The 48,298-nt window shown below is 50.0% G+C and carries 39 protein-coding genes; 23 read left to right on the forward strand and 16 right to left on the reverse strand.

Annotation, left to right across the window (positions count from 1 at the left end; all coding sequences use genetic code 11):
* Positions 1-60: 60 nt before the first annotated feature.
* Positions 61-570, reverse strand: coding sequence for an IS200/IS605 family accessory protein TnpB-related protein (locus AC0QH1_RS21250; RefSeq protein WP_324633320.1), 510 nt, complete (start codon positions 568-570; stop codon positions 61-63).
* Positions 571-928: 358 nt separating this feature from the next.
* Between AC0QH1_RS21250 and AC0QH1_RS21255 the strand changes: the two genes are divergently transcribed.
* A complete protein-coding gene (locus AC0QH1_RS21255; RefSeq protein WP_324633321.1) occupies positions 929-2,866 on the forward strand; it encodes a mechanosensitive ion channel family protein in 1,938 nt (645 codons plus the stop codon).
* Positions 2,867-3,063: 197 nt separating this feature from the next.
* On the opposite strand, the gene AC0QH1_RS21260 is transcribed toward AC0QH1_RS21255, so the two are convergent.
* Complete coding sequence (locus tag AC0QH1_RS21260; protein ID WP_324633322.1) at positions 3,064-3,804, reverse strand: glutathione peroxidase; 741 nt, start codon at positions 3,802-3,804, stop codon at positions 3,064-3,066.
* Between the two features lie 174 nt (positions 3,805-3,978).
* Complete coding sequence (locus tag AC0QH1_RS21265; protein WP_324633323.1) at positions 3,979-4,719, reverse strand: sulfite exporter TauE/SafE family protein; 741 nt, start codon at positions 4,717-4,719, stop codon at positions 3,979-3,981.
* Positions 4,720-4,828: 109 nt separating this feature from the next.
* Between AC0QH1_RS21265 and AC0QH1_RS21270 the strand changes: the two genes are divergently transcribed.
* Positions 4,829-5,905, forward strand: coding sequence for a DUF6282 family protein (locus AC0QH1_RS21270; protein WP_324633324.1), 1,077 nt, complete (start codon positions 4,829-4,831; stop codon positions 5,903-5,905).
* Between the two features lie 131 nt (positions 5,906-6,036).
* Here the strand turns inward: AC0QH1_RS21270 and AC0QH1_RS21275 are convergent, their stop codons facing one another.
* From AC0QH1_RS21275 to AC0QH1_RS21290, 4 genes are all read right to left on the reverse strand, one after another.
* Complete coding sequence (locus AC0QH1_RS21275) at positions 6,037-7,212, reverse strand: D-alanine--D-alanine ligase family protein (protein WP_324633325.1); 1,176 nt, start codon at positions 7,210-7,212, stop codon at positions 6,037-6,039.
* A 121-nt stretch (positions 7,213-7,333) separates the two neighbouring features.
* A complete protein-coding gene (locus tag AC0QH1_RS21280) occupies positions 7,334-8,287 on the reverse strand; it encodes a DMT family transporter (protein ID WP_324633326.1) in 954 nt (317 codons plus the stop codon).
* A 77-nt stretch (positions 8,288-8,364) separates the two neighbouring features.
* Positions 8,365-8,499 (reverse strand): hypothetical protein, encoded by a 135-nt coding sequence (locus AC0QH1_RS21285; protein WP_324633327.1) that lies wholly within the window; start codon positions 8,497-8,499, stop codon positions 8,365-8,367.
* A complete protein-coding gene (locus tag AC0QH1_RS21290) occupies positions 8,496-8,834 on the reverse strand; it encodes a hypothetical protein (protein ID WP_324633328.1) in 339 nt (112 codons plus the stop codon). The genes AC0QH1_RS21285 and AC0QH1_RS21290 overlap by 4 nt, the downstream gene beginning before the upstream one ends.
* Before the next feature lie 970 nt (positions 8,835-9,804).
* Between AC0QH1_RS21290 and AC0QH1_RS21295 the strand changes: the two genes are divergently transcribed.
* Both AC0QH1_RS21295 and AC0QH1_RS21300 read left to right on the forward strand, forming a co-directional pair.
* Positions 9,805-11,391: a GMC family oxidoreductase gene (locus AC0QH1_RS21295; protein WP_324633329.1), complete on the forward strand. Its 1,587-nt coding sequence runs from the start codon at positions 9,805-9,807 to the stop codon at positions 11,389-11,391.
* Positions 11,392-11,428: 37 nt separating this feature from the next.
* On the forward strand, positions 11,429-12,013 hold the full coding sequence (locus tag AC0QH1_RS21300; protein WP_324633330.1) for a PAP/fibrillin family protein: 585 nt from the start codon (positions 11,429-11,431) through the stop codon (positions 12,011-12,013).
* A 176-nt stretch (positions 12,014-12,189) separates the two neighbouring features.
* Here the strand turns inward: AC0QH1_RS21300 and AC0QH1_RS21305 are convergent, their stop codons facing one another.
* Both AC0QH1_RS21305 and AC0QH1_RS21310 read right to left on the reverse strand, forming a co-directional pair.
* Entirely contained in the window at positions 12,190-12,579 is a 390-nt protein-coding gene (locus tag AC0QH1_RS21305) for a hypothetical protein (RefSeq protein WP_324633331.1), read from the reverse strand.
* Positions 12,580-13,053: 474 nt separating this feature from the next.
* The gene (locus tag AC0QH1_RS21310) at positions 13,054-13,554 is read right to left on the reverse strand and encodes an orange carotenoid protein N-terminal domain-containing protein (protein WP_324633332.1); all 501 of its coding nucleotides are present in this window, start codon (positions 13,552-13,554) and stop codon (positions 13,054-13,056) included.
* A gap of 437 nt (positions 13,555-13,991) precedes the next feature.
* Between AC0QH1_RS21310 and AC0QH1_RS21315 the strand changes: the two genes are divergently transcribed.
* Complete coding sequence (locus AC0QH1_RS21315; protein ID WP_324633333.1) at positions 13,992-14,198, forward strand: hypothetical protein; 207 nt, start codon at positions 13,992-13,994, stop codon at positions 14,196-14,198.
* A 181-nt stretch (positions 14,199-14,379) separates the two neighbouring features.
* On the opposite strand, the gene crtH is transcribed toward AC0QH1_RS21315, so the two are convergent.
* Positions 14,380-15,906: a carotenoid isomerase gene (gene crtH / locus AC0QH1_RS21320; protein ID WP_324633334.1), complete on the reverse strand. Its 1,527-nt coding sequence runs from the start codon at positions 15,904-15,906 to the stop codon at positions 14,380-14,382.
* A 531-nt stretch (positions 15,907-16,437) separates the two neighbouring features.
* On the opposite strand from crtH, the gene upp reads away from it, so the two are divergent.
* The 3 genes from upp to AC0QH1_RS21335 all read left to right on the forward strand — a co-directional run bounded on the left by upp (position 16,438) and on the right by AC0QH1_RS21335 (position 17,969).
* Positions 16,438-17,088 carry a uracil phosphoribosyltransferase gene (upp, locus tag AC0QH1_RS21325; RefSeq protein ID WP_324633335.1) on the forward strand — a complete coding sequence of 217 codons (651 nt, stop codon included), beginning with the start codon at positions 16,438-16,440 and terminating at the stop codon, positions 17,086-17,088.
* Between the two features lie 118 nt (positions 17,089-17,206).
* Positions 17,207-17,536 carry a ssl2009 family thylakoid membrane protein gene (locus AC0QH1_RS21330; RefSeq protein ID WP_324633336.1) on the forward strand — a complete coding sequence of 110 codons (330 nt, stop codon included), beginning with the start codon at positions 17,207-17,209 and terminating at the stop codon, positions 17,534-17,536.
* A gap of 148 nt (positions 17,537-17,684) precedes the next feature.
* Positions 17,685-17,969 (forward strand): YggT family protein, encoded by a 285-nt coding sequence (locus AC0QH1_RS21335; protein WP_324633337.1) that lies wholly within the window; start codon positions 17,685-17,687, stop codon positions 17,967-17,969.
* 122 nt (positions 17,970-18,091) lie between these two features.
* Here AC0QH1_RS21335 and AC0QH1_RS21340 read toward each other — a convergent pair whose 3' ends face one another.
* On the reverse strand, positions 18,092-18,514 hold the full coding sequence (locus AC0QH1_RS21340; RefSeq protein ID WP_324633357.1) for a hypothetical protein: 423 nt from the start codon (positions 18,512-18,514) through the stop codon (positions 18,092-18,094).
* 90 nt (positions 18,515-18,604) lie between these two features.
* On the opposite strand from AC0QH1_RS21340, the gene AC0QH1_RS21345 reads away from it, so the two are divergent.
* Positions 18,605-18,754: a hypothetical protein gene (locus AC0QH1_RS21345; RefSeq protein WP_324633338.1), complete on the forward strand. Its 150-nt coding sequence runs from the start codon at positions 18,605-18,607 to the stop codon at positions 18,752-18,754.
* Here AC0QH1_RS21345 and AC0QH1_RS21350 read toward each other — a convergent pair.
* On the reverse strand, positions 18,749-19,615 hold the full coding sequence (locus AC0QH1_RS21350; protein WP_324633339.1) for a shikimate dehydrogenase: 867 nt from the start codon (positions 19,613-19,615) through the stop codon (positions 18,749-18,751). The genes AC0QH1_RS21345 and AC0QH1_RS21350 overlap by 6 nt on opposite strands.
* A 280-nt stretch (positions 19,616-19,895) precedes the next feature.
* Between AC0QH1_RS21350 and AC0QH1_RS21355 the strand changes: the two genes are divergently transcribed.
* The 8 genes from AC0QH1_RS21355 (at position 19,896) to AC0QH1_RS21390 (ending at position 34,818) form a co-directional block, all read left to right on the forward strand.
* Positions 19,896-20,972 carry a BLUF domain-containing protein gene (locus AC0QH1_RS21355; RefSeq protein ID WP_324633340.1) on the forward strand — a complete coding sequence of 359 codons (1,077 nt, stop codon included), beginning with the start codon at positions 19,896-19,898 and terminating at the stop codon, positions 20,970-20,972.
* A gap of 450 nt (positions 20,973-21,422) precedes the next feature.
* Positions 21,423-22,652: a hypothetical protein gene (locus AC0QH1_RS21360; RefSeq protein ID WP_324633341.1), complete on the forward strand. Its 1,230-nt coding sequence runs from the start codon at positions 21,423-21,425 to the stop codon at positions 22,650-22,652.
* A 1,694-nt stretch (positions 22,653-24,346) separates the two neighbouring features.
* Entirely contained in the window at positions 24,347-26,116 is a 1,770-nt protein-coding gene (gene mrdA, locus AC0QH1_RS21365) for a penicillin-binding protein 2 (RefSeq protein WP_324633342.1), read from the forward strand.
* Positions 26,117-26,323: 207 nt separating this feature from the next.
* Positions 26,324-26,572: a hypothetical protein gene (locus AC0QH1_RS21370; RefSeq protein ID WP_324633343.1), complete on the forward strand. Its 249-nt coding sequence runs from the start codon at positions 26,324-26,326 to the stop codon at positions 26,570-26,572.
* A gap of 171 nt (positions 26,573-26,743) precedes the next feature.
* Positions 26,744-32,476, forward strand: a complete 5,733-nt coding sequence (locus AC0QH1_RS21375) for an alpha-2-macroglobulin family protein (protein ID WP_324633344.1) — start codon at positions 26,744-26,746, stop codon at positions 32,474-32,476.
* A gap of 105 nt (positions 32,477-32,581) precedes the next feature.
* Positions 32,582-33,751: a DUF262 domain-containing protein gene (locus AC0QH1_RS21380; protein WP_324633345.1), complete on the forward strand. Its 1,170-nt coding sequence runs from the start codon at positions 32,582-32,584 to the stop codon at positions 33,749-33,751.
* Positions 33,752-33,756: 5 nt separating this feature from the next.
* Entirely contained in the window at positions 33,757-34,575 is an 819-nt protein-coding gene (locus AC0QH1_RS21385; protein WP_324633346.1) for an MAE_28990/MAE_18760 family HEPN-like nuclease, read from the forward strand.
* Between the two features lie 72 nt (positions 34,576-34,647).
* On the forward strand, positions 34,648-34,818 hold the full coding sequence (locus AC0QH1_RS21390) for a hypothetical protein (protein ID WP_324633347.1): 171 nt from the start codon (positions 34,648-34,650) through the stop codon (positions 34,816-34,818).
* Positions 34,819-34,989: 171 nt separating this feature from the next.
* Here the strand turns inward: AC0QH1_RS21390 and AC0QH1_RS21395 are convergent, their stop codons facing one another.
* Positions 34,990-35,889 carry an SGNH/GDSL hydrolase family protein gene (locus tag AC0QH1_RS21395; protein WP_324633348.1) on the reverse strand — a complete coding sequence of 300 codons (900 nt, stop codon included), beginning with the start codon at positions 35,887-35,889 and terminating at the stop codon, positions 34,990-34,992.
* Between the two features lie 878 nt (positions 35,890-36,767).
* Between AC0QH1_RS21395 and AC0QH1_RS21400 the strand changes: the two genes are divergently transcribed.
* Entirely contained in the window at positions 36,768-38,159 is a 1,392-nt protein-coding gene (locus AC0QH1_RS21400) for a glycoside hydrolase 100 family protein (RefSeq protein WP_324633349.1), read from the forward strand.
* 106 nt (positions 38,160-38,265) lie between these two features.
* On the opposite strand, the gene AC0QH1_RS21405 is transcribed toward AC0QH1_RS21400, so the two are convergent.
* Entirely contained in the window at positions 38,266-39,297 is a 1,032-nt protein-coding gene (locus AC0QH1_RS21405; protein ID WP_324633350.1) for a hypothetical protein, read from the reverse strand.
* Between the two features lie 368 nt (positions 39,298-39,665).
* Between AC0QH1_RS21405 and AC0QH1_RS21410 the strand changes: the two genes are divergently transcribed.
* Positions 39,666-40,229: a glycine-rich domain-containing protein gene (locus AC0QH1_RS21410; RefSeq protein WP_324633351.1), complete on the forward strand. Its 564-nt coding sequence runs from the start codon at positions 39,666-39,668 to the stop codon at positions 40,227-40,229.
* Positions 40,230-40,308: 79 nt separating this feature from the next.
* Here AC0QH1_RS21410 and AC0QH1_RS21415 read toward each other — a convergent pair whose 3' ends face one another.
* Both AC0QH1_RS21415 and AC0QH1_RS21420 read right to left on the reverse strand, forming a co-directional pair.
* Entirely contained in the window at positions 40,309-41,364 is a 1,056-nt protein-coding gene (locus AC0QH1_RS21415) for a tetratricopeptide repeat protein (RefSeq protein WP_324633352.1), read from the reverse strand.
* Entirely contained in the window at positions 41,279-42,688 is a 1,410-nt protein-coding gene (locus AC0QH1_RS21420; protein WP_324633353.1) for an NB-ARC domain-containing protein, read from the reverse strand. Before AC0QH1_RS21420 ends, AC0QH1_RS21415 begins: the two co-directional genes overlap by 86 nt.
* Positions 42,689-43,483: 795 nt before the next feature.
* Here AC0QH1_RS21420 and AC0QH1_RS21425 point away from each other — a divergent pair.
* The 4 genes from AC0QH1_RS21425 to AC0QH1_RS21440 all read left to right on the forward strand — a co-directional run bounded on the left by AC0QH1_RS21425 (position 43,484) and on the right by AC0QH1_RS21440 (position 47,779).
* Positions 43,484-44,005 (forward strand): COP23 domain-containing protein, encoded by a 522-nt coding sequence (locus AC0QH1_RS21425; protein ID WP_324633354.1) that lies wholly within the window; start codon positions 43,484-43,486, stop codon positions 44,003-44,005.
* Positions 44,006-44,122: 117 nt separating this feature from the next.
* Complete coding sequence (locus AC0QH1_RS21430; protein WP_324633358.1) at positions 44,123-45,046, forward strand: S1 family peptidase; 924 nt, start codon at positions 44,123-44,125, stop codon at positions 45,044-45,046.
* Between the two features lie 74 nt (positions 45,047-45,120).
* Complete coding sequence (locus AC0QH1_RS21435; protein ID WP_324633355.1) at positions 45,121-47,121, forward strand: S8 family peptidase; 2,001 nt, start codon at positions 45,121-45,123, stop codon at positions 47,119-47,121.
* Between the two features lie 160 nt (positions 47,122-47,281).
* Entirely contained in the window at positions 47,282-47,779 is a 498-nt protein-coding gene (locus tag AC0QH1_RS21440) for a tetratricopeptide repeat protein (RefSeq protein WP_324633356.1), read from the forward strand.
* The last annotated feature ends 519 nt before the right edge of the window (positions 47,780-48,298 follow it).

Here is a 48,298-nt window from a genome sequence, read left to right on the forward strand (position 1 = left end):
GGGGGAGAACTCCTCCCTACGCATAAATGACGAGGGTTTCCGTTCTCCCCCTTACCAACCCTAATTTCTGATGACTAACTTAATGCCAGCTAACTGACATTTATAGTCCAGCATCTCAATTAGCTTGCCGTCAAGTATTTGTACAAAATTCTGGTTATTGCGCTTCCCAATATTTACTTTCTGCTTCCATCCCTCGTTCTTTCCCACTACTAAAATATCGAGACCATTAGATTTGACATAATTGATTATGTCACTGTGGAACCGGTGAAAAATTATTTCTGCTAAAGGCTTTTTATAGATGGCTTTAGACCGTTTATAAAGAGCTAAAAAACTACCTTTAAGCTTGTCTTTGTACTTGGGTATTTTGGGGTTAGTTAAATATTTTTCTGGGTTAATCCTCAAATTATTATAGGCTTTAAAATAACCGCTCCAAGCCTGACATACCTGCCTAATTAAAGAGCAAGCTATCTTCGTCGATCGCATTTGCTGGTAGGCATCTGAATCGGCAACTAAGTGATACAGCTTGGTGTTAGAGCATACTTGACCCCTGTGGAAGAATCCTTGCCTCATGTAATAATTACAGAGGTGATAGAGGTTTTTGGCTTTAAAGCAGATAGCATCACACTGTCGCTAGTATTTATCAGTCTTCTTGATTAGATGCCTTTCCACTAACTGCATCTCGTTTTTTCCTCTGTGCTGAACGCCGTCCGTAGATTTTTGCTGAGAAGGAAGGCATTAGTGACTTTGACCACTTTATCAAGTTCCATTGTTTATTAATTAATCTCGGATTTTAGCATAACATCAAAGAGAATTGTCAAGTTTTGTCTAGGAGGGTGGATAATTTTGTTGAACTATTAAAAGCCCGCTAACATAATCAGTTGGAATCAGGATGAATTTTTTTCACGTCAAAGGGTACCGAGCGAATATCATGGACTGCAAAACAAGTCAACTATCGAAGGCCAGAAAAATCAGAAAAAAGCAGTGGGTCGGGGTGGCGATCGCCATTCGCGCCATTCGCGTCAGCGCGATTACCACCATTCACCTCCTGACGTTCGCTCCTCTCTCGATGTCTGCCCCTCTCGCCCAACTCCCACTCCCGCAAACCCAAACTCCTACAGAAGAATCCCCCGACACTTCAGACCCCAACGCCGAATCCGCGCCCGATTCACCGGAAGAGTCTCCCCCAACCTCCAACCCTTTGGATGGATTGTTGGACTTTGGTGCGAATCCCTCCACAATTCCCCAAACTCCGATTTACCTGGACGGACGCCAACTCTTTTCTGTGGCGCTCACGGAATCCTATCGAGATAACGCCATCGAAAATCAACTCAAAGAGCTGTTAAAAAAGGATTTGGATGCCGAACAACTGCAAGTGTTCCCCGCACTGCTCAATCGTTTACCAGTCATCTATGCGAAGTGGTCGCCCCAAGAAGACCCCATCAGTCTCTTGACGGTGACTACCTTAGATGCGGAACTCCAAGGTCTGCCTCCCGAAACCCTGGCACAACAGTGGTCAGAACAAATTCGGCAGGCGTTACTGCGCGCAGAACAAGAACGCCAACCCCAGTATCTCCTCGAACAGGCATTTTTGGGCGGGGCGATCGCCTGCGGTACCCTGGTGGCGAGTTTGGCTCTCCTGCTGGTGCAAAGACAGCTCGCTCGCAAACGCAATACCATCGCCTCGGAAACCTCCCCACCGGAAACCTTGCCTGATATTCAAGCGGTTCCGACTTCCAGTTCCCCGGAACCGAATCCCGTGGAGTCGGAATCCGCCATTGAGCGACAACAAACCGAATCCATCTCTGAGTTGCAACACAAAATGTCTCTGCGCCAGCAACTCAACCTCAACGATCTCGGTCGTCGGGTGGTTCAATTCACTCAAGTTGTGGTGTGGGGCGGTGGATTCTATCTGATTGTGGGCCTGTTTCCCTATACCCGCTGGATCCAGCCCGTGATGCTCTCTGTGTTGCCCCTCCCTTTGAAGTTGCTCGTGGTTCTCTTCGGCACCTATGTGGGGGTGCGGGTGAGCGCGGTGTTAATCGATCGCTTCTTTTCTGCCCTGCAAGATGGCACCTTCCTGGATGCGGATGCCTCTCGCCGCGTTGCTTTGCGCTTTTCCACATTCTCTGCGGTATTCAAAAGTCTCAGCGCTGCTACTTTAATCGGTATCGGCATCCTCATGGCAATGGGGGCGATCGGCATCGACCTCGGCCCGATTCTCGCCGGTGCTGGAATCATTGGTTTGGGCATTTCTCTGGCGTCCCAAAGCTTAATCAAAGACACCATTAATGGCTTTCTAATCTTGTTTGAAGACCAATTCGCTGTGGGTGATGTGATCGTGGTCGGCGATGTGGGCGGCTTGGTGGAAAATATGAACCTCCGGATTACTCAACTTCGCAATGGAGAAGGTCGTCTGATTACGATTCCCAATGGGGCGATTGCGATCGTACAAAATCTCTCGAAAGAATGGGCGCGGGTAGACCTCACTATCGAGGTGTCTTATGACAGCAATGTGGATAAAGTCCTGGCGGTTCTGCAAGAATTGGCGGATGACATTTACAGCCAGCGTCAATGGCGCGAGAAAATTATCGATCGCCCGGAAGTATTGGGCATTGACGATATCGACCACGCCGGCATTTTAATCCGCATCTGGATTAAAACTAAACCCCTACAACACTGGAGTGTCGGACGCGAGTTCCGCCGTCGGATTAAAATCCTTTTGGATGACATGCAAATCGACATCGGCGTGCCGCAACAATCGGTGGTGTTCCAAAGTTCCCTGGAATTGCTCAACAATGGCCGCAATGGCAATGGCGATCGCCCACAACATCTCCTCTCAGAATCTTCCGAATCTGAAGTAAAATAACTTCCACGGTAACGCCGAGAGAACCTCCGGGCGGTGGGTTCCACTCTTGCCGGCGGTGGGCGTTGCCCACCCTACCGGTGCTACGGACTTGTTATTAAATTGACGGAACATATTGCGTTGCTTTCCCTGAAATGAGGGACTAGACTTTGCCTAATCCCCTTCTTTAAGTCGCGATCGCCAATTCAATGCCAAGCGGCTTAACTGCCCTGTTTTTGTAAATAGTCTTGCAGTGCTTCTGACCCGCCAATGTATTCTCCGTCGATAAACACTTGGGGGACGGTATTTGCCCCGCTCATCGCCCGCAAAGACCGATTGGATACATCTTTGTTCAACAGCAGTTCTTCAAATTCAATGTTGCGCTCTTTTAACGCTTGCTTCGCCCGGGCACAATACGGACATCCTTCTTTGGTGATAATCGACACGCATTTTGGCTCTTTTGCGTCGGGATTGATGTAGTTGAGCATCGTATCGGCATCGGAGACTTCATACGGATCTCCCTCAACTTCGGGTTCGATAAACATCTTTTCGATGACCCCATCTTTGACCAGCATCGAGTAGCGCCACGATCGCTGACCGAACCCTAAGTTTTCTTTGTCCACCAACATTCCCATTTTGTCGGTAAATTCCCCATTTCCATCGGGCACAAAGGTGATGTTTTTGGCATTTTGTTCTTTCTGCCATTCATTCATCACAAAGGTATCGTTGACGGAAATACAAATAATGTCGTCAACGCCATTTTCTTCAAAAACTTGCGCTAATTCGTTGTAGCGGGGCACGTGGGATGAAGAACAGGTGGGCGTAAATGCCCCGGGAAGGGCAAAGGCAACGACGGTTTTCCCCCCAAACAAATCCTGGGTTGTCACCTCGCGCCATTCTCCATCCTGACGGATTTTAAACGTTGCCTCGGGCACTTTTTGTCCTTCTCGATTTTGTACCACGATTGATTCTCCTGCGATCGACGTCAATTGTTCAAACTGTACTCACTGGGCGTTTTTTTCAAAACCCCTGCCACAAGCGTACCAGACTCAGAAAGAATTGTGGATCCTGTCCTCACCATCGCCACAATTCCCGCCTCGCCCACTTCTCGGGGATAACGAATAACGAACTGACAATTACTGCCATCCGATTAAACTTCTTTGCTCCCAGACCATCAACACGCCGGCGATCGCCATTGAGGCAAAGACGATTTGGCGAAAGGTGTTTTCGTTCATCTTCCTGAGAATGTATCGTCCGAGAAGGTTAGCCGGTAAGGCAGCTAGCCCGATCGCCAGTCCGTACAGGAGATACTGCGGCGTTAATGCACCAAAGGCGAAATATGTCAACATCTTGGCGACGTGAATCACCACCACATGGGAGGCTTTGGTGGCAATCATTTCTTCTTTAACCAAACCATATTTCAAATAAAGTGGATTCAACAGCGGACCGCTACTGCCGATCGCGCCGGAAATAAACGCATAGAAAAACCCTCCGGGCAAAAAATGCCAATCGCGCACCTGCAAGGCACTCTCTTTTTTCTTCAACCAAAAGCCGACAATGCTAATCACCAGAAAAACGCCAATTAGCAATTGCAGCCATTCGAGATCCAAATGGGTAAAGGTATAGGCCCCAAGTACCGCACCGGCGATCGCGCCAGGAAAATACCACCGATTCACCGTCCAATTAATATCCCCCCAAAATAAACCAATGCGCTGCGAGTTCCCCACTAACATCCCGGTGGTAATCACTGGCGCGACCGCTAGTGGCCCCAACATGAAATTTACCAGGGGAATCAGCACAATGGGACTCCCACCACCCGCTAAGGTACTGATAAACCACGCCACAAAACTCGTCAGGATGAGGGGCATCAAAAACATGAGTCAAATTGGAAAAAATTATTAAGCTTCTTTTTTTATTGTGACATCTTTGGTAGAGTTATAGATTAACGATTGACAAAACTCCTGGCTTCCGAGGCGCGAAACATCAGTGAAGGGAAAAGCAAAGCATCGGTACTTCAGCGCGATCGCCCTCGCGCTACTGTGTTTTTTACTCGCGATCGCCATTCCTTCACCGCCATTGGCCCTGGCGATCGCTCATTACCCCAGTGACGAAATCCCAGGCACTCAAAACGTGACTTTTCCGGCCCTCCCCAATCCGTCTTCCGCCGAAAACACTCAACCCTCTTCCCCTAACAATTCCAACCCCCTGTTTGGCGCAATTGACTTTCACGTTCATTCTGCACCAGATATCATCAACCGCAGCATCGATGATTTTGAATTGGCGCAGATGGCGGCAAATGCCGGGATGAAAGCGATCGTCTTGAAAAATCACGTCACCACCACCGCCGATCGCGCAGTTTTAGCCAGCAAAATCGTTCCCAACATCGAAATTTTTGGCGGAATCGTGTTAAATCAACCGGTGGGCGGCATCAACCCGGATGCGGTGGAAGCAATGACCAAACTCGGGGGCGATCGCGCCAAAATTGTTTGGTTGCCTACTACCGATGCCGACTATCATCTGAAAGTGTTTGACAAACCCGGCCCCGGCATCAAAATCGCCGAAAACGGCACCCTTTCTCCCCAAACCGAAGGGTTGCTCAAACTCATCGCCGAGAAACATTTAATCCTCGAAACCGGCCACATTTCCCCCACAGAAGTCATGCTCGTCATTGACAAAGCACGTCAACTGGGCATCGAAAATATTGTCGTCACTCATGCAATGGCTGATGTTCCGGGATTATCCCTCGACCAGATGCGTCACTGTGCGGAAATGGGCGCGATTTTAGAACTAGCATTCGTCAATGAATTGATGGGAGAAAATGCAGTGGCGGCGGGCCATGACAAATGGCATCGGGTTTCTGTGGCTGAAATGGCACAAGCCATTCGCGCGATCGGGGCGCAGCATTTTATCCTCAGCACCGATTTGGGTCGCCCCGGCGATCCCCTGCCGGCAGAAGGCTACAAACGCTTTCTAGAAAAGTTGCTCGCCGCCGGCATTTCTCCCCGGGAAATCCAGATAATGAAACGGGAAAATCCCGCCCGTTTATTGGGAATCAAAAGCTAATTTCAAATCGGGGAATAATTCAGAATAACGGTGCTTGACGCCCCGGATTTCATCGGGTAATTTTCCCCTTCCTTGGTTGCGGGGCGTCAAGCACCATACGGTAGGCTGATTTACTCCAAATTGGCGAAAAATTAATCGAGCAAAGCCACAATATGCGGAATAATGTGCAGATGATGAGTAAACAAATAATCCAAGCGATCGCCAATTAAACTCAGAATCAAATCCTCATAACTCATCTGGTACTCTCCCAACCCTTGCACCACCAAACTGGTAACATTTTCCGTGGGACGTTTCAAATCCGGCTTAGGATTAGCTTCCAAGACGTGCAGCACGCCATTTTCATCCGCGCGAATATCAATTCGCACCAAAGTATTCAAACTAAAATCCCAGTAAATTCGCCGCGCTAGCTCGATTAATTCTTGCTTCAATTCTCCGTCATCATTTCCCACCAATCGCATTCGATTCACGGTAATTGCCTTTTTATCCATTGAGGTAAAAATGCGTTCGTCTTTTTCCAAAACGCGCTCAATGGTCGAGAAAGCAAAGGGTTGAGGATTTTTGTGAAATTCCCCCTTTTTGTGGGTGACATAACCACACACCGACACGCAAAACTCGCGCCCAGGGAGATAGGTTTCAATCAGGGCAGTATTGTGAGTCACGCGATGAACCTGTTGCACTGCAGGGGCGATCGCCTCCACAGTATCCACCACATGGATATTTAACGAAGCGCGACCAGAAATCGGTTTAACCAGAAAAGGACCGCGATAGTCACCGAAAGTCTGGGTCAAACGCTCTTGCAAGCGGCGATCGCCCAAGTCTTGGGACGGGTGCCAGGTCATAAATGGAGCGGTTTTAATTCCTAACGCTTGCAATTCCCGTTTGAAGGCATGTTTGTTATCCAGGGTAGAGCTATTAAGCGGGTTATGTCCCACATAAGGCACCCCCAGCATTTCCAATAAAGCCGGCGTGTGTGCCACGGGATTGTAGCCTTGCACTCCCCCGGTATTCAACCATGCCAAATGGATATTGTATTGCTTCAGTTTTGCCGGCAATGTCATATCATCCGCCATGACAAAAACATGCTGAAATCCGATCGCGCGCAGGGCATTGGCAATATCATGGGCCACTGCTTCATAGGTTTTCGTAGCTCGTGGATTGTGGGTTTTGTAAATAACTGCGCCTTCGCGGTTGGGATCGCCGCCATGAATCACGGCGATTCGCAAGCGCGAAAACAGTTTTTCCAGATAAGTTGGCAGTAACGTAATGTTGTAGTCGAAGTGGGTTTTCGGCAGGGTTTTTGCAGTCATTTGCAGTTTGATTGGCAATCCTAGATGGTGGATGGTTTTTTCGGAATGAATGGGCGAAAACTCTGGGGAAAATCCAGTTTTTCGCGCGGGAGTGAGAGGAGCGAAAACTTGTGGGGCGCGCTTATGCCTTCTGGGTCGATTGGCTGGATTTGGCGAGATAAATGCCCACTAACACCACGGCAAAAGCTAAGCCATTAGAAAATGTTAATTGTTCGGCAAAGAAAATCCAAGCTAAAATGGTCGTCAGAATCGGTTCGAGTAGCAGGGCGATCGCCACGAAAGCGGCAGACAATCGCTTCAGGCTATGCACCAGCAATCCTTGGCCGATCGCTTGGCAAATGACCGCCAGGGCGATCGCGCTCAACCATCCGGTGGGACTGGCGGGAAACACTCTCGTTTCGGTACACAGGACGATTGGCAGAGTTAACAGGGTGCCGATCGCGCAGCGCCACAGCAAAATCCGACTCGCCGGCAATTTTCCGCGCAGTTGTTCCACGATTAATAAATTAATCCCGTAAAACATCGCCGACACTAATGCTGCTGCATCGCCAAGAAAATTTTCCGTGGCAATCTGCAAGTCGCTGACACCCAGGGCGATCGCCCCCACTAGGGCGATCGCCATCCCACTTAAAAATCTGCCGTCAAAACGCCTCCCCCAAATCAACCACCCTCCCAAACAGGTAAAAATCGGGGTCAGGTTTCGCAGTACGGTAGAATTGGCAACCCTGGTTTGCGTCAGGGACCAGGCCCAAAATCCGAGAGAGGTAGACGCAACGGTGCCCACTGCAATTAACAACCAGAAATCCTCTCGGGTGAGCGATCGCTTCTCTCGCGTTAGCGTCTCATCCGTCAATCTCGCCCGTTGCTGATTCAGGGCGGTCCATCCTCCCAACACCACCGAAGCAATCCACAACCGATTAAAAATGGTGGCATTCGGACCGAGTTCGAGTTCCATCCAGCGGATAAAAATAGCCGCAAAAGAAACCGCAATTAATGCAATTGATAGGGAAAGGAATGCCATCAGCACCGAGGTTGGCTTTATCTGTAACTGCGGCAATTCCAGCTTATTGGTCATCGGGATTTTTTCATTAGAAGCGCATTTCTCATCATGCCACAGACCGTGGTATTTGCGCTGATTTCCTATCGGGCAAGTCAACGCTTTTTTTGAGGATTCCCCGCAGACGCAGGAAAGCTTGCTTGCGCCGCCACTTCTTTTTGTACTGGGGCTTTTTGCGATCGCTTTTTCACCGCCCCCACCCCTTCTGTGCAGGAAACAATCGGTTTCATTGTCGGAAAATCCCTGTCGCCAGACAGGGATTTTCCCCAGGTGAATCGTTGCCAAAATTTGCCAACCCAGTGCGGTTATTTTGCTCGTCTTTCAGTTGCACGGTAAAAGCCATACTCAGGTGAACTACCCCAATGTTCATGTCGGTTTTAACGTCGATATCCTCTACGGGAATGTCGCTTTCTTTAATGCGCTCTACAACGTTTTGAACGGTGGTAATGGCTCGATCTACCCCCATTTGAACGACTTGCTCGCTCAGTTCTGCACTTCCCTGTGCCATTGCATTCGCCTGTTCTGTCGCTTTTTCGCTGAGTTTGCCGATGTCTCCTAGGTTCATTGCTCTCCATTGCGATAAGTGGTTGTTTTCTATCATAGGGGCGATCGCGTTCTTTTTTCGCCTTAGGCGCTTAATTTTTTAGCGCTTCAATATTTCCCTCTATCGGTGTAACGCTCTTTTCTCTTTCATCTTCTAGCTTGAGCCGCTTTCGCTTTCCCTAAATTTTATTGCAAATTTTATGAAAAATATCCCTTAGCATTTGGCTCCTATCGCCCCTCGAAATCCGGCCAAATTGTTATGGTTTCCCGACATTTGCCCGGACAATCCCTCTTATCCGCAGCGGCGAGGTGGAGAATTGCCGGAAAGGGGTAACTCGGCGAAGCATTCACCCACTCTCCCCACCTCACCCGCATTCAAATTGACAAATTGACTCTCTCGCTGATGAATTGAGTCTCGCCATTTGAATACCACAAAAAAATCATTTCGTCAAGAGCATAAGGGAATAAAATTAAGAAAAATACCGCAACTGAGGACTCAGTTGGTCTCCAGAATACAGTTGTGAAAAGTTTTAAATTAGCCCCCATCGGAACCACTCTGTCCGCATTTGGCTCTCCCTTTCTCCGGTGCGGCTTTTTTTGCTCGATCGCCGCAATTCAAACACAAAAAAACCCTCTCCTGGGGTGAGGAGCAGGGTTTTTCAAGGAAGGTGTACCAGCATGTTTATCTTTCTGCTTCTATTGTGCCCATTAAAATGGGTTTTGACATCAGGAAAAATACGAGTTTTTCGATTTTAATCCTTCCGTAAATATGCGGAAAAATTGCCCCTCTTCTCCGCAGTTTTACTCAGGCGTTCTGCGCGCCTAGCCCCACCCGGGTGAGGGGCTAACCCCTTGACAATGCGCGGGGAAATAGCGGATTGTATTTAACAAAATCCCGACTAACAGAGCGATCGGGCGGGCAAAACCGATAAAATAACCGCCATCACCCTTTAGGGCGCATTTCCCCTCTATCCATTTTCCACCCTAAACCTTTGAATGTAACGATGATTTATGACTATATTATTGTCGGTGCCGGTTCGGCGGGTTGCGTCCTCGCCCACCGCTTGAGTACCGATGCCAATATCCGGGTTTTGTTATTAGAAGCGGGAAAACGCGATCGCCAGCTTGCCATTCACATTCCGGCTGGATTTTCCCAAGTATTTCACAGCGAATTGGACTGGAATTATTACACCGAACCACAGGCCCACATGAATCAGCGCCAACTGTATTGGCCCCGGGGCAAAGTCCTCGGGGGTAGCAGTTCTATCAATGCGATGATTTACATTCGCGGACACCAACAAGATTACGATAATTGGGCAAAATTAGGCAATTTTGGCTGGGGATTTTCCGATTTGCTGCCCTATTTCAAAAAAGCGGAAAATTACCAAGTCAGTACGGGTGAATTGTACGGAACTCGGGGATTGCTCAATGTGGAATCTTTACGCGACAAAAATATCTTGTCTCGCGCCTTTGTGGAAGCAGGGGTAGAAATGGGTTTGCAGCGTCGGGAGGATTTGAATCACCCAGAGGCGGAAGGGGTGGGATTTTATCCGGTGACGCAAAAACAGGGTCGCCGTCATAGCGCCGCCGCCGCCTATTTATCTCCCTGTCGCGATCGCAAAAACCTGCAGATTCGCACCGAAACCTTGGTGACTCGTCTGTTATTTGAAGGCACTCGAGTGGTGGGAGTGGAATTCGTCGGTCCGGGGGGAAAATGCGATCGCGCCTATAGCAACCGCGAGGTGATTCTCGCCGGCGGGGCGATTAATTCTCCTCAGCTTCTCATGCTTTCGGGAATTGGCGATCGCGATCGTTTGCAGTCTTTGAACATTCCCGTGGTGGTACATTTGCCCGGAGTCGGAGAAAATCTGCAGGATCATTTAATCGCTGGCGTGGTTTATCAATGCAAACAACCCATTTCCTTAGATAAAGCAAATACAGCGGCAAACTGGCTGCAATATTTGCTATTCAAACGCGGACCGCTGACTTCTAATATTGCCGAAGCCGGAGGATTTGTCAAAACTCAATCGGATTTGTTACAACCAGATATCCAATTTCATTTCGCGCCGCTTTATTTCTTGGAACATGGGTTGCAAAAACCCCGGGGACATGGGTTCAGTTTGGGGGCAACGTTGTTGCATCCGGAAAGTCGCGGTTCGATTCGTTTAGCTTCCTCTTCTGCATTCGATGCACCGCGCATTCAACCGAATTATCTGGCGAGGGAGGCGGATTTACGGGTGTTAAGCGCGGGGATAAAACTCTGTCGAAACATTCTGCAAGCATCGCCGTTCGATGGCTTTCGCGGGGGGGAGGTTTTTCCGGGATCCGAGTGCCAGGAAGAAGAAGAGATTGCCGAATTTATTCGCAATAGTGCCGAAACCCTTTATCATCCGGCGGGTACTTGTAAAATGGGAAGCGATTCCCTGGCGGTGGTGAATTCGCGCTTGCAAGTGTATGGGGTGGAAAATTTGCGGGTGGTGGATGCGTCGATTATGCCTGCGGTTGTTGGGGGGAATACTCATGCACCTACTGTGGCGATCGCGGAAAAAGCGGCAGATTTGTTACGCTCAAACTATTGATAGCTGTGTCAAGCGAAGTGAAAGGAGACGGGACAAAATGAGCGAAAAAATGAAATTGTTGCGGGCGATCGCGGGGAAAAATCGCGGGTTGCTCGCTTCGCCTGAAGAAAAAATCGAAATTCTTAATGCGATCGCCGATTTAGAAGCGCAAAATCCCACGGAATCCCCCACGGAAGCGAGGGATCTCTTGGGAGGGGACTGGCGTCTGCTTTATACCACCAGTGGCGATTTATTAAATCTCGATTTACCCCCTATCATTGGGTTGGGGCAAATCTATCAGTGCATTCGCCCCGCTACTGGGGAACTTTACAATATCGCGGAAATTCTCGGATTGCCGTTTTTGGATGGAATTGTGTCCGTTACGGCAAAAATTCAACCGCTTTCGGAACGTCGGGTGGATGTGAAATTCCAGCGCTGGATTGTGGGATTGCAAAATTTAATTGATTATCGCTCTCCCGCTGAATTTGTGGCGCAAATTGAAGCGGGAAAGGATTTTTCTGCCCTCTCGTTTCCTGTCGATCGCGCGGAGCAATACAATTGGCTCGATACCACTTATCTCGATGAGGATTTGCGAATCGGGCGAGGCAACAATGGCAGCATCTATGTGCTGACAAAATCTTAATTTCACCCGGGTTAAATTAGGGGTGGGGGCAGACTGCTGTCCGCCCCCACTGAAACGCTAAAAGCGCTTAAGTTCAACAGATAATCAGTTATCAAATAACTTCTATCATTTTTATGCCGATTGGCTAAATCCTGTGGCAGTTTATCTCCGGCTTACCCAGCGATCCCCTGCGGATTTTAATCGACATTACAGCGACTTGTAGAGGGGTGGGGAAAGATTTTGGCTAACATGTATTGTGCAGGAGCGTTGCTTCTCCCAGGCGAACTCTCTGGATCTGACCCTTTTTGCGGTGCGACGCAAATACCCGTTTGAGCGATCCCCGCCATCAGATCGCTGGTTCGTTTGATGATAATTTCGATGCGCTGGGTCAGTTCTTCAGCGATCGCCATGTTCGGTGCTAGGATGAAAAACGTCTGCACGCCCGTGGGACTGGGAGCAAGCCCAAATTGACAGTCGATGAGTAGGGTCTGAATGGGACTGTCAAAGGAATCGTAAAATCGGTTAAATAGGGCTTGGTAAAAGGAGTCGGCTAGTTCGCGATCGCCAAAGCCAGGTTTAGAAAGCATGGGAGTTCTCTCAAAAAACAACGTTTCGGGGTTCGGGTGATTTCTATATCTTTAGTATCGCCGATCCCGGCAGATTTGGCTGCGATCGCTGTCTATCCTCTATGTGACTGCGATCGGCGATCGGGAGCGATCTACATCCTCAATTCTTGTGTGGAGAATTAGGGCTGGGCGTGATGCAGATCTCTGACATTTTTCTTTCTCTATGCTATAATGTGCGTCCCTTGGATTTGCCTCAGCTAGGAATCTGTCGCCTCTGTCTCGGACTCGTGCAATTCTCTGGAAAGTCCCGTAGAATGGCGCGATCGCTTGCCGACTCCCCCGCAACCTGGGGAAGAAACACCGTCTCCCCCCCCCCAACTTTTTTTATGGGTGGGTTAAGCAAAACTTTATCACAAAAAAGGGCACGTTTGACGTGCCCGAGGTTCTCGTTAATTGTCCAGCTTGAAATACCCTAGGGGAGGAAGGGGAATCACTCTAGGCGAGGGGGTCGATTCCCATATCTACCACAATCTTGCGAAGCAGGGTGATTTGTTGGTTGAATTCGAGGGAGCAAATCTTGCCAAACAAGTTCGATGCTGCATCGGATAGTTTGTAGTAGTCCGGAACCGGGATGACTGTTCCTTCTTCCATCCAAACCGCCAACTGATACCAGAATGCCAGCTTGTTGTTCGCTGAAAGAACGCCATAGGCGCGCGTCAGCGGGGTATTAACCTGGTTGGCTAAATCTTGCATGAACTTTAATTGCTCGTTGGGAGCCATTTCTCTAATCTTGTCGAGCAACCCTTGGGCGAATTGCAGACGCGCTGCACCGGTGGCGGCGGGGGTGATGGAACGCCCCATTTCGGTGTAAATCACCCACAGCAAACCCAGTTGCTCGTCTGCGCTGAGGCGCTTGATGCTCTCTACGGTGGTGCTGACTGCATCCACGGGATTGAACGTTTGGGCGGCGAAGGTGTTGTCGGTGGTAAATGTCATTCGTGAAGTCCTCGTTTGTTCGTGGTTTTCGCTTCTTGTTAACAAATGTAACGAAGAATGACGTTTTGTGAATGCGATCGCGATCGGTTTCCTCGGTGATGTCGATCGCAATCCGGTTGATTTTTCGCCATAAATCGCCTAAAACCTTTTACCTGTAAGGTTTTCACGGATTGTAAACTTTTTTGAATTTATCCGAAAAAATACGGAAAACTCGCCGAGCCGCAACTTCCTCTCCCACCCCGACTTTTTGTTGACAAAATAAAGTTTTTGTGGTAATTAACCAGGAGGCTCTGTACTGCCTAGGAGACAATTTTTGGGGAAATATCAAATTTTAAATTACCAATTAACAACTCATTTAGACGCGATCGCCCGCCAGTTGGTAAAGTTTAAATTTAAAGAATCCATGATTTAACAAACCCACATATTAATGAGGAAAGATGATGGCTAACCCAGATATGCGCGGAGAACTCTATCGCGGGTGGATTCTCTTGCCCCTGGCGGTGGATGATATATTTTTTTACGAGATCCACAGTCCCGAGGGATATCGCAATTACAATCTCATGCCCTTTGACTCCCCGGAGTCAGCTCTCGACTATGCGAGAGGGGAAGTCGATCGCATCGTCGAGATATTTGAGGTGGCATAAGCAGCGCTAGTCACTCGCCCCAGGGAATTCAAACCCCCTGGGGCGATCGAGGGGTTGGTTGAAACCGACTAAAAGCCTTGCCAGATAATGTTTTCACTCGGCTTTTAACCCACTTCAGCGATGAGGCGGGGATTTTAATCCCCGCCGGACTTTCCCGGTTTCTAGCCTCTGCAGGGAGGCCCTACAACCCCAAATCCACTGCAATCCGATGGGCGCAGGCAAATCCGGAAAACGCCACCGCATTTAACCCTTGACCCGGGAAGGTACTATCGCCAACACAGTACAGGCCCGGAATCGAGGTGCGATTAAACGGCATTCCCAACAATCCCATTAACTTGCGTTGGGGAATCGGACCGTAGGTGCCATCCGCGCGATTTAAAAAGCGGCGGTGCGATCGCGGGGTGCCCACTTCCATGTAATCTAACCGTGCATCTAACCCGGGGAAAATCGCTTCTAAGCGATCGATAATCTGCCATCCCGCCTCCTCTTTCTTCGCTTCGTACTCGCCCGGGGTCATCCCCTGCCAATCCTCGATCCAACTGGGGGTAAACACATGCAGGATATGATAGCCTTCCGGGGCTAAGTCCGGATCGAGCAGGGTGGGAATCGAGACAAAAATCGTCCCATAAGGCTGTTCCATCTGGTTCCAGGATTCCACTACAATATGGTGACAAGCGGTATCCGGCGACAAGACAGAGGCTTCCACGCCTAAGTGCAAGCTGAGGAAACTGGGAGATTTTTGGTAGCGATCGCGCCATTTGCGTTCCGATCGCGGCAGTTGGCGATCGCCGAGTAACTTATCAAAGGTATCCCAGCGCGTGGCATTAGAGACGATGCGCCGCCCGCGATATTCTTCCCCCGTCGCCAACTTAACTCCAACCGCCCGATTGTTTTCCACGATAATTTTTTCCACCCGGGCTTGATAGCGAATCTCACTTCCGGCATTTTGCAATCCTGCCGCTAAGCGGCGGGCAATTTGCCCCACACCCCCTTTGGGATAGTTAATTCCGCCATAGTGGCGATCGGAAAACACCATTCCCGCATTAATCATCGGCGTCATCTGTGCCGGCACCACGGACCAACAATAACACTCGATATCGATAAATTTCAGCAATTGCGGATCTGAGATGTACTGGCGGGCGATATCCCCCACATTTTGGGGTAAATATTTCACCAATCCCAAACAAGCGAGGGGATGCTGGAAAAACACCCGCATCAAATAACGGGGTTCTTCTAAAGACAGCAACGGCATGGCGTTGAGGCAATTAAACACCTTCCAGCATTCGTCATAAAACTTGCGAATGCCTTCCCTTTCGTGGGGAAAGCGTTGGATTAATTCTTGTAAAAATCGTTCGTAATTGCGGTGAACTTGCAGGTCTAGACCGTTGGGCAGGTGATAGTGAATTTGCACCGGGTCGGGAATGGTTTCGAGGCTGACATTCACCGCCTCGAGGGCGCGGGTGAGGAGGTTGGTGGTGCCGCGATCGCCAAATCCGAAGATCATCGAAGCTCCTTCGTCGAAGCAATAGCCGTTGCGTTCAAAAGACCCGGAACTCCCGCCGGGAATCACATAGCTTTCCAGAACCAGGACTTTCGCTCCTTTAGCGGCGAGTTGAGTGGCGGTGACCAGTCCGCCAATGCCGGATCCAATGACGATCGCGTCAAAGGTTTGGGTTTGCGGTGGGCTAAGGGTGGAAGCAGATACCATCAATTTGCTGTGCGCGCGTACTTTTGTGCCTATTGTAATTGAGTTTACCCGGTTTTCGGTTACCGGGGGGGGAGGAGACGGGGGAATGGAGAATTGCGAATGGGGTTCGGGGGAGGCGCAGGGGTGGGCCTTTGGTGCGCGATCGCCCCCGGTGAAGGGCCGGTGATGCCAGTTGTGGGGGGCACCATCGAACGCCCAACCTGCCCGGAAACCCTTGCATCCCGACCTCAAAAAGAAATACGGGACCGGTCTGCCACTGCTGACCAATCCCGCCTGCCGATCCTTTTGAGAGGAGAACACTGTAAGCAACTATAGCCTTGTTGAAAATTTTTGTCAATACTTACTGAGAATTTTTTTCAAAATTTTTTTTGACGGTAGGGTGGCTTGCCTCGAAAGCCACCCGTTATTCTCCTGGTGACTGGGACGAGGAGCGCGCGTAAGTCCTCAGCAATGATAGATCTCGATGGCCAGAAAGCAGTACAATCGGACAGGTCTCCAACCTAGAAGAAGTGGGAATCGCAGCCGAAGCTTATGACCATACAAATGCGCGTTTACGTTCCGCCCCATCCGTTAATCCAGCACTGGCTGGGGATTGCCCGGGATGCGGATACCCCACCGGCGCTATTTCGCAGCGCGATGACGGAGTTAGGACGGTGGTTAACCTACGAGGCATGTCGCGACTGGTTGCCAGTGGTGGAAACCCAAGTGCAGACCCCCTTAGCCGAATGTGCCGCCACCTTTGTGAATCCACAGGTACCGATGGTGGTGGTGCCGATTTTGCGAGCGGGTTTGGCATTATTAGAAGGGGCGCTACCGGTGTTGCCCCTTGCCTCGATTTACCACATTGGGATGGAACGAAACGAAGAAACCCTAGAAGCGAAGTGTTATTTAAACAAACTGCCGGACCAATTCGAGCCACAGACGCGGGTATTGCTCAGCGATCCGATGCTTGCCACTGGGGGTACGATAAAGATGGCAATGGAAGAGCTGGTGAAACGGGGGGCAGATCCGGCGAACATCCGGATTATTGCCGTAGTGGCGGCACCCCCGGCCCTGCAACAACTGAGTCAGAGCTATCCGAGTTTGAATATTTACACCGCTTGCATTGATGAGACGCTAAACGAGCAAGGGTTTATCGTGCCCGGATTGGGGGATGCAGGCGATCGCGCCTTTGCCACCTAGGGGATGCCTCTGGATCGGGCCTAGCAAGCGCGATCGCCTGCACTGAACGCGCTATGCAGGGAGAATGAGCAAAGGGTAAGCTGAAAGCACAAGCAGCACACTCATTCAGGCTAAACTTATGAGCAATCGAGATAATTTTACTGGTGGATTCATCGTGGGAACCCTTCTGGGCGGAGCGATCGGGGGTGCGATCGGAGTCATCATCGGGTCGAAACTCTCCGAAGAAAGCCCGCCGAGCGAAAATGGCAAACCCAACGGGGAAAAACCCAGCAAGCTGAGAAAACGTCAGCTACAGCGAGACGAGAGTATGGAACCCGCGCGTCGGTCTTTGGAAAACAAAATCGCCCAACTCAATGACGCCATTGATGACGTGCGGCACCAGTTGAGCCACGTGAATGGCACTGCACTAGAGGAAACCCAACCCCAATCGGTTCGAGAAGAATCATAAGGAATCGGTATGGTGGCTTTCGGCGATCGCGGCGCAAAAGACCCCCATCCCTGAGCGATTGTGCCTCCGGAAACGGCGGCAATAGATTAGACTGAGAATAAGGCTTTAAAGACGCTCAGTCTAGCAAATAACCACGAGCAAAAAAACGATGAATCCAGCAATTGACTTAATCGCCACCAGTTTGGCTACATTTTTGCAATTTTATTTAGTGCTGTTGATTATTCGGATTCTTTTAAGCTGGTTTCCGAATGTCAACTGGTACGACCCACCTTTTTCCATCGTCAGCCAGCTTACCGATCCCTATTTGAATATTTTCCGCTCTTTCATTCCCCCCTTAGGCGGGATTGACTTTTCGCCCATCTTGGCGATTTTGATTTTGCAAGTCGTCGCCGGCTTTTTCGGGAGCTTAACCGGAGCCTCGATGGGGATTTAGGGCACTGGGCAATTCATGGGAGACTCAGGGGAAGCGATCGCTTCCCAGGCGCATCGCCCCCTCTCCCCCCATTGCCTTAGTCGCACCATTCCCGATGTGGGAGTCGCACCGGTAACACAGCTTCAATAATTCGGGAGCAGAGGCTTGACGCGAGCGGCAAACCCTCGGGCTTTAAAATTCTCCAATTGTAACGGAGTCGGCAAATTCGCCGCCACCGAGATTCTCAGTTCAAAATCACTTTCTCCGGGGGGGACTTCCTCCAGGCTGCCCAGGCGCGTGCGGTTGGGCAGCACGTTATTGTGATTCACATCGTAGATCCGACCGAATACATCGGCATCGTAAACGGTTTCCCCCGAGGGATTGTTGGCTTTGCCGATGACGATAAAGCAATTCGCCGCACTGCTAGAGCCGCTCGTCACAGCGCCCTCGGACAATTCAGTGGGGCAGCTTTGATAGTCTAAATCATACAGTTGAATGGTGGTCATTGCCCAGGCGGGGGGTGCAAACAACCACAGGGTTATTCCCAGCATGCAGCCCAGGACCATTCCTCTAAAACTCCGCAAGCCTTTGCTACTTGCCATCAAGTTGTGCATCATCAAGTTGAGCATGAAAACACCTCTGGAAAACTCGCAGGATTGTCAACAAAAGCTTATCGTGAATTGCAGCGTTGTCGATCGCGCTTCGAGGCGTCAGGAGAGAGGCGTCAGGGGAAAGGGGGAGTGGCGATCGCTCCTTGTGGGTGGGTCACTAACTCCCCCCGCCTGGGATTTTGCCTGCCGCTATAAGCCCAAATGGTGACGCAGAGACTGGCGCATCACCTCCACCGGCACCTCCCGTGACAGCCACAGTTGCAAAGCGGCGGCACCCTGCTGAACCAGCATTTCTAACCCATCGATGGCGATTAGCCCGAGATCCGTGGCTTGGCGCAACAGTTGGGTGGGGTTGGGGGTGTAAATCAAGTCATAGACAATTGAATTGGGGGGAAGTTTCGCCATTGCGGTGGCACTGAGGGGCGATCGCTGTGCATGGGGAGACATGCCCACTGGGGTAGCATTGACGAGCAATCCCGCCTCGGGAATCAGCAGGGGCAATTGTTCCCAAGGATGAATCTCTAGCTTCGCGGGCAAGGGAGAATTCTGCCAACTGCGCTCAAATGCCTGTAACTTTTCCCAGTTGCGCCCCACCACGCAGATGCGATCGCAGCCCAGGGTGGCACAACCGGCAACCACTGCCCGCCCTGCGCCACCTGCGCCTAACACCACCGCTACTGTTTCGCTCCAGGGTTGGGTCAATTCCTTGAGGGGCGCGAGAAACCCCTCCACATCGGTATTGGTGCCAGCCCAGCCGCTTTCCGTGGGCCATACCGTATTCACAGCCCCCACCGCTTGCGCCACCGGGGAGATTTCCGCCAACATGGGGATAATGGCTTGCTTGTGGGGAATGGTAAGGTTAAAGCCGCGCACCCCAATCGCAGCCAAACCGGAAACGGCCCTGTTTAATTCTGCTGGTACTACGGGAAAAGGCACGTAGAGATAATCCACTCCCAGTTGCGCGATCGCCGCATTGTGCATCACCGGCGAGAGGGAATGTTCTACCGGATCGCCCATTACCCCGAGTAGTTTCGTTTTACCTGTAATCGAGAGCATTCCAGTTGTTAAGTTGTTCTATATCTTTCCAGAATACGATTAGAAGGGGGCATCTGGCGAGTGCCACCGACTTCTATCTCATGGCACAATTTCCAGCAAGGGCGGTGACTGGTAGGGGACTTACACCCGCTGAACGCTGACGAATCTTCCTCTATTGAGTTTGCCTCCAGGGGTTGTTGCGAGTCAGTGCAGTGCATCTGTTGCTCATGGAGGTAGAGGTTCATTTTTTCATGCAAACGCTATTTCCCAACGATGGTACCCTTGCATCCTGAAACATGCTATGAAAAGACTGACTTACATTAGTAAATTCGAGCGCAATCTTTCCTCTGCAGATATTGAAGAAATCGGCAGAGTATCGAGTCGCAACAATCAAAGAGATGGGATTACTGGAGTTTTGCTTTGTCTCAGCGGGATATTTTTTCAAATCCTGGAAGGAGAAGAGTCCAAAATCGACCGACTTTATGATAAAATACTCGCCGACCCTCGGCATACGGATATTTTATGCTTGAAAATGGAAACCGATGTTCGTGAGCGCATGTTTCCGAAATGGTCGATGGAAACGATTAATTTAGATGAAAACCACGAGGTTTTGATACAGCCGATAAAAACGTTACTGCAAACCGTTACTAACTCTCATCGGATTTTAGAGAAATATACCCAGCCGACTATTTTTAAAATTGTTCAACAGGGAATCGATCCCCTTGCGGTTCGTCCGATTAATGTAGAGAAAATAATTTTATTTGGGGATATTGTCTCCTTTTCCACCTTTGCCGAAAAACTATCTGCTGAAGAGGTCATTTCTCTGGTGAATCATTATTTTACCATTTGCACGAAGATTATTACCCAAAAAGGCGGCGAAGTGACAAAATTTATCGGGGATTGCGTGATGGCCTATTTTGATGGCGATCGCGGCGATGAAGCTCTGCAAGCGAGTCTAGAAATCCTCAACGAATTGGAAATTTTACGCAATTGTGCCCCGGAAAATAGCCCCTTGCGCGCCCTCTACAGCGGGATCGGGTTGGCTAAAGGTCAGGTGATTGAAGGCAATATCGGCTCTAGCGTGAAAAAAGACTATACGATTTTGGGAGATGCAGTGAATGTTGCCTCTCGGTTAGAAGCCCTCACCCGCAGCTTATCGCGATCGCTCCTGTTTTCAGAAGCCGTGAAAAATAGCACGCAAATGCCGTGGGATTTTATCAAAGTGGATAGCTACAGCCCGAAAGGAAAGAGTACAGCGATTGAAGTGTATTCCATCGAAAACGCGATTACGCGAAAATCCAGGAAAGGGTTGGAGATTCCCTTGGAAATTGCCGCCTATCTCGATCGCATTTCCGATCGCGAACCGACTCAAGTTTAATCCCAACCTCGGCGAAGATGAGAGGGATCCGCTGCGCGATACTCCAACCTGAAAAGGGAGGCTTTTGCCCCGAGGGCAAGTGGTACAATAAAAAAATTTGGTTTGAACGAGCAAAGAGTGGGCTATGTTATCGGTCCTCGGGAAAGAGACCCATTCACGCAATGAAGAGTTAACAAACTGGGGAATGCTTTTTGCCCGCCAAGGTTGAGGGAAGGGGGGAATCCTCAGAAATTACAGCACTTCAGTTTATGAAGATTTGGTAAAGAAGACAATTATTTTGCCACCGGATGTTATTGTGGAAGGATGAAGAAACGAGGGTTCGCCGGGGAAAGGTTCGCCCAGTATAACCGCGTAGAAATCGGGTTCGCCCATCCCTAAAAATTGGATTCGGTTCGGACAAGGGAGAGGCGGCCCGGTTTGACATTGGCAAGCAGCGTGCAACCGTAAATTGTGAATGTTGAAAAACGAGAAAACTTAGAAGACTATAACGAGCGATCGCTGCGGAAATTGAGTCGGGCGATGCAGCTATCTCAGGGGAATTTTGCACTGATTCTGGTGCGGTGCAACTATCAACACTTGCGCGCGCAAATTTTGCCTCAGGTGCGAGAACAATCGCCGATGAAGCTGAAAGAAATTCGGGTTAGTGCGGAGGAAACCCAACTGCTACCGATGTTGCAAGAGGCGCAGACGCCGGAAGACCCCACCGCGTTCATGGTGTTGGGTTTAGAATCGGTAAGGGAATTGGAAGAGATGCTCAAGCAAACGAACCAAGTGCGCGATCGCTTTGGCAATTTGCCATTTCCATTGGTATTGTGGAGTACCGATGAAGTCCTGCAAAAGCTGACGCGCTTCGCACCGGATTTCAAAAATTGGGCTGGTCCTTCGATTAAGTTTGCGATCGCCACCGATGAGTTAATTGAGTTTGTCAAAGAAACCACCGAGTCCATCTTTGCTCACCTGCTGGAAGAACCGCCCGGGGCGCTGTTTCGATCGCCGCAGGGGATGGGATTGTTTCTAGATGCGCCAAAGCGATGGGAACTTCATGCGGCGAAACGAGATTTAGGCGATCGCGGCATAAAACTGCCGCCGGAATTGCATGCCAGTTGGGAGTTTATTCTCGGACAATACGAAAGAGCCTGTGACGCGGTTGAGAATGCTTTAACCCACTATCAAAACAGTTTAAAAGGCTTTCAAGAAATTAGCCACTGCCAAGAGCGAGAGCAGCCCGAAAGCCAAAAAAAGCTCGCGTCCGAGCGCTTTTCCCTGCCCCAAACTCCCTCAATTTGGAATCGAAAATCCTCCGGGTTACATCCCGATACATTACCGGGAGTGGTCTGCTTCCATCTTGGCGTATGCTATCGCGAAAAAGCGCAGAGCCAACCCCCCTTACAACAGAACGACTGGGAACAAGCCAAAGCATATTTTAAAGCCGGAATCGAATGGTTCGATCGCGCCGGACAGTTTGACATAGCGATGGAATTTATCCAAGCACTCGGAGAAACGATCGACGCCTTGGATATCGGGGAAGAATTGCAGGCGATCGCCGCTAAAGCACTCAACTTAAATCAACCCGAAAGCGATGGCATTGGGCGCGCATCCGACACCGCACAACCCGATGAAATCGACCCCAAAATGCGGGAAACCTCTAACGCGATCGAAAACTGGACCGATGCGCTGTAAGCGATTAAAATAACGGCTGAATAATCCCCCCAGGGGAAACCCATTGCCCTCCTAACTTTACCATCACCCGTACCGATTCACATCAGATGAAACGGACTCCTCGGAGGCATCGCCCTCGAGGAAAAAGCCCGCGATCGCCGTTGGCTCACCTCACAAATAACCAGTGCCTCGATCGCCTTTTTCAAAAATAATCAGAGCGAGAGGTTATACCATTTTTCGATAAGGAGGTTAAAGGCGGTTGAAGTGGGATTCCCTTAAAAACGCGCGCTTATCGCATCTCTACAATCCGGGGATGGGTGAGTCATCTCTAACCCGAATACATGAAAAACGGGATTAGAATTTGGATACTGCGCGTGAGTTCCTCAGAGACCTGTTGCGATCGAGGTTTCTAGAAGAGGGGATCGGGGAATCATCTCTAACCCGAATGCATGAAAAATGGTATTGGTGTGCCTAGGCGTAAGGATTGCTATGCCCGTAGACCCCCGAAAGGCGGCTGAGTGCAGGGTAGAGTTATGATAGCCTGGGTGGAGTGCCCTGAGACTCACCCTTGATTGCCACGGCGGGATTTCAATCGCCCGCCTTGCCGGCTCTAGATCTGAGTGCATATGAGGAGAAACGCGGTGGATGAATGGGGAAGAGGTGCAAATCTCATCTGGCTTTTTCTAATATGAATTGCGGCGAGACAAAGCAGTGCGGTGTCCCTAGAAATTGACGAAAGCCGAGGATTTTGGCAACCGAAACTTAAAATTCGGGGTTGACAAAAGAAGAAAGAAATGGTATATAACCGGAACTTGCTGGTGTTGCGTGACTGTGGGGAGGCGGATCCTCGGGATGGGGCGTTACCCGCATGAGCCGGGAACGAGTGAACGCCGCGATGCAGGTTTTTGCCGCTTTTGAGGGAAGCACCGCAAGGCTTAAGTAGCACAAACAGAAGAGTATAGCAACCGATCGCCGGTGGGGCTTCCGTAAAAATGCGGGTTGTCGAAAAAAAAGGAGTATGGTAATATACCAGGGAAATTTAAAACCCCATAAAAAATAAAGACAATTGAGGGTGGTATGTTAATCAGGAGCGATCGCCCTTGTGGGAGGGCAAACCCAGATGTGGAAGCGATCGGCCAAATTTTGACCCGTTAATTTTACGCGAACTGCGGCGGGTGGAAAAACCGGGCCTTTGAAAGTCCCACTGGCGAGTTCCCATCGGAGGGATTCCTGGGTGAAAATCCAGGTCAAAAGCAGCGATCGGCGAATGTAGGGGGGTTGGCAGGGGTGGACAACCCGCGAGGGGGAATCGCATAACCTGCATCGATAGGGTGCATAAGGTTATCTGCTGGGATGAGACCGAGAGCAAAACCGTGGGGATCGAAGCCGAGGCAAGGGATTTGCGGCAAGAGGGAATTTCCCAAAACCAAGTCTCTCGGCGATCGCGGGTGCAGCCGAAAAAATTTTTTGATTGAATTCAACTCAGCAGCGCAAAAATGGGGAAACAACTGTGATAAATTTTTCCTCAAAAGAATAAGAACCAGTAAATCTGTTGTGCGCCAACATTCTCTGTCCGGTTGAGTCATGTTTTCCGACCCTTGTCCGGATCCAATTCACCGAACAGAGCAATGTAGCACAAATAACAAAGTTAATCCGTGGGTTTAACAGCCCCAACAGGGAGAGAACATGTGTAAAGTCCTTCGGCATGGGTGAACATGGTTAGCGGACATTCATTTTTTTCCGGAGTCAGCGCGGGGAAAAAAAACCGAGTGCGACTGCAACGATCGGTGGTCTTAATGCTGACGATCACCGGTTTGATGAGCGTATGCGTAGCGCGTCTCGCTCAACTGCAACTGATGGAGGGAGAGTATCATCGGCAACGCGCCGAAGAAAATCGGATTCGTCAGGTGCCGATTCCGGCAGCACGGGGCAATATTGTAGACCGTGATGGGAGATTATTAGCGGCCAATCATCTAGCAAGGTCGGTGTATTTGTGGCCGCGCGAGCAAAAACCCGAGGAGTGGAAAAAGAGCGCTGAGCGCTTGAGTCAGATCCTCGATATTCCGCCCGAGGAGGTCGTCGCCAAAATCCAAGAAGCCGGCTATACCTCCGGGATGCCAGTGCGGATCGCCCAAAATCTAGACCAGAAAGCGTTTGTGGCTTTAGCGGAGCAACTGGCGGATCTGCAGGGCATCGAAGTTCGAGCCGAATCGAGCCGATATTATCCCACGGACGGCTATGGATCCCACATCGTCGGATACATCGGGGAAGCCACCCGCGAGGATCTGATGGAACATCCAGAATATCCGATGGGAATCATCATCGGCAAGATGGGGATCGAAAACAGCGCCAACAAAGCGCTGACCGGGGTCTGGGGAAATCGGTTGGTGGAGGTCAATTCCAACGGAGACGAACTGCGCGAGTTAGGGGTGCGATCGCCCATCGCGGGAGACTCCATGCCACTGACCCTCGACCTGGAAGTGCAGAAAGCCGCCGAAAACGCTCTGGGGGGACGTCGGGGTGCGGTGGTGGTTCTGGATGTCAACACCGGCGGGGTGGTTGCCCTTGCCAGCGGTCCGAGCTTCGATCCCAACATCTTCACCCGCCGGGTAGACGATGAAGAATGGGAACGCTTGCAGGCATTAGAAAATCCGTTTCTCAATCGCGCCTTGCAAGGCTACCCCCCCGGGAGCACCTTCAAAATCGTCACCGCCGCGGCGGGGATGGAGTCGGGTAAATTTCCCCCCGGCATCTACCTAGGCACCTCCTCCTATATTGTGGTGGGCGGAATTGCCTTTCACGAACATAGCGGCGGATATGGATATATTGGATATCGCGATGCCCTTGCCTACAGTAGCAACACCTTCTTCTATCAAATTGGCATGGAAGCCGGACCGGAAGAAATTGCCAAGTGGGGGCATAACATGGGCATTGGCGAATCCACCAGCTTAGATTTATTGGGACTCGATGGCGGGATGCACGGTTCCATCCCCACCCCAGAAGAGAAACTGCGACTCTATAACGAACCCTGGTACGCCGGGGATAGCGTGACGATGGGGATCGGTCAGGGGTTGGTGCTGTGTACTCCGCTCGAATTGGCGGTGATGGTGGCGAGTATCGCCAATGGCGGGTATCGCGTCAAGCCCCACCTGCTGGCAGAGTTGACCGATACCCCGAAAACCAAACCCGTCCCCACGGGGATGAAACCGGAAACCGTGGCCACAATTCGCGATGGATTGGTGGCGGTGGTGCAAAAAGGCACGGCCCGGTTGTTGAACGATGGTTCGATTCCGCTTACGGGGGGGAAAACGGGTACCTCTGAGGTGATCGGGCAGCCGTCTCATGCCCTGTATGTGGCATTTGGTCCTGCCAAGGATCCCGAAATCGCGATCGCTGTGGTGGTGGAAAATGGCGGGTATGGCGGTATGGCGGCAGCACCGATCGCCCTCCAGGTTTTCCGCAGCTACTTCAATCAAAGCAAATAACCCGAGGTGGGGGTTCCACCCTCGCCTCATCCTACTTTGACAGAAAAACCGGATGAATGGTTCAGTCCGAGGCGCACTTTCCGCCCCCATTGCGGCTGACCACCAGCCGGTTTTTTTGTTGGCTCGATTTGCCAGCAGCAGGGGTGAAAAACCCGGTTGGTTCGCCCAATTTTCCCTGATTCGCAACCTCTGACAGACAGCAAACCGATGTCTTGTCCCCGCCCTCGATTCGGCGGAGAAAGGTTTTCCATCCCCCCACAGGGCAAGCCGATCGCCCCAGGGAAAGTGTTACGTTTTCCGTACAAATACCCCGACGCGCGCCCATTAATTGCCCGCAAAAGCCATGCCTGCGATCGCTTCGATGGGGTAGAGATAGCATCGCGGGGGAGGGGAAATACTCGCGATCGCTTAACAATTAAGAAACCCTACATTCCTCCCACATCTGCACAATTCTAAGCTTTAATAGGGGAGAGTGCAAACTCGGTAGAGAGCAAAAAAACAACCGCTAGATGACCCGATCGCGAGTAGGCAAACCACCGAACTTTTCACACCCGCGATCGGATCTAACACCCTTATCGGGTAAAACCGGGTACATCCCTTCCCATTTGATTTCCTATGGTGAAACCCATGCGTATAATTCAGAAAATGTGGAAATGGTTTGCAATCGGCTTGAGCCTCGCATTTGCGATCGCCGCTTGTAACCTATTCCAACCCGACACCACCGTAAAGCAACTCCCCGCAGTTGCGCCAATTCCCACACCGGAACTTCCCAACTGGATCGAAGAGATAACGCCCACGGGAGAAGCACAACCCCTAGCACAAATTCGCATCCGGTTTAAAGACCCGGTAATTCCCCTAGAAAGTCTAGATTCACCGGAACAACAAGCCAAACTCGACTTGTTTGAAATCCAACCCGAACTTCCCGGGCGGTTTCGCTTTTTAACCCCCCGGATGGTGGGATTTCAAGCCGATCGCGCCCTTCCGGAAGCCACGCGAATTCAAGTCACCGTCAAATCCGGATTAGAAGACTTAAACAATCATCAACTCACCGAAGACCTCGCCTGGACCTTCAACACCGAACCCATTAAACTCACAAACTTACCCAGCAGCAAACCTCCCTCAGAATATGCCGAACCGCGACCCATCGATATCGAACCCGAGTTAAACGTTACCTCAAACGTGGAATTGGATCTCGGTTCCGTAAAACAGCACGCCAAACTCATCGCACAAGAGAGCGATCGCGCCATCTCCGTCAACGTAGAACCCGTCGCCGACGACGAACAGATGCGATCGCCGGGGGAACAATTCAACCCCGCCACTCGCCAGTGGCAATATACCCTCACCCCGCAACACCCCTTAGAAAAAGCCACCAGCTATACCGTGGAATTTTCTCCCGGAATTCGTCCCGCGCGGGGAAACATGGCCAGCCAAACCCCCTTCACCAGCGAAGTCAAAACATACCAACCCCTTGCTTTTGAAGAACTAGAATATTTCGGGCAACCCGATGCAGGCGCAGCATACGGACGCTTCCGCAAAGGAGCCGCTCAACTCAAATTTACCAACGGTCTCATCGCCGAATCAGCCCGAAACCATATTACCATCGATCCGCCCCCCAAAGAAGAACCCGAACTGATTAAAGCCTATGACAATTCCAACAGCGTCGAACTCAATCCCTGGGCATTAGAACCCGCCACCACTTACACCATTACCATCGAAAAAGGTCTGGAAGATAAATTCGGCCAAACCTTAGAACAACCCATCACTTTAACCTACAAAACCGGAGATGTAGCCGCCGAGATTTGGGCCCCGGCGAATTTTAACATTTTTCCCAGCGGAAAAGACCTGCAACTGAACATTTCCGCCGTTAATTTGCCCCAACCTGAATATAAAGCCGCCTATCGCGTGGTTCAACCCACCGACTTAGTTTATAGCGACTCCGCATATCCCAGAGGAAACGGCACCGACTTATTGCCCGATCCGACAAATTGGGACAGCTTTTCCATATCGGAAATGCCCCTAAACGAAACCGTAGAAATCGCCGTTCCCCTGCGCGAAAAACTCCCCGGTTCTGTGGGCACCCTCGCCTATGGCATTCAAGCGCGAACCAATCAATACAGGGACAAAAATCAGCAAAAATGGCGCGAACCCACCTATTATGGACTCGTGCAACTTACCAATTTAGGCGTATTTGCCCAATGGTTTCCCGACCGAGGACTCGTCAAAGTCAATCATCTTTCCGATGGGTCTCCCGTCGCCTCCACCCCGGTAGAAATTTATCAATCTCAAACCAATGCCACAACCCGGGGAAATCCCACCGCTTGCGTCAAAGGAACCACCGATGCTACGGGTGTTTTTACCCTCAATTCGCAGCAGATGCAGCGCTGCCGGCAAAGCGCCGAAAACGCTCCAGAATTACTGGTAATTGCGCGAGAAAATCGCGACTGGGCATTTACCCGCACCTGGCAATATAGCGGCGCATATGGCTACGGAATCGAGGCGGATTGGCAAGGGGAAAAACCCCTGGCGCGCGGGACGATTTTTTCCGATCGCCAACTTTACCAACCCGGAGAAACCGCCGAATTTACTGGGGTTGCCTACTATCTCGATGAGGGCAATTTGGTGCAAGATAAAAATGCGTCCTATGCTGTTACCCTGCGCGACCCCGATGGCAACGAAACCAATCTCGGCACTCAAACGACGAATGATTTTGGCACCTTTTCCCTGGAATTGCCCCTTGACAAAAGTCAAGATTTGGGGTATTATTCCCTGCGAGCAAAAGGAGAGAATGGAGTAGAAATTTCTGGAGAATTTCGGGTCGCTGAATTTAATCCGCCGAATTTCCAAGTGGAGTTAAACTTGGATAAAGACTACGTGCTAGGTAACGAAAAAGTCCAGGCGACAACCGACAGCGACTACTTATTTGGTGCCCCGGTTTCCGGCGGTGAGGTGAAATATTATATTACTCGCACTCGGCGGGAATTGTCTCCCAAGGGGTGGGATGAATTTTCCTTCGGGCGACAGTGGTTTTGGCCGGCAGAAGCACCCACGGTTCCCAGTGACGTGCTACAGCATCAGAACCAACTCAACGATAGCGGTACCGATACTCTCACGTTTACGGTAGAGAGAGACTTGCCCTATCCGATGACCTATCGGGTGGATGCGGAAGTGACCGATGTATCGAACTTGTCCGTCGCCGAGAGTGCCAGCGTCACGGTGTTACCCAGCAAACAAGCGATCGGGTTAAACAGCAATTATGTGGCGGAGGCGGAGGAAGAATTTCCGGTGGAAGTCATCGTCACCGACCCGGAGGGGAATGCGATCGCCGGACAGCGGGTGCGCCTGGAACTGCAAAAAATGGACTACAGTAGCGTCACCCGGGTGGTAGCTGGGAGTCGCACGCCGCGCAATCAAGTGGAATATAGCACCGTGGCGGAAACCACGGTAAAATCGGGCAAAACCCCGCAAACGGCCACTCTAACCGCCCCAGAATCGGGGGCTTATCGCATCCAAGCGAACTTTGTGAATGCGAAAAGCGAAGCCAGTGCCACTGACGTGCAGATCTGGGCGACGGGTACACAGGGAGTGAGTTGGGGACGGCGCAGCGATCGCGAGAACTTCCTGGAAGTGAAACTGGACAAAGACACCTATCAACCGGGGGAAACTGCCACGGCGCTGATACAGTCTCCCTATTCCGAGGCGGAACTGTATTTTTCCGTAGTGCGCGATCGCCCCTTGTATCAAACCACCACCACCGTCACTGGCGGCGCGCCGCAAATTCAATTTAAAGTCACCGAGGACATGCTGCCAAATGCCGCAGTAGAAGCGGTGTTAGTCCGTCGCGGCGAACCCCTAGACCGCGTAGAATCGGGCAATATCGAAGACTTGGTGAAAATTGGCTTTGTGCCGTTTAGCACCAGCTTGCAGGACAAATACTTGCAAGTGCAAGTGACCCCCACACAAGCGCGCGTGGAACCGGCGGCCCAGGAAACCGTAGAACTACAAGTAACCGACAGTGGCGGTAATCCAGTGCGCGGACAATTCACGGTGATGGTGGTCAACGAAGCCATCTTGCAACTCACTGGGTATCGTCCCCCGGACTTGGTGAAAACCGTGTATGCCCAACAACCGATTTCCACGCGCTGGAGCGATAATCGGTTTGAGGTGGTACTCGCACCTTTATCCTCGCCTTTAGATAAAGGATGGGGATATGGCGGCGGATTCTCTGCCGGTGCGGCTAGCACGCGGATTCGCACCGAGTTTAAACCCTTGGCGTATTATAATGGGTCGGTGGTGACCGATCGCAACGGACGCGCCCAAGTGAGCTTTAAGCTGCCGGATAATTTAACCACCTGGCGGGCGATCGCGGTGGCAACCACAGAAGATATGCGCTTCGGTCAGGGTGAGAATACCTTTGTCACCACCAAACCCCTGATGGCCAATCCCTTGTTACCGCAATTCGTGCGCCCGGGCGATCGCTTCTCCGGTGGCGTCGCCGTCACCAATACCACCGGCACCCAAGGTCGGTTGGAAATTGAAGCCGCTGTGAGCAACAATCTGGAATTTGCCAAAGATTCCAGCACCAACCAACGGTTGCAAGCAAAAGCAGGTGAGGGAACCAGCGCCTATCGCTTCCCGATAGAAGCCTCGCAAATCGGCGCAGGCAAGGTGCGCGTTGTCACCCAACTGAACGATCGCGCCGCCGATGCGTTTGAAGTGCCCCTATCGGTGCAGCAGCTTCCGGTGAGCGAAAGTGTGGTGGAAACCGGCACCACGGAAGAGCGAGTCAGTATTCCGTTAAATGTGAATCAGACTGTGGTACATAATGTGGGGGGATTGCAAATCGATTTGGCCTCCACCTTGATTCCGGAGATTACCGCCCCGGCGCGCAAAGTGCTAGCAGAGGATACCCTGCCGTTTTTGGAACCGGCTGCGTCCCAGTTAACTATCGCGTCGAATTTGCAAGTGTTAGGGAATAAATACGGTCAGGCATTCTCACAGTTCGACCCCCCGCAACAAGCGGCGATCGCCCTGGAACGGTTCGCACAATTGCAGCAACCCGATGGCGGATTTGCCTATTATCCCGGCATGGAACGCTCGGATCCGTTTGTGAGTGCCTATGCGGCAGAAAGCCTTGCGACGGCGAAAGCGGCGGGAATTGCGCTGGATGAGGCGATGGTGTCTCGCGCGCGCGGATACTTGCAGAAAATCCTCGCCAATCCGGGACAGTATGAGTATTGCCAAGAGAGCTTGTGTAAAAATCGCCTGCGCTTGGGGGCGCTGATAGCCCTGGCGGAACTCGGCGATCGGCGCAACGAGTTCCTGGCGGATATATATGCCCAGCGCGCCGACTTGGATCGGGTGGCGCGCACGAAGTTGGCGCGGTATTTATACCAGTTCCCCGAGTGGCGAGATGAAGCGCGATCGCTCTCGGAACAGTTGTTCGAGACGGTGGCGGAAACTGGGCGATCGGCAACGGTGAATTTGCCCCAAGGATGGGCATGGTTGAGTTCGCCGACCACCGCACAAGCGCAAACCCTGCGACTGGCGATCGCGCGCGATGCCAGCGCTGAATTGCGCGATCGCTTGTTGCAAGGGTTGTTGAACCTGCGCCGCGATGGCACTTGGGAAAATACCTATGCCAACGCCGAAGCATTATCCGCGTTGGTGGCCTATAGCAATACCCAACCCACCCCCCCGAACTTTGTGGCTACGGTGAGTTTAGCGGGCGAAACCCTCGACTCTATGCAGTTCCAGGGATATGACAATCCCAGCCAATTTATTAACGTGGCAATGGATAGCTTGCCCAAAGGGGACAGCGATTTGGTACTGACCAAGTCCGGCGAGGGGACGTTACATTATCTGGTAGACTATAGCTATCGCTTGCCCGGAAATCAACCGGGTCGGTATAATGGCCTGCGCGTGGAACGCCAAGTGCGCCGGGTAGGTGAGGATAATCTCCTGGCTACAATGGGATTAGCTAAACCGGACAAATCGGTAAGGGTGAATGCGGGTCAGGTGTTTGAAATTGGCTTGGAAATTATTAGCGATCGCTTGGTGAATCGCCCGATCATTGCTGACCCCTTGCCCGCCGGCTTTGAAGCGGTGGATACTCAATTTGAAACGGCTACCTCTGCGGTAAAAGCGCAGCAAGATAGCTGGCAAATTGGCTATCAAACCATTTATAAAGACCGGGTAATTGCTTATGCAGAACGCTTGAATCCCGGGGTGTATTATCTGCGCTATTTGGTGCGATCGGTAACGCCAGGAACCTATGAATGGCCCGGCGCGCGAGTGCATCTGCAATATGCACCGGAAGAATTCGGGCGATCGGCTTCTTCTGTGTTAGAAGTACAAGAATAACCCGATGTTAGCGAGGCGGAGTGGCAACCCCGCCTCGCTTTTTTAGGGGCATAACGCAGAGAAAATTATGATAGAATAAACTCTAGGTTAAACAGGAGGTTTATCATGTCACTGACACCGATTGAGGAAAAAATGTGGGATAGCGATCGCGCAAAAGATAGCGATCGCAACACCGCTGCAGATGTAGAGGGCAAGTACGAATCCGGCGAACAACGCATTCTGACTGAAATCAATCGCGAAAAGCTGCCGAGTTTTGTCGAATCCTTAAAAAAACCCGGGTATATGGAATTGCAGCCGTTTTTTCAAAGAAGACGGCGATGGGATAAAACGATGCAATCGCGACTGATCGAGTCGTTTTTGATTAATATCCCCGTCCCCCCCATTCTTCTTTATGAAAAAGACTATAACGCCTATGAGGTCATGGATGGTCAACAGCGAATTACGGCAATTCGAGAGTTTTATGAAAACAAGCTGACCCTGACAGGATTGGAACTTTGGCCCGAACTGAATGGATTGACTTATACGACCCTTCCCCCAAAAATTCGAGCGGGAATCGATCGCCGTTCCATCTCCTCAATTGTGATTATCACCGAGTCCGCACCTACTCCCGAAGCTGCATTGTTTCTCAAGCAGAAAACCTTCGAGCGTCTCAATACAGGCGGCGTGAGTTTAAGTCAGCAAGAAGTGCGAAATTGCTTGTATCACGGCAAGTTTAATTCCCTATTGCTAGAACTCTCGCGTTATCCAATCTTTGTAGAAGCCTGGGGGTTTCCGCGAGAATATCCTAATTTGAAAACCCCCAAAAAGGCTTACCAAAAAATGGAAGATGTGGAGTTAATTCTGCGGTTCTTTGCCTTGAGAAACGTGGAAAATTTTCGAGGCGGTCTGAGAGATTTTATGGATTCATACATGAGAAAAAGCTTGAAATTTTCTGAGGAAGATATCCGAGTTTTAAAAGAGATTTTTATCAACAGCATCAACGTGGCGCATGGCATTTACGGAGAGCATTTATTTAAACCGTTCGATCCAAAATCGGGAACCTGGAAAACGCGGCGCTATAAAGACTACTACGATGCCGTGATGGTGGGGGTGAGCCGACATTTGTCCGAGGCGGAGTTATTGCTAAGTCGGAAGGAAAAAGCGATCGCCAAAACCAAGGAGTTGTTTGAAAAGCCAGAATCTCGCCTGCTCACAGGGAGTGGCAAAACCAAGGGGGACATTCAGGAGAGAATTCGGCTGTTTGACGAAATGCTCTCTGAGGTTATTGGCGAGTAACAAAGATGTTCAAACAGCTTCTCGACACTGTTACCGCTAATATTACCACGATTCGTGCTGTTGTTCAGACGAATGAAACCCTAAGAGCGATCGCATTTAAAAAAAGCAGCACTTTCAGCGCGCAAGTCCAAGACAACAAAGAAGACCTTAGCACTCTCCTTAACGGCGTCCCAGATAGAACACAATGGCGAATTTACGACCATTGTGCTGTGGTGATTCGCTTATATGCGATTTACGAACGCTTCGTTGAAGATTTAATTTCCGAGTGGTTGAGAGACTTACCAAACCTCGTGCCAAATTATTCCAATTTGGAAGACAGAGTGCAAAACACGCATCGGGAAGGCGTGGGACGGTTGTTACTCGAACTCCGCAAGAATAGATTTCAACATCTTTCTATGAAGGACATCTTGCACGGGCTATATCAGGGAATGGCCGGCGATCGCGACTACCAGCTAATCCCAGAGGCGTTTCTCTTCCACGAGCAAAATTTACGAAAAGAGGTGTTAGATAAAATGTTCGCCGATGCAGGCATCCCGAATGCTTGGACATGGGTAAAAAATTATCGAACAATCAAGCAATTTGTGGAGAAGAGTCGGGGAAGTCAGAACACTGCAGAAGCCGAACTCAAGCAACTGATACAGTATCGCAATGACGCAGCACATGGAGCGGAAGTGTCTCAAATTTTGAGTTCTCAAGAACTCCTAGATCTGGGTGAATTTGTGACGGCATTGTGTGAGGCATTAGCCGAGCTAGTCACCTATCGCGTAGTAATGCAGCAAACCACCACGAAAAAAGCCAGAGAAATTGGAACAATTGGAGAATAGTTTAACAAACCTCGAGCCGCAGTCGCCACCCTTCAAAAAGTCACCTTATCTTTAGGAAACGAGGTTTTTCTGGTGAATGAAAACTTAGCTTACTGCAAATTGGCTAGGATAGAAAGCCTGAAAATTAACGACATTTCGCAAAATGAGGTAAAAATCGAAAGCGAACAAGAGGTGGGTATTCAGTTTAACACTGATGCGAGAAAAGGATTAAAAATGTATGTACGATCGCCCCCGGAGGAATAGCTTGAATAACTACCTCTACCAACTTCCTAAAACGCGATCGAGAACCACCGCCAGCAGGCCCAGGGCATTCCCAGTGCCTGCATTTCACCTGTATCATTCCTGCATGAAAAACGGGATGACTCAGCGTAGGTGGAATTAGCCTCTCTAAGACTAATTTCGATCGCCCCCTTTTTACGCTTCCCGCTTGCGTTTGCGGAGCATACCCATACCGAACAGACCGACTCCGAATAGACTGAATGTCGCCGTAGGTTCGGGCACCGAAACCGCACCATCATCGGCATGATTTCCATCCGCGATCGCCTCTGTATCGGTACTGTTTGAATCGCCCGCCGCCACCATACTATCATACCATGCCAAAGCTAATTTATTATAACCTTCTTCGGTTAAATGAACGCCATCGGATAAATCGTCGTTACTCCACAAATCCCGAGTATCTACAAAATTAATATTTTTGCCTCCCTCGCGCTTTTGTGCTACCAATTCCGGGATGAGATTATTGAAATCCTCCACTTCATCCGCTGACTTCGCCCACTTATACTCTAACGGCGGAAGGGCACTGACAAACACTGAAGTATCCGGCGAAGCATTGTAAATTTCATCCAGCAGTCTCCCCATTTCATTGCGGGTTTCTTCCGCAGTGGTTTCTTGAAAGATAAAATCATTCGTACCTGCCATGAAAGCGATCGCATCCGGATTCGCAGCACTTACCCAGTCGCTGACATTGGGAAGAAGCTGATAATCTGGCTCGTAAGTCGCCCCTTCGATCGCATATCCGCCATGACCCTCGTGATTGCGGTCAAAAGCATAGGGTTTATCCCAATCATCGGGCGGATTTCTTCTCTCGCTTCCCACAAAATCTACCGCATAGTCGTTTTCATTAAACAATTCCCACAAATCGTCCCGATATCCGGCGCGATCGCTTCCTTTACCCCGGGTGTTTGAGTCCCCCAACGGCATCAGTTTTAGGGGATTTGAGCTATTTAAAGAAAAGGCGATCGCGGGAGATTGAATCATCCCGACCCCAGCTAAAATGGCGCAAGCGGCTGTTAGGGCTTTGTGAAGTTTTTTCATGTTTCAATACCTCTTTCAAAATTAAAATTAACGACAATCTATTCACCGATCGCAGCTTGGCATAAATTGCGATCGCAGTGGGTTTAAAAAATAAGTAACCAGCCACCTTCAATGATGGCGGATTCAGGAATTAACCACAGGTATCGGCGCTAAGCGCGATGCCCAGTGGCGAGTTTCCCACCCGCACTGCTTCCTGGCTTATACATCAGTGTGGTCTAGATTGGGTACTCGTTGCATCTGTCTTTGTGTGGAATTGCCAGAAATTGTCCTTTTCCACAGCATCAACCGATAGAAAGGGATCTGCGAAAATCCCCTACTGATTTCCCAGCCATTTCCCGCCCCGCACAAAACGCCCTGACTGTCAATGTTCTCCCGAGGTAAAAATTCCTTTGCGTTTGACTCTCCATAGAAAGATTTTTCCCCGCTTTCCGGTGGACTGCATCCGGGAAACCGCCCCGTACATCAATCGCCGTGGCTGGGATTTGTTCCCCTCGCACTTTAAAGTTTTGATATAGTTTATCGGAAAAATTGGCGATCGCTTCACATAAACTTTAAAAAACTTGTCAGAGGTGTGAAGCACAGAGATTGAAAATTGAGAATTGAGTCACTTTGGAATGGTGAGTGCCCCTCTCCTCCCCCGCGATCGTCCAACTCCACCCGCCCCCAGGGCCACGCCACGCCACTGACACTGTTATCCCAGACTGAACCAACCACAAACCCCCAGTCAGACATTGAATCTGGGAACCCGAGAACCTTCTCAATCCTCAATTCATAATTCTTAATTGCCCTGTGGCTCCAGAACGGGTAAAATTAGGATAGGCGATCGCACCCCTGCGAACCTTCCGTACTTTTGTCTCCCAGGAATCTCAACCCAAACCATGAAACCCGAAACTCCCCTAGTTCAAGACGCGCAAAAACTGCTAGAACAATCGATTATTTACTATCAAGGGCACCCGGTGGGTACCGTAGCGGCCCGCGATCCGGATATCGCACCCCTCAACTACGATCAATGCTTTATCCGCGATTTTGTTCCCTCTGCGTTGCTGTTTTTAATCCAGGGAAAAACCGAAATCGTCCGCAATTTTCTCGCCCACACCCTGGCGTTGCAACAACGGGACAAGCAAATGGACTGTTACGAACCCGGACCGGGTTTGATGCCCGCCAGTTTTAAAGTCATGGGTAAAGAGTCCGAACAATATTTAATTGCCGACTTCGGACATCACGCGATTGGTAGAGTTCCCCCCGTGGATTCCTGTTTGTGGTGGATAATTCTCCTGCGCGCTTATGTGAAAGCGACCGGCGATACCGCCCTTGCTCATCAACCGGAATTTCAAAAAGGGGTGAAATACATTTTAGAAATGTGTTTGGTGCCTCGCTTTGAAATGTTTCCCACTTTGTTAGTTCCCGACGGTGCATTTATGATTGACCGTCGGATGGGAGTTTACGGGCATCCTTTAGAAATTCAATCCTTATTTTATGCGGGACTGCGGGCCGCCCGCGAATTGATACTTCCCGATGCGGAAGGCAGTGATTATATTTCCGGCATTAACAAGCGGTTGGGCGGGTTTGTATTCCACATTCGCGAATATTATTGGCTCGATATCAAGCGCTTAAATCAAATTCATCGCTTCAAGGGAGATGAATTTGGCGCAGTGGCGGTGAATAAGTTTAATATATATCCCGAGTCGATTCCCTACTGGGTCACGGAATGGATTCCCGATAAAGGCGGGTATTTGGCGGGAAATCTCGGTCCGGGTCAGTTGGATTTCCGATTTTTTACCTTGGGAAACTTGATGTCTGTTATGGGGTCTTTGGCTAGCGATCGCCAAATGCAAGCCATCATGGACCTCATCGAACAGCGGTGGGGCGATTTAGTGGGAAGAATGCCGATGAAAATTTGCTTTCCCGCCGTAGAAGATATAGAATGGAAAATCATCACCGGTTCCGACCCGAAAAATCCACCCTGGTCTTATCATAACGGAGGCAGTTGGCCGGTTCTCCTGTGGCTGTTAGTCGCCGTCGCACAAAAAACCGGCAGAACTCATCTGGCACAAAAAGCGATCGCGATCGCCGAAAAGCGCCTGCAAAACGACGAATGGCCCGAATATTACGACGGGAAAAACGGTCGGTTGATTGGCAGAGAAGCGCGATGCTATCAAACCTGGACGATCGCCGGCTATTTATTAGCCAAAGCCCTGATGGAAAAACCAGATTATCTTTTGTTAGTTAACTTCGATGAAGATACCGAAGCCCAAGCTTGTGCGATTTAATATCATGTCCGGTCAATTGCCAATCAAAATAGCCCGCGCAGGCGGGCTTGGGCTTGGTTGGTTTACCACACCCTTGGTGCGGGGCTTTTTATACCTTACGCTCCAGTCAATCCACCAAACCCGATCGCACCGTTACTCTCATTTCTGTAGCATCAATTTCAAAGTTTACAATCTTCTGGGAATCAAAGCTGCTGTATTTAGTTGCCGCTCTATATTTATCCTCGCACACAATTTGAAAAATTCGATTAACATCTATATCTAGATTGGCCAATAAATTAAACGCCTTGAGCGGCTGGGAAAATCGGCTTTGAATCTCGGGAAACGCTTGGCTAATCCCTTCCAGGAATTTTGCTTGCGGGACCGAGCAGTTGCTCACCCACACATCGGAGACGCTCAACTGCAATTTACCCTCGCCGTCGAGGCTCAAGTCAAAGCTGTAGCGCAATTTCCCATCAACATCCACCCACTTCAAATAGTTCCCTTTCTGGTAAATCTCTTTAGGAAAGATGAGTTTAAACGGACCTCGCAATGCCCGGGGCACATCCTCTCTAAATTGCCCTTTCCAATTCGCCGAAATGTGCAAACCGCCATCGATCGCCACCTCGGAGATTTCCTCAATATAGATGCGATTGTAATCCGTACTTTTCACCTGGAGCAAATGCGGTGGATTTTTCGGCGATCGCTGCTTTAATTTATCCTTAATCCGCCACTGAAAATCACTGGCAATTTCCAACGTCACGTTCTCCCCACCTTCTGTGAGACCCTGGTTCTTGTCTTGGTGGTAGCCTTTCTTCATCAAGGCAGGCATTACCTTATGCCACTCTAGTTTTTGACCGTTGTTGCCAGACTTACCATTGCCATTCGGATCCGCTTCCATGTCTAGGTCTAAAAGATCCTTAAGCCCAGGATACAGATTGCTTGACAATGCCGTTCTCACCGTTCCGGCGCTGCGGTGGGTTTCCTCAGCTATTTCTTTGGAGCTATAGCCCACCAGCAGCAAATAGAGATAGAGTTGTTCCGTCTCGGACAGTTCTTTGCCCCTCACTTCTCCTAAGTCAGTCAATAGCCGTTCCACGTCCCATAACTCAGAGGCTTTTTCCTCATAAGAGTCGAATAAATCTTCCTTGTGGTTTGTCATCACACCAGACCTGCGAAATGATTAGCGAAATCAGAGCCTTTCTCAAATGGAAGCGACCCGTGGAGTGATAAACCCCATAACGGTTCGAGCGTCAATATTGGCTGCGGGTTCGGGATCCGCACCGCATCACCTGGAATTCCAGGGGGTGGGGCGGATTGGCGCTCCGTTTCCCGGCAACACTGACTTTTCCCCCTCCGGCTCGGTCCAGTTTAGCAAAGTCAACTAACACTTGTCACGGAAAAAGCCAAAAATCCCCGATCGCTGTCAGTTCCCGCTGAGCGCTTCTCCTCAGTACGTTGGAAATGTGGAAAACACAGCAGTTGGCCAACTCGCTTTTCCCAGGTTTAGCTCTTTAGCGAGGAGATTGCATGATGTCCCTGAACAAGCATCAAAAACCCGCCCGTCCCCTACTGCAAAAGTTTGCCAATCGGGCAAAAAACCTCGATTTCGGCCCGATCGCCTATAAACTGATGGCAAACGGATGGACCCGAGAACAAACCATTAAAGCGATCGGCCTGTATCTGATGTTTTTGGGTTTGATTTACCTCTATCCCAATCGGCAAATCATCCCCACCCCAGAAATCGATGCCGTCTGGCACCAGCATATCCTTGATACTAGCAAATACGCCGAAGACTGCGATCGCCTTTTTGGGCGCTTCGTTCACCATTTTCCCTACTTTGGGCAACGCGGCGAGAGCGATCGCGACAACCTGTACCTGGCGTTTGCCGAAACCAAAACCCTCTTCCAGGAATACTTCGGCGTGGAATTGCTCGCGCAAACCCAGTCCAACAGCGACGAGGAAGAGACCACTCCCCAACCGGCGGATTGCGAACCCCTGGGCGACTCCAAGGCGGATCGTCCCCGAGTGGAACTCGACTTCGCCGAAGTCTGGGCCGCCTTACCCGGCGATCGCGGTGAATTGGTGGGATAAAGTACGTTACTGTAGGGTGGGCATTGCCCAGAAGCTTGCAGATAACCAGCTAGCTGTCAGCCGCAATGCCCAGCCCACTCTACTGACGCATCCCACCGAGTAATTCCTGGGTTTCTTTGGCTTCGGTTATCATGCCTAAATCCTGGAATGTTGCCAAGGCTTTGCGGGCGAGGTTTTCCGCTTTGAAGGAATTGCCCCGCCCGGATTCTACCTTAGCGATCGCCCGCTGACAGAAGGCAATCCGGCAATTATCTTTTTTTTCTCTGGCTACAGCCAGACATTCTAATAATAACGATTCAGCGCGGTCAAAATTTTTTTCTTGAATTGCCACGTGAGCTAACCAGTCTTTAATTAAAAATTCCGCTCGCTGCCAGGAAAGAGAGAGAGCTAAATCCAGTGCGGTTTGAAAGGTAGTTTTGGCGGTTTGGTACTGATAGATTTTATAATAAATTTCCCCTTCACAATATAAAAGACGAATCCGGAAACGGGTGGCGTCCCGTGGTGTCAAAGTAAGGTTTCCTGTAGAGTCGGGGATTCCCTTTGCTTTGTCGAGCAGTTTTTCACCTCGTTCGAGCCAGTGTAAAGCATTGTCAAATTGCTGCTGTTCCACCCGCAAAGCGGCAATGCAGATTGCTAAATCTAACTGTTTGCTTAATTCGCGATACTCTCGCAATTCCCAAGCGCGGGCAAAAATGGCATCAGCAGCTTCTAGATGTTTTTTTTGACCTTTGAGGACCAGTTTCCAGCCTTGCTCGCGCATCACCTCTACCGCTGTAGACCAGTCTTGATGCTGTTGGGCAGCTTGGACCAGCCACTGTTCCCATGCGAGGGGGATTCGCCAATAACTGAGGCGATCGCTTTGGCGTCCTTGGGTATAGTTATAAGATTTTACCTGTCGCCAAAAATAGAGTACGTCCGCATATCGCTTTTGGGCGATACACCATTCGATGACCTCGATCAGAGTGTCCCATTCCGCCTCTATCTCGGAAAAATCCTCCCATTCCTTGCTATCTTTGCCCCCGTAGTCGGCCACAAATTGCCGATACCAGCTAACCCAGCGACACCGGGATTTTTCCTCGAATTGGGGACGGGCTTTCACTTCCGCCAGGGCATACCCCCGGGTCAGGGGCAGCATCTCGTATCGCTCCAGGCGGTTTTTTTTTAACCAGAGAAAGTTGCAGCAACTTCGCGAAACTTTCGCGGTCTGCCACCGAAGCCACATAACAAATCGCCTCGAATAACGCCGGTTTCGAAAAGATAGCCGCCGCCATCAGCAGGCGATGGGGGGGCTGTTCTCGCAAAGGTGCCACGGAGCTTTCAAAGCAAAAACGAGTCAAATCGTCCCGGTTGCCCGTATCCAAGCGCGCCAACACATCGGCCAAGAAATAGCCTGCCCCCAGTTGACCGATGGTATAGACGATCGCCCCAGGAATACCGCCGGTTTTTTGGTATAATAGTTCACAGTTTTCGGGATGAAGGTGGATGTTTTTTTCTGTGGCTTGCTGGAGGATGAGTCGCTTGGCATCCGCTTGAGAGAGGGATTCCAGATGGAGGGTAAAATCCAAGGGGGCATGTTCCCGGCTGGTGACCACCACTTTGACGCTGGCCGGCAGCTCGTACAAGAACGAGCAAACATGTTCCAGGTCTTCGAGGGTTTCGAGATTATCTACGATTAACAACACTCGGCGATCGGCCAAGCTCTCTTGAATTTGCTCGAATTGACCATCGAAATCCGCTTCTAGGATATCGGGACGCTCTAGGACCCGGCAAATCTTGCGGAAAATATCCCCCAACGTGCGCTCTCGCTTCAGACGGGGTAAAATGCGATCGCCCGCCAGTCGATAGGGTTGCGCCGAGGTAAACACGATCGCCTCAAACTGATGGGTATTTAAGCAGCGATAGGCGGCTTCTAACACCAGGGTGGTTTTGCCCACCCCCCCGATTCCTTCGACACTGATACGATAGACCGAATTATGGGGCGAGAGGAGGTCGAGCAAGTACCTTAGTTGTTCTTCGTAACCGAAAAAGACCCGATGCGAGGGTGTGGGTAGATTTTGATAGCAGATAGGATCCGGCGGCGGAGACTTCCCGGGGGGAGGTTCCCAGGTGAGGGCGAATTCCTGGGAATTCCTTTCCACATTGGGGATATTCTCTGGGGAGAATATCTGCAGGAGATATCGAGAAAGCTCCTTTTTTCGCAGGTTGTTCGCCTTGGGGCGGAGATGGCCCGCATCTTTGAAGGTTTGCGTGAGTCGCTTTCGCAGTTGATAGGAGACACATCGTTTGAGATAATCTACATTTTGGCCGATGTGAAAGCGATCGCGGATTTCCTGGTAGCTGAGGTCTTCCAGCATCCCTTGGAGAAGCAATTTTTCCATCTCCTCTAACCCTTTACCGGTCTGAGTTTCCATAAACTCATCTGTGAGCTTCACAAGTCGGCAGGCGGCTTCAGTATCCATAGGTCATTGAGGGCACAATACGGTGGACGAACGTGACAGTCGATGGCACTACATCCATTCACTCTCCCCTCTCCCTTTCAGATAGACGGTTCCTCCCGCCCCCACGGAAAGTCAGATAGTATTTATCCTCGAGGAATTGTGAAATGGATGATATCCACCCACTGAAGAACATTATGACCCATCGAAACCAAAAAATAAACCCCTAACGTCGAAACCTCGGCAACCCCCCAACGTGAGTCCAGGAGCGGACGGGTGACTCCCTGGTTCCCACCCATTCGCTCCCCCCACCCCGAACCTTCTGCCTCTCCAGGATTGACCTTTTGACCCGATCGCCCTGCGGAAGGGGGCAGATTGGATGAACTATATGAACAATATGAACTAAAAATTGGCGGAAATTGTTGACCTTTATGAATTGACAGGGGGGGTGGGGGGGTTTAGATTAGAAGTCAATGATTTGTTAAGAAACCGCCAGTGAAGCACCAAAACATCAGAGACGAGATATCGGTTAGCCAAGGTTCCGCCAAGGCAATCTACCGCTTCGGGCCTGTGGGCTACCGTTTCGATTTGATTCTTCACTGGTCGGAAGGGGTCATCAGAAAGGAAGTGTGTGCCCCATTCGAGGTGGCTAGTTAAGCTTATTGGATAATGTTATGGTCAGCATCGGACTCTTTCTATGGTTTTGGCCGAGGGTGATACAAGCTTAATAGCATTAATCGGTCTATCGGGGCGATCGCTGTCACTGGCTGTATCGGCGATCGAATTGATTGCAGTCATTCATTTATGGAGAATTTGAGAATGAAGTTCAAATCTATTGCTACGGCTTTATTGGGAGCTGTTGCCGCTTGCAGCACTATGGCGTTTAAAGCCGAAGCGCAATCAGTGAGCTTTGCGTGCGAAAATATAGGTGGCGAATGGCGCACTTATGCCGATGTCAATGGTCAAATGGCAAACAGTCCGATGATTCGTTGGACGACGACCCTTGGCGGCGGACAGTGGGATCCGGCAAGACGATGTCAAACAGTTACCCGGAAATTAAACTGGGAGGTTCGACGCAATGGAGGGACGATGGACGGCTTGTTTTGGAATGTTGGCCTCGTAAATAATAGTTTAGCCGTTTGTTTTGGTAATGTGCGAACGGGCCGACGCAGTTGCAATAGCAGAAATATGCTGTTCACTCTTAAACCAGAGAATGCGCGTGATGCAGGAACAGTCCTCACCAAATTGTACGGCGCTATAGAGGGATGGTCTACCGGGGCAATTACGGAAAGTAACAGTGATGCGGGTGCTGTGAACGCCTCAGACACATTAGGGTTTTAAGCATTGTAGTTTTCGTTCTTCTGCTCGCTGCTTTCATTAGCAGTGGGCAGAAGAGAACGGGCGTTGGACTCTCCAAATACGCCGCCCCATTGAAAGTGAGTAAAACAGTTGCAATTTATGACGGTGGGTTTATTCTCCAGCATTGTTTTTGTTTTGTCAGCCCCAATCGTTGTGTCGATTTTGAGTGGACTGTTGTCAAGCGCTTTCTTGGTTTCGCTCGACAACAAACAAACTCTATTGAACTCAACCTCTAGGCTCAATCCTGAGGAGTATCTTGCAATGCGAGATCGAGAAATTTCCTCGGTTCCAGTTATTGCACGGCAAGTCACTGTGCGGATTATTAGCTCTGGGGATGCGGGTTCCGGTGTAATTGTAAAACGGCAAGGTCAAACCTATACGGTTTTGACGAACCATCATGTACTCGCCTTTAATGCTGACAATCGGTACCGGGTTTTAACGGCTGATGGTAATACACATTCTGGGCAATGGAAATTTTCTGTTGATTTTGGAAATAGAGACCTAGCACTGTTGGAATTCACCAGTAATAATGATTACCAAGTTGTTGAGCTAGGAGATTCTAATACCGTTTCTGTTGGTGACTTGGTTTATGCTGCGGGATTTCCCAACTGGGCAGGTTCGAGTCCAAATTCGAGGAGACCCACTGAAAACACTCGGGATTGGGGGGAAAGAGCTTATGAGTTGACAACTGGCAGAGTGAAAATTCTATTAGAACTATCTCTTGCTAGAGGCTACCAAATGGGTTACAATAATAACATACAAAATGGAATGAGTGGCGGCCCGGTACTCGATCGCAGAGGTAGATTGATTGGAATTAATGGCCGTGCAAAATATCCCGTGGCTGGGATTAATGCCTATCGGTTTGAAGATGGCAGTCTACCATCAGCAGATTTATATCGAGACATGGAAGTATTAAGTTGGGCGATTCCCGTTGCTACATTCAAGGATGTAATCGAGCGATCGCTTGACTCTCTATCGTCAATTGGGGAGAAAGAGGGAATCTGGCAAAACGATTGGGAATAGGATTGCTACAGTCCCTTTTTTCTTCTCATCACCGTTTGATTGACCACATCAGTAAAAGCAACGCATTATCATTTATGCTAGACCTCAATACTATATTTGACGAAAGCTATTATCTCGCCCAAAACCCCGATGTATCGCAAGCAGTAGCAGTCGGTGCTTTCAGCAATGCACTAGAGCATTTTCTGAACTTCGGTCAATTTGAAAGACGAGATCCTAGCGCTCTGTTCGATACAGATTTTTATCTGGCATTGTACCCAGATGTGGAAGCCGCCGTGATGCAAGACGAAAGCATAACGGCAATCGACCATTTTCTCCAGTTTGGGCAGAGAGAGGGACTCGATCCGCTTGCCGAATTCGATACTCGATATTATCTGGACGAAAATCCAGATGTTGCAGCAGCCGTTGAGCGAGACGAACTCACGGGAATCCAACACTTCTTGTTATTCGGGCAATTTGAAGGTCGCAACCCTAATGATGAGTTTGATACGGCTTCTTACTTCCAACAAAATGGAGATGTTGCAGCAGCTACTTCAGGTAGCTTAAGTGCGATTCAACATTTCCTGGTCTTTGGAAAAAATGAGGGACGCCGATTCGAGGCGGTAGAGAACAATAAAGATTTATTACGGGCTGAAGATTTAGGTACGCTCGGCGAAACACCAATCTTTCAAAATTCCACTCCTGACTCTAGCAATATCTATCTTTTCACGCTGCCGAACAGTCGTAAGGTTACCATCGATTTTGATGGATTAACCGAGTTGGACAGCGTAAGTATTGGTCGGGATTTGGATCGGGATTTAATTATCGATGATTCAGAATTTTTGGCTGGTGAGATTCAACCACCTTTCAATAATGACGAAGAACCTATCATCAAAAAAATTGACACTACTGTGCTACCAGCAGGTACTTACTTTCTGCGAGTGAATACACCACCAGAAGGGGAAAATTCTAACTATAGCTTGAGTTTATCGGCTCAACCAGATAATCCGACTGTGGATTCCAATTTTGACCCAAACTTTGGTAAGGGTCTGGTGGATGCTAAACAAGCAATCGAGGGAGCGATCGGCAGTTCGATTTCTAGTGCCGAGCCGTTAACGTCGGCAAATGGAGAGAATTTTGAAGATTTGAACCGAATCAATGTGGCATCAGCGTGGGCTAATGGGTTTACAGGACAAGACATGGTAGTTGCCGTTATCGATAATGGCGTGGACTATAACCACCTTGATTTACAACGGAATATCTGGACAAATCCGGGGGAAATTTCCGGCAATGGAATCGATGATGACGGCAATGGCTATGTGGATGATATTCGGGGCTGGGATTTTGCTGATAATGATAACGACCCCATGCCGAAAGACTCGGAAAAAATTCACGGCACTCATGTTTCCGGAACCATTGCAGCGGGGAGAAATGGCGTGGGAACCACTGGAGTTGCTTATGAAGCACAAATTATGCCGTTAAAAACCGCATCTTCCAATCCAGAAGACTCCAACACTGGTAATTCTGCTATCCCTTCACTCGATGTGCCCGCCGTTTCAGAGGCAATCCGTTATGCTGCTGATAATGGAGCGAATATTATCAACGCCAGTTTGAGCTTGAACGATAATCATCCGGAAGAAGAAAGAGCCGAAATAGAAGATGCTATCGACTACGCTGTCTCTAAAGATGCGGTGGTTGTTTTAGCATCAGGCAATCAAGGAAGATCTGATACGAGATTTCCCGCATCCTTAGCCGCTTCCATCCCTGGAGTCATTGCTGTCGGTGCTGTAGATAATGAAGGTTTACAGGCGCAAATAAGCAATCTTCCTAGCATTAATAGAGAGACGAATTCCGATTTGAAATTCGTAGTCGCACCGGGAATAGATATTTTATCTACGAGCACAGGACGACAGTATGAAACTCTGGATGGTACTTCAATGGCAACTCCCCATGTTGCAGGTGTGGCAGCCCTCATCCGCCAAGCCAATCCCAATCTAACTCCTGTAGAAGTTGTCGATGTTCTCACCGGAGCCACCACCGTAGCAGGACTTACTCCTTTTGACCCTAGTCCTGATGAAGGCAGCATTATTGTAGCTTAGGGTAAAAGCATCGAGCGTTCTGCGTTCTAGTTTCATTCCGCTTTACGGAACAAAGGGTGCTTTTCCACCACTGGAAAACTTGCAGGCGATCGCTTTCATCGAGCTACTCAATGAACTCCATTGAGTTCCTCGTTCCATCTCCTTTAATTACTAACAGCCAATGACTTTTAATTTCACTTCCATCAACTTCTTGTCCCGTACCTTCGCCGGAACTGCAACCCTAGTGGCCATGTTAAGCATCCTTCCCGGAGTCGGGCAAGCCAAAACCACTCTACCCACTTCATCGGGGCAAAATTTCCCACAGGAAAACCCATCTCTGATTGACGAAAACACAATTGCCCAAGAAGGGTCAGAGTCCCTCTTAAATCAACTGGAAGAACCAGGAGAAATACTGGAAGAAGCAGCATTCTACGAGATGTTGGGCAATATGTACCTGGAAAACGAAGAGTATGAGAATGCTATTGGTATGTACAACAGCGCAATTGAAAGTCAATCGGAATATGCTGAGGCTTATATGGGTCGTGGAATAGCACGGGCGCGACTGGGAGATAAGTCAGGAGCGATTGAAGACTTGCGCCAAGCTGCCAGTTTGTTCCAGGACCAAGGAAACACCGAAGCCTATGAACAAGTTCAGCAGCTACTCAGTCAAGTCGAGTAAAATCCCTAGTGCTGGATAGCTTTTTCCCAGACATAGTTTTTCGGAGGGGGATTGCAAATCAATTGGTAGACTTGAAAAAGTCAGAAGGCCAATTTTGGTTTTGTAAGTAATTGGATGCATGAAACTAAAAACGATACTTTTGAGTTGGTTGGGTGCAACAGCGATTTTCGGTGCTGCATTCTTGCCTTCAAACGCCCAAAAAACCCCCTCTTTTACTACTCAGCCAATCGGTTGAAAAAAGATTTGAATGTGAATTAAAGCAGGGAAATTATTATACGGTATTAAATCGAAACGAGCGGAATTATCCAATTATTCAATGGACGAATAAAAACCTCAGCACTGACGTTCATGGGCTAGAATATAATTTAGATGAACGAACCGGTCCTCAGCCAGTGCCAGACCCAGAGCATCTCATCAATATGGTAGTGGGAATGTTTTGGCAAACGAGCGGGGGATTCCCTATCGAATTTCAGCGTTTGTGGTTTGTGTGGATGGAGAGCTTTGCGATCGCGAAAGTAT

This window comes from Phormidium sp. CCY1219 (assembly GCF_055795085.1).

Bases quoted from the DNA above. Each gene is read 5' to 3' on its own strand.
- AC0QH1_RS21250 (WP_324633320.1), bottom strand. From the start codon at position 570: ATGAGGCAAGGATTCTTCCACAGGGGTCAAGTATGCTCTAACACCAAG.
- AC0QH1_RS21255 (WP_324633321.1), top strand. From the start codon at position 929: ATGGACTGCAAAACAAGTCAACTATCGAAGGCCAGAAAAATCAGAAAA.
- AC0QH1_RS21265 (WP_324633323.1), bottom strand. From the start codon at position 4,719: ATGTTTTTGATGCCCCTCATCCTGACGAGTTTTGTGGCGTGGTTTATC.
- AC0QH1_RS21275 (WP_324633325.1), bottom strand. From the start codon at position 7,212: ATGACTGCAAAAACCCTGCCGAAAACCCACTTCGACTACAACATTACG.
- AC0QH1_RS21280 (WP_324633326.1), bottom strand. From the start codon at position 8,287: ATGACCAATAAGCTGGAATTGCCGCAGTTACAGATAAAGCCAACCTCG.
- AC0QH1_RS21285 (WP_324633327.1), bottom strand. From the start codon at position 8,499: ATGAAACCGATTGTTTCCTGCACAGAAGGGGTGGGGGCGGTGAAAAAG.
- AC0QH1_RS21290 (WP_324633328.1), bottom strand. From the start codon at position 8,834: ATGAACCTAGGAGACATCGGCAAACTCAGCGAAAAAGCGACAGAACAG.
- AC0QH1_RS21300 (WP_324633330.1), top strand. From the start codon at position 11,429: ATGAGCGAAAAAATGAAATTGTTGCGGGCGATCGCGGGGAAAAATCGC.
- AC0QH1_RS21305 (WP_324633331.1), bottom strand. From the start codon at position 12,579: ATGCTTTCTAAACCTGGCTTTGGCGATCGCGAACTAGCCGACTCCTTT.
- AC0QH1_RS21310 (WP_324633332.1), bottom strand. From the start codon at position 13,554: ATGACATTTACCACCGACAACACCTTCGCCGCCCAAACGTTCAATCCC.
- AC0QH1_RS21315 (WP_324633333.1), top strand. From the start codon at position 13,992: ATGATGGCTAACCCAGATATGCGCGGAGAACTCTATCGCGGGTGGATT.
- crtH (WP_324633334.1), bottom strand. From the start codon at position 15,906: ATGGTATCTGCTTCCACCCTTAGCCCACCGCAAACCCAAACCTTTGAC.
- upp (WP_324633335.1), top strand. From the start codon at position 16,438: ATGACCATACAAATGCGCGTTTACGTTCCGCCCCATCCGTTAATCCAG.
- AC0QH1_RS21330 (WP_324633336.1), top strand. From the start codon at position 17,207: ATGAGCAATCGAGATAATTTTACTGGTGGATTCATCGTGGGAACCCTT.
- AC0QH1_RS21335 (WP_324633337.1), top strand. From the start codon at position 17,685: ATGAATCCAGCAATTGACTTAATCGCCACCAGTTTGGCTACATTTTTG.
- AC0QH1_RS21340 (WP_324633357.1), bottom strand. From the start codon at position 18,514: ATGGTCCTGGGCTGCATGCTGGGAATAACCCTGTGGTTGTTTGCACCC.
- AC0QH1_RS21350 (WP_324633339.1), bottom strand. From the start codon at position 19,615: ATGCTCTCGATTACAGGTAAAACGAAACTACTCGGGGTAATGGGCGAT.
- AC0QH1_RS21355 (WP_324633340.1), top strand. From the start codon at position 19,896: ATGAAAAGACTGACTTACATTAGTAAATTCGAGCGCAATCTTTCCTCT.
- mrdA (WP_324633342.1), top strand. From the start codon at position 24,347: ATGGTTAGCGGACATTCATTTTTTTCCGGAGTCAGCGCGGGGAAAAAA.
- AC0QH1_RS21370 (WP_324633343.1), top strand. From the start codon at position 26,324: ATGTCTTGTCCCCGCCCTCGATTCGGCGGAGAAAGGTTTTCCATCCCC.
- AC0QH1_RS21375 (WP_324633344.1), top strand. From the start codon at position 26,744: ATGCGTATAATTCAGAAAATGTGGAAATGGTTTGCAATCGGCTTGAGC.
- AC0QH1_RS21380 (WP_324633345.1), top strand. From the start codon at position 32,582: ATGTCACTGACACCGATTGAGGAAAAAATGTGGGATAGCGATCGCGCA.
- AC0QH1_RS21385 (WP_324633346.1), top strand. From the start codon at position 33,757: ATGTTCAAACAGCTTCTCGACACTGTTACCGCTAATATTACCACGATT.
- AC0QH1_RS21395 (WP_324633348.1), bottom strand. From the start codon at position 35,889: ATGAAAAAACTTCACAAAGCCCTAACAGCCGCTTGCGCCATTTTAGCT.
- AC0QH1_RS21400 (WP_324633349.1), top strand. From the start codon at position 36,768: ATGAAACCCGAAACTCCCCTAGTTCAAGACGCGCAAAAACTGCTAGAA.
- AC0QH1_RS21405 (WP_324633350.1), bottom strand. From the start codon at position 39,297: ATGACAAACCACAAGGAAGATTTATTCGACTCTTATGAGGAAAAAGCC.
- AC0QH1_RS21410 (WP_324633351.1), top strand. From the start codon at position 39,666: ATGATGTCCCTGAACAAGCATCAAAAACCCGCCCGTCCCCTACTGCAA.
- AC0QH1_RS21415 (WP_324633352.1), bottom strand. From the start codon at position 41,364: ATGCTGCCCCTGACCCGGGGGTATGCCCTGGCGGAAGTGAAAGCCCGT.
- AC0QH1_RS21420 (WP_324633353.1), bottom strand. From the start codon at position 42,688: ATGGATACTGAAGCCGCCTGCCGACTTGTGAAGCTCACAGATGAGTTT.
- AC0QH1_RS21425 (WP_324633354.1), top strand. From the start codon at position 43,484: ATGAAGTTCAAATCTATTGCTACGGCTTTATTGGGAGCTGTTGCCGCT.
- AC0QH1_RS21430 (WP_324633358.1), top strand. From the start codon at position 44,123: ATGACGGTGGGTTTATTCTCCAGCATTGTTTTTGTTTTGTCAGCCCCA.
- AC0QH1_RS21435 (WP_324633355.1), top strand. From the start codon at position 45,121: ATGCTAGACCTCAATACTATATTTGACGAAAGCTATTATCTCGCCCAA.
- AC0QH1_RS21440 (WP_324633356.1), top strand. From the start codon at position 47,282: ATGACTTTTAATTTCACTTCCATCAACTTCTTGTCCCGTACCTTCGCC.